Below are 57,671 nucleotides of genomic sequence, written 5' to 3' on the forward strand. Positions count from 1 at the left end.
CCACGCGTGCGTGCCAGCGTGTCGAGCAGCGCCTGCCCGTCGTCCAGCGTCTGCACCCCGTGCACACCGGGCGCGTCGACGCCCGGCAGCTCCGGCCGGATCGGCCGCGCCCCCGTCCCGATCACCAGCTTGTCGTACGAAGTCCAGGACTCGGCGCCGGAGTCGACGTCACGCGCGCGTACCCGCCCGCCGGCCACGTCGATCTCCGTGACCTCGGTGCGCGTCCTGAGGTCGATGTCCCGGGCGCGGTGCTCCTCGGGCGTGCGGGCGATCAGCGCGTCCCGGTCGGCCACGTCGCCGCCGACCCAGTACGGGATGCCGCACGCCGAGAACGAGCTGAAGTGCCCGCGCTCGAACGCCACGATCTCCAGTTCGTCCGGTCCCTTCATCCGACGCGCCTGCGACGCCGCGGACATCCCCGCGGCGTCGCCGCCGATGACGACCAGTCGTTCCCTCGTACCGCCCGCGCTGCCCGTGCTCGTGCCCGTGCTCATGCTCATGCTCATGCGAACACGCTACGGGGGCGGGGGATTTCAGTCCTGCTCGCCGGGCTCCTCGCCGTGCGGCGCCTCCGCCCGCGGCGCCACGGGTGCCGGGGCCACCGCCGGACGGTGCGGCAGCCGGGGGCGTACGACCCGCAGCCACAGCAGCGCGAGCAGCGCCGCCACCGCCGCGAACGGCAGTACCGCGCCGAGCACCACCGCCAGCCAGCGCAGCATCGTCATGAAGGCGTCCCAGCCGCCTGCCAGCGCGTCCACGAACCCGGGGTCCTCGTCCTCCTTCTTCTTCTCCACATGCCTCACCGGCGTCTCCGACAGGGAGAGGGTGATGGTGGCCAGGCTCGTGCGGTCCTTCAGCGCCGCCTGCCGGGCGAGCAGCGCCTCCAGCTCCGCCTGACGCGTGCTCAGTTCGCCCTCCAGGGTCACCACGTCGTCCAGCTCCGTCGCCCGGTCCATCAGCCCGCGGACGCGGGCCACGCTGGCGCGCTGCGACTTCACGCGGCTGTCCACGTCCACCACCTGGTCGGTGACGTCCTCGGCCTTCGCCTTGCGGCTGAGCAGCTTCCCGGCGCCCTCCAGTTCGTCCAGGACGTCCTCGTAGCGCTCCACGGGCACGCGCAGCGTCACCTCGGTCCGCTCGTGGCCCTCCGCGTCCCGGGTGGTGCTCTCGTCACCGAGGTAACCGCCCGCGTTCTCGGTCGCGGTGCGGGCCGCGTCGAGCGCCTTGGGCGTGTCCTCGACCTGCACGCTCAGCGAGACGGTGCGGATGATGTGGGTCGGGGCGAGCTTCGGCGGCGCGCTCGCCCGGGCGTTGTCGCCCCCGGCCTCACCGGCGGCGCCCGCCCGGCCGTCGGCCTTGGACCCGGCTCCCTGCGAGCCCTGCTGCGGCGCGGCCGCCTCGGCCTTGCCGCCCGCGTCGGAGCCGGCGTCCGAGGCGCTGCAGCCGGTGAGGGCGAGCGCCGTGACCAGCAGCAGGCCGGCCCACGCACGCGGAGGTGGGGCAGCTCTCCGGGCCGCCGCTCGTCGTGTCGTCGCTCGTCGTGCCTGCATCGTGGGTCCCCCCAGGGCTGAGTCGGGCTTGATGCCTCTACGACGCGGGCGGGGGCGCACACGACGGCTCGGAACGGTTCCGAAGCGATCACGGTCCGGACTCGCGGGGTTGAGACGGAGGGCGTACGTATTTCCGGACGTGGGGACGTGGGGACGCGGGGACGCGGGGCGGGCGGGTGCGGGCACGGGGTCGGGTGAAGGCACGCGCCGCGGGCCGGCGTGGGGCTGGACGGCGGGACCGTCGCCGGGGCGGATGGCGCGACGCGCGCCGGGGTGGGACGTCGGCGGCGGGCGGGTGCGTGGGAGGGGCGGGGCGTGCGGGTCTGGTGCCGGGGGTGTCTGGTCCGGGTGGGGCGTGGGGTTGGAGGTGCGGGCGGATGGTGGGGCGCGTTCCGGGGCCGTTCGGGGCGGGTGTGGGGCGGCTGGATGTCAGGGCGGATGTCGGCGGGCGGCGGGCGGCGGGCGGCGGGTGGTGGGTGCGTGGGACGGGCGGGGCCTGTGGGCCCGGTGTCGGGGTCGTCCGGCCCCGGGGCGGTGTCGGTGGTGTCTGAGACGCTGGGGGCATGAGCGCAAGTGAGACCCCGGCGGGTGAGTTCCCCCCGGAACAGGGGCCCGGACACGTAGTCGTCGTAGGAGCCGGCATCGCCGGACTGGCCGCCGCCCACCGCCTCCTGGAGGGCGGCGCCAGGGTGACCGTCCTGGAGGCGTCCGACCGCGTCGGAGGCAAGCTGCTGCCCGGCGAGGTCGCCGGCGTACGCGTCGACCTCGGCGCCGAGTCGATGCTGGCCCGCCGCCCCGAGGCCGTCGGTCTGGCCCGCGCCGCCGGACTCGCCGGCCGTCTGCAGCCGCCGTCCACCGCGACGGCCTCCCTGTGGACCCGCGGCGCCCTGCGCCCCATGCCCAAGGGCCACGTCATGGGCGTCCCCGGCACCGCCGCCGCCCTGTCCGGCGTGCTCTCCGAGGAGGGCCTCGCCCGTATCGAGCGCGACGCCGAGCTGCCCCGCACCGAGGTCGGCGACGACGTGGCCGTGGGGGAATACGTTGCCGCGCGCCTGGGCCGCGAGGTCGTCGACCGCCTCGTCGAGCCGCTGCTGGGCGGCGTCTACGCGGGCGACGCCTACCGCATCTCGCTCCGCTCGGCCGTGCCCCAGCTCTTCGAGGCCGCCCGCACCCACACCTCCCTCACCGAGGCGGTGCGCGCCCTCCAGGGCCGCACGGCCACCTCACCGCCGAGCGGCCCGGTGTTCATGGGCATCGAGGGCGGCATCGGCACCCTCCCGCCCGCCGTCGCCGACTCGGTCCGCGCGCACGGCGGCGAGATCCTCACGCAGGCGCCCGTCACCGAGCTGCGCCGCACCGCCTTTGACGGCTGGCGGATCGTCGCCGGCGGCCGGGAGCTGCACGCCGACGCGGTCGTCGTCGCCGTCCCGGCCGGGCCCGCCGCCGAGCTGTTGCGCGCCGAGGCGCCCGCCGCCGCGGCCGAGCTGTCGGCCGTGGAGTACGCCTCGATGGCCCTGATCACCCTCGCCTACCGCCGCGCCGACGCCGCCGCGCTCCCCGAGGGCAGCGGCTTCCTCGTGCCGCCGGTCGACGGGCACACCATCAAGGCGTCCACCTTCGCCTCCCGCAAGTGGGGCTGGATCGCCGAGGAGGACCCGGACCTGGTGGTCCTGCGCACCTCGGTGGGCCGGTACGGCGACTCGGAGATCCTCGGCCGCGACGACGCGGGCCTCGTCGCCGTCTCCCGGCACGACCTCGCGGAGGCCACCGGCCTGACCGCCGAGCCCGTCGCCACCAGCGTCACCCGTTGGCAGGACGGCCTGCCGCAGTACCCGGTCGGCCACCACGCGCGCGTGGCTCGCATCCGCGAGCACGTCGCGAAACTCCCGGGCCTCGCGGTGTGCGGCGCGGCCTACGACGGCGTCGGCATCCCGGCGAGCATCGCGAGCGCGTACGCCGCCGTCGACCAGATCCGGGGCGACCTGCGCGGTGTGGAGGAGCTCACGGCCCACCCGGTGCAGAGCCTGCACGGCGGAGCGGGAGAATAGGGCCATGAGTGACGACGCCTCCACCCCCGCCGCCGAGCGGATCCCGAACAAGGGCAAGCTGGCCAAGGACCTCAACGAGGTCATCCGCTACACCCTCTGGTCCGTCTTCAAGCTCAAGGACACCCTCCCCGAGGACCGCGCCGGGTACGCCGACGAGGTCCAGGAGCTGTTCGACCAGCTCGCCGCGAAGGACGTGACGATCCGCGGCACCTACGACCTGTCCGGGCTGCGCGCGGACGCCGACCTGATGATCTGGTGGCACGCCGAGACCGCCGACCAGCTCCAGGAGGCGTACAACCTCTTCCGCCGCACGAAGCTCGGCCGTGCGCTGGAGCCGGTCTGGTCGAACATGGCGCTGCACCGCCCCGCCGAGTTCAACCGCTCGCACATCCCGGCCTTCCTGGCCGACGAGACGCCGCGCAACTACATCAGCGTCTACCCGTTCGTGCGCTCCTACGACTGGTACCTGCTGCCCGACGAGGACCGCCGCCGCATGCTCGCCGACCACGGCAAGATGGCCCGCGGCTACCCGGACGTGCGCGCCAACACGGTCGCCTCCTTCTCGCTGGGCGACTACGAGTGGATCCTCGCCTTCGAGGCCGACGAGCTGCACCGCATCGTCGACCTCATGCGCCACCTCCGCGGCTCCGAGGCGCGTCGCCACGTCCGCGAGGAGATCCCGTTCTACACGGGTCGTCGGAAGGACATCGGCGAGTTGGTCGCGGGGCTCGCCTGATCAGTGGGCGTGGTTGCGGTCGGCCGGGGGTCCGGGGGTTGTCCCCGGGGGTGCGGCACGGGTCGTCGGAAGGACATCGGCGAGTTGGTCGCCGGGCTCGCGCAGTCAGGCCTTCGGTGCCGCGGCCTGCCTCGGCTCCGGTTCCGGGCGCGGGGCGCAGGACGTGTCCCGCGCCGGGAGGCGGCCCTCCAGGAGGTACGCCTCCAGGTGGCCGTTGACGCAGGCGTTCGGGCCGGCGGCGATGCCGTGCGTCCCGGCGTCCCGCTCGGTCACCAGCACCGAGCCCGACAGCCGCCGCCGCAGCTCCAGCGCACCCCCGTACGGCGTCGCCGCGTCCCGTTCGGCGGCCAGGATCAGCGTCGGCGGCAGCTCACCCGGCGCGGTGCGCACGTCGAGCGGCTGCTGCCGGGGAGCCTGCCAGTAGGCACACGGCAGGTTCGTCCACACGTTGTCCCAGGTCTCGAACGGCGCCCGGCGGGCCAGCCGCGTGTTGTCCCGGTCCCAGACCTCGAAGTCGGCCGGCCAGGGCGCGTCGTTGCACTCGACGGCCGTGTACACGGCGTTGGAGTTCTCCGCCGCGACCGCGCCCTCCTCGGTCCGCGTCCCCGCCTGGTCGATCAGCGGCTGCGGATCGCCCTTCAGATACGCCGACAGCGCCTCGGCGCGGTGCGGCCAGTAGTCGTCGTAGTACCCGGCCTTCAGCATCGCGCCCTGCAACTGCGCGGGCCCCACCGTCCCGCCCGCGGGTTCCGCCGCCAGCCGCGCGCTCGCCTCCTCGTAACTGTCCTGCACCTTCCTTGCCGTGTCCCCGAGCCCGTACACGGCGTCGTGCTCGGCGACCCACTCCTTGAAGTCGTCCCAGCGGTCCTCGAACGCCTCCGACTGGTCGAGGTTGTTGCGGTACCAGATCTGCTCCGGGTCCGGGTCGACCACCGCGTCGAACACCATCCGGCGTACGTGCGAGGGGAACAGCTCGGCGTACAGCGCCCCGAGGTAGGTGCCGTACGACGCGCCCATGAAGGTGAGCCGCCGCTCGCCCAGCGCGGCGCGGACGACCTCCAGGTCCCGGGCGTTGTTGAGCGAGTGGTAGTGCCGCAGCGCCTCCCCGCCCCGTTCCGCGCAGTCGCGCGCGTACGCCTCGGCCTCGGCGGCGCGTTGCTCCTTGTACGCGTCCGAGGGCTGCGTCGGGGCGGGCCGCGGTCCCTTGAAGAAGTCCCCGGGGTCCTGGCAGGACAGCGGCGCCGAGGGCGCGACGCCGCGCGGGGCGTAGCCGACGAGGTCGTAGGCGGCGGCGATGCGCTTCCACTCGGGCACCATGCCCACGAGGGGGAAGTAGAGCCCGGAGGCGCCGGGGCCGCCCGGGTTGTAGAGGAGGGCACCCCGGCCGGGCACTTTCCGTCCGCCGTCGTCCGGGTCCTGGTGGGTGGCCCGCACCCTGCTCACGGTCAGCTCGATCCGCTTCCCGTCGGGGTGCGCGTAGTCCAGGGGCACGGTGACCGTGCCGCAGCGCATGCTGTCCGGCAGTTCCTCCGCCCCCGGGCACGCCCCGAACTCGATCCCGGCCGCCGCCGCGCGCCGGGCGGCCACGGCGGTGCCGTGCGCCTCGGTGGCCCCGGGCCCGGCCGCGGGCTCCGCCTGGGCCGGTGCGACGGCGAGAGTGGTGAGCAGCAAGGACCCGGCGGCCGAGTAGAGGGCGGCAGCTCGCATCGCGTATCCCTTCGGTGCACGGTGTGACACAAGGGATGTTTGGTGCGGCGGCCGGGCGGGGCAAGCACCGCCCGCGGGTGTCGGCGCCGAGTGCCCCCGTACGCCCCCGGCGGGTCAGGCCCGGCGCTCCCAGTGGTCCACGGCGTACTTCTCGCGGTGGGCGAAGGCCGCGCGCAGGTCCGGTTCGCCGACCGCGTGGACACCCCGTACGGCGACCGAGGTGAGGAAGGTCCGGTCGTCCCCCCTGCCGTCGGCCTGCCGGACGAGGGCGCCGACCAGCCGTTGCCCGGCGGGGGAGGCCCACCGGGCGTACGGGTGGATCTCCACGCGCGTGATGGCCAGGCACCCGAGCGTCAGGGTGAGCGGCAGCGCGAACCAGAGGGCGATGAGCAGGCGCGGCTCGGTGGCGGGCAGCGGCAGCGCCAGGGCGACCAGGCCGAGCCCGCACACGGTCACCGCGGCGACCCGCACCCGCCGCACCCCGGCCGCGACGCCACCGGCACCGCCGTCGGGCGCGGCGAGGCCCGCCCCGACCAGCCGGTCGGCCAGAGTCCGTACCGCGTCCGCGGCGGCCGCGGCGGCCCGCACCGGCGCTATCCGGGACTGCCCCCCGGGCCCTATCGCCCCTATGACCGAACGCTCCATGTCGTCCCGGCCGCACGGGTCCACCACCGTCGCCCAGCCGGTGTGCGCGAGCAGCAGCCGCCGCTGACGCGCCATGGAGACCAGCGTCAGGTCGGCCACCCGTCGCGGGCCGCCGGACAGGAACGCCGCCTCGTACAGCGTCAGCGTGTGCTCACGGACGACGGCGTGCGGGTCGACGGCCGCCGCGCGCACGGCGGCCAGGCACAGCCGCAGACACGCGAGGCAGGCGACGGCCCAGGCCGACAGGAGGAAAAGGACCCAGAACATGCCGTACTTCTATGCCAAAGGCTTTCGCCGACGCCATGCCCTGTTCACATTCCGGGACACGGTGTTGTGGGTATGTGACGTTCCGTTTGATGATGTCCGACCCGGGGGCCGCCCCGGGTTCAGCGGCGCAGCAGAACGCGCCTGGTCGCCCGGCCCAGCCGCGCCCCGGGACGCGCCGACCGCGGCACCGGACCCGACCGCTCCAGCCACCACTCCCGCAACTCACGCCGCACCCCCGGTTCCTCGCCTCCTTCCGGCGCCGTCCGCAGCAGGTGCGCGACGAAGTCGAGGGCGTCCCGCCGGTAGCCGCCGGTCATCGGGGACCCCTGCGCGTAGCGCAGGAAGGCCGGCCGGTACCGCGCGCCCATGATCACCGGCAGCTCGGGCGCGACCCTGCCGACCACGTCGGCCCGCTTCCCGGCGAGCGCCCGCGCCTGCACGCCCATCCGCACCCGGTCGAACCCCTCGGGCACCGGTGTGCCCGCGACCAGCGCAGACAGCAGCGCGGCCTGCGCGAGCCCGAGCCGCTGCCGTACGGCGTCGTCGGCGGCGGAGCCGGAACCCGAGGGGTGGGGCGCCCGGCCCCCGGTGGCCGCCGTACGCGACGCCCGTCCCTTCTCCACGGCGACGCGGATCGCCTCCACCTCACCGCTCAACGCGTCGCCGTCGGGGAAGTTCTCGTCCCGTTCCAGCAGGACGCCCGGCGGTGCGACGCGCGAGGCCAGGTCGGTCAGGATGTCCAGCACCGGCCGGGGAACCGGGTGGGCGTGGCTGTCGTGCCAGACGCCGTCCCGCTCGAAGCCGCCCGCGACATGGACGTAGGCGATGGCCTCCAGCGGCAGCTCGGCGAGCGCGTCGGCCGGGTCCGCGCCGAGGTTGACGTGGTTGGTGTGCAGGTTCGCCACGTCGATCAGCAGCCGCACCCCGGTCCGGTCCGCCAGCTCGTACAGGAACTGCCCCTCCGTGAGCTCCTCGTCCGGCCAGGAGACGAGCGCGGCGATGTTCTCCACGGCGAGCGGCACGGGCAGCGCGTCCTGCGCGATGCGCACGTTCTCGCACAGCACGTCGAGGGCGTCCCGGGTGCGCGGCACGGGCAGCAGGTGCCCCGCCTCGAGCGGCGGCGAGGCGGTCAGCGCGCCGCCCGCCCGCACGAACGCGATGTGCTCGGTGACCAGCGGCGACCCGAGCACCTGAGCCCGCTCGGCCAGCGCCGCCAAGCGCCCCGCGTCCGGCCGTTCCGCGCCGCCGAGCCCGAGCGAGACCCCGTGCGGCACGACGGTCACCCCGCGCTCGCGCAGCCGCAGCAGCGAGTCGGGCAGATGCCCGGGACACAGGTTCTCCGACACGGCCTCGACCCACTCGATGCCGGGCATCCCCTCGACGACGTCCGCGATCTCCGGCCGCCATCCGATGCCGGTGCCCAGTCGCGCCATGCGCTCCATGGTTGCCTCCCCTCCTGCGAACATGTCGGGGGTATCGCCCACCCGGCCCGGGCCGAACCCCGGGCGGGGCCTGTTCAGAGCAACATCTGAGGTTCCTACCGCCGCAGCGCCGGATGGTCCGCGACCACCGTGCACGACCCCGGCGCGATCTCCGTGAAGCCGGCGTCGCGCACCACGGGCAGGCCGCCGGTGGTGAGGCCGGCCCAGCGGGCCGGGTCCGCGGTGCGTACCGACAGCGGGTAGCCCGCGTCGTGCCACGCCGTCCGCTCGCCGTCCGACAGCTCCCACCAGGCGAGCTGCGCACCGTGGCCGGCCTGGGCCATCGCCTTGCCCGCCGACATGTCCAGGTCGGGGTTCAGCCAGAGCACCGGCGCGGTGGGGTCGGCGTCCGCGGGCGGCTCCGGGTCGTCGAGGTCGGTGCCGGAGACCTGGAGGCGGGCCAGGTCCTTCGGCCAGCCGTCCAGCGGGACCGGCGGGAAGACCCGCACCTCGGCACCCTTGCCGGTGACCGTGATGCCGGGCAGCGCCTCGGCCCGCCGCCACTCCGCGCCCCGGGCCCGCCTGACGACCTTGCGGATGCGGGCGTCCTGCCAGTCCCGCATCGCCCGGGCCCACTCGCCGTCACCGGTCGACCGCGCGTCGCCGAGCATCACCAGCACCGCCCGGGCCGCGGTCTCCAGTGCGTCGGTACGGGCCGGCGGCGCCGCCCGCTCGATGCGCACCACGAGCGGCAGCACGAACTGCGGCGCGAGGTCCCGGTCGCCGGGCTCGGGACGGAAGGGACTGTCGGGAACGGAAACGGACGCGGGGACGGGTGCCGTCGGGTCATTGCTCACGCCCTACAGTCTGCCAAGCCGCCCGCCCGGGCCCGTCGGGCCGCCCGGTGCGGCCCGTCGGGCCGCTTGCCCGGGCCTGGGGGCCGTTCGCCGGGGCCTGCCGGGCGATCCCCTCGCGTCCGCCGAGCCGCTCACCCAGGCCTGCTGGGCCGCCCGCCGTGCCCGGTAGGTTTCCGTCCCGCGTTCGCCGAGCCGCTTGTCCGGGTCTGCCGGGCCGCTCTCCTGGCCTGCCGAGCCGCCCGTCTGGGCCCGCCGCGCTGCCCCGCGGCGTCCGTCAAGCCGCCCGGCCGGGTCCCCGCCCCCTCCGCGTTCGCCGAGCCGCTTGTCCGGGTCTGCCGGGCCGCTCTCCTGGGCCGCCGAGCCCCCCGCGGCCGCCAACCGCCCAGCCCGGGCCCGCCGGGCCGCTCGTCCGCGAGAGGATGGCCCCATGCAACGCGAGCTACGGCTGGACGGTGTGGGGCGCCGCTACGGTGTTCGTGGGCCCTGGGTGCTGCGCGGGGTCGATCTGGGCCTGGTGCCCGGCACCCTGGTTCGCGTCGAGGGCGCCAACGGTACCGGCAAGTCCACCCTGCTGCGCCTGCTCGCCGGGATCGACGCCCCGACCGAGGGCCGGGTCAGCGGCCGCCCCCGCACCGCCTACGTCCCCGAGCGATTTCCGCCCGCCCTGCCCTTCACCGCCGCCCGGTACCTCACCCACCTCGGCACCGTCCACGGGCTGTCCCGCCGGGCGGCGGCCCGGGCCGCCGGGCAGTGGCTGGAGCGGCTGGGGGCCGCCGGGTACGCCGACACACGGCTCTCCCGGCTGTCCAAGGGCACCAGCCAGAAGGTGGCGGTGGCGCAGGCGCTGCTCGCCGAGCCGGAGTTGCTGGTCCTCGACGAAGCCTGGACCGGGCTCGACGCCGACGCGCGGGGGGAGTTGGAACGCGCGGCGGCCGAACGTGCCGCGGCCGGCGGTGTCGTCGTCTTCGTCGACCACGATCCGCGCCGCCTGGCCGGGACGGCCGACGCCGTGTACACCGTGCGCGACGGCGCCCTGCACCGCCGTACCGCACCGGAGCCGGTGGCGGCCGGACCGCGGGTCGTGGTCCGGGTGCAGGGTCCGCCCGGTGCCGTCCTGCCCGGCGACGTGCGCCGGACGGCCGCCTCGGTGGAGGAGACCGCCCCCGGCTCCCACACGCTCGCCCTCCCCGCCTCGCACTCCGACGTCCTGCTGCGGGCGCTGCTGACCGCCCGGCCGCCCTGGCACGTGGTGAGCGTGCACGCCCCGGAGGACCATCGATGACCGCTCTCCTGCGCTACCAGGCCGCGCTCCTGCTGAGCTCCCAGCGCTGGCTGCCGCCCGTCGTCCTGTACGCCGCCGCCCTCGGCATCGGCGTGCAGGGCGGGCAGCCGGTGCTGGACTCGCTGGGCTGGGCGGCGGCCGTGCTGCTGCCGGTCGCGGCCTGGCTGGTGCGGATCTGCGTCACCGGCGAGCCGCCCGCTGCCCGGGGCTGCGTGTCGGCGGCGCGCGGCCCCGCGCGGGCCCACCTGTCCGCCGTGCTGGTGGCGCTGGCCGCCGCGACGGTGCTGGGCGCGGTGGCGACCGTCGTCGTGGCGCTGATCAGCGACCCGGTCGGCACCGGGCACGGCACGCGCGTGTCACTGCTCCCGGCGGGCGGCGCCGGACTGCTCGCCGCGCTGGTGTGCGCCCTGCTCGGCACCGCCGTCGGCGCGCTCACCGCCTGGCCGGTGCTGCGCTCGCCCGGCCGCGCGGTGCCCGCCCTGCTGCTGGCGGCCCTGCTGGCGCTGGTGGCCTCGGGTTCCCCGGCCCGGGCGGCGGTCAGCGGGCTGGTCACGGGGTCGAAGTCGGGCACGGTCACGTTGCCGTTGCTGCCGCTGGCCGTGGCAGCGCTCGTCGCCGCGGCCGCCGTCGCCGCGGCCTGTGCGCTCAGCTCGCGCAGGTCGTCAGCCTGAGCAGGCCGTGCGCTGCGCTTCCTGCCACTCGCAGACCGGGCAGAGCGTGATGCCCTTGTACGACTGCGGGTACTCGGTCGGCTCCCGGCACACGACGCAGTCCGCGTACGGCGGGCCGTCCGCCCTGGGCGGCCGGGGTGCCGTGTCGATCAGGCAGTAGCCGCCGGGCTCGCAGCCGGGGCCGGAGTCGTCCGGGCCCTGGTCGTGTTCGCTGCTCATGTCTCCAGCGTAGGACGTCGGCGCAGGACGTCAGGCGTGCCCGTTCGCGGCGCCGACGAGCTGCGAGACCTTCACGAAGCGGTAGCCCTGGCGGCGCAGCTCGGGCACGACCGCCCGCACCACCTCCTCGGTCACCGGGGCGGCGCTGCGCGTGCAGTGCATGACGACGACCGAACCCGGCCGCACCCCGTCGAGGACCTGCCGGGTCACCGCGCCGGCGTCCGTGGCGAAGGCGTCCCCGCTCACCACGTCCCACTGCACGGCGGTGACCCCGGTGGCCGACAGTTCCTTGAGGGCCGCGTCGTCGTAACAGCCGCCGGGGAAGCGGAAGTACGGCATCGGGTTCGGCACTCCGGCCTTCTCGAACGCGGCGTACGCGCGCTCCAGGTCCGAGCGCATGTCGGCCTTGGCGACCGTCGGCAGGCCGTAGCAGTCGTCGGTGTAGGCGTAGTGGCTGTAGGAGTGGTTGGCGATCTCGAAACGGGGGTCCCGGCCGATGGAACGGGCCTCGTCTGGGTACTCCTCGGCCCAGCGGCCGGTCATGAAGACCGTGGCCGGCACCTTCAGCCTCCGCAGCGTCGCGATCAGCCGCGGGTTGTCGAACCGTTCGCCCGCGGCCGCCCGCGGCCCCTGGTCGGCGGTCATGTCGGCGTCGAAGGTGAGGGCGACCGTCTTGCCGTCCTTCGTGCCGCCCTGCGTACCGTCCGTGCGGGGGCCGTGTTCGAACACGGGGGTCAGTCCGGCGGGGCCGGGGGCGAGGGTGGGCGTCCGGGAGGGGGACGGGGCGGGGGCCGAGGGCGCGGGGCGGGGGGTCTGCCCGGCACCGCTCGTTCCGCAGGCGGTGAGGGCGGCGCCCAGGGCACAGAGCACGGTCGCGCGTCGTACGAGAGAGATCACCGTACGAACGTACGGGTGGGATGTTCTGTTTGTATGACTATGTGAGCTGACGTGCCGATCCGGTCACTCTCCCGGCTCAGGCCCTTGCGTCAGATGTCCCGCCGCTCCAGCGGCTTCGTCGCCGGACCCTCGATCACCTTGCCGTCCGTGTCGAAGCGGGAGCCGTGGCACGGGCACTCCCAGGCGCGCTCGGCCGCGTTGAAAGCGACCAGGCAGCCCAGGTGGGTGCAGCGCGCCGAGACGGCGTGCAGCGCGCCCGCCTCGTCCCGGTAGACTGCGAGCCGGTCGCCGCCCGCCCGGACCACCGCGCCCTCGCCCGGCGGCAGCGAGTCCACCGGGGGCACGGGCCGCAGCCGGTCGCCCACGAAGTGCCGGGCCACCTCCGCCTGCGTCTTGAGCAGCGCCGGCGCCTCGCGCACCGCGGTACGCAGCCTGCGCGGGTCGTACAGCCCGCTCCACGCGCACTCCTCGCCGCGGATCTGCGCCGTCAGCAGCCGGCCCGCCATCATGCCGCCGCTCAGCCCCCAGCCGCCGAAGCCCGTGGCGACGTACGTGTGGTGCGCGCCCGGATGCAGCGGGCCCACCATCGGCACGGTGTCGGTGGGGTCGATGTCCTGGGTGGCCCAGGCGTACGTGCGCTCGAAGCCGGGGAAGTGCTCGTCCGCCCAGGCGGCCAGGGTCTCGAAGCGCTCCCGGGTGTCGCCCGTACCCGGCGTGAAGTGCTCCCCGGTGACGACGAGCAGGCGGCGGCCCGCGTCGTCCAGGGGCGCCGTACGCACCGAGCGGGTGTTCTCCTCCGGCGTGATGTACATGCCGTCCACATCGCGGTCCGCCTCGACGGTCCCGGCGACGACCAACTCGCGGCGCGGGGAGAGGCGGGCGAAGAGCAGGGCGCGGTCGAAGATCGGGTAGTGCGTGGCGACCACGACGTCCCAGGCGGTGACCGTCGCTCCCGCCTCCGTGCGCACCCGGCACGGCTCGCCCTCGTCCAGGCCCTGGACGGTGGTGTCCTCGAAGATCCGCCCGCCCTGCGCCTCCAGGTCCGCGGCGAGCGCCCGCAGGTACTTCAGGGGGTGGAACTGGGCCTGCCCGGTCACCTTCACGGCGCCCGCCACCGGGAACGGCAGCCCGGTCTCCGTCACGAACGACGCCGGGAGCCCCGCCTCCTGCGCGGCGGCCGCCTCCGCCCGCACCTCGTCGACGCGGCCCGGATCGCGGACGTAGGTGTACGCGTCGCGCGTCTCCCACTCGCAGTCGACGCCCAGCTCGGCGACGATCCCGGCGGCGCGCTCGATCGCCTCGGACTGCGAGCGGGCGTACAGCCGGGCGCCCTCGGGGCCGCGGGTGCGGCGCAGCCTGTCGTAGACCAGGGTGTGCTGGACGGTCAGCTTGGCGCTGGTGTACCCCGTGACACCGGCGGCGACCCGGCCGGCCTCCAGGACCGCCACGCTCCGCCCGGCCCGCGCCAGCTCCCAGGCCGTGCTGAGACCCGCGACGCCTGCGCCGACCACGGCGACGTCGACGTCGAGATCCTCCGCGAGCGCGGGGCGGGGCGCGCCGCCCGGTGCCGTCCGAAGCCAGTACGAGCCGTTGACCTGCACGTTCCGAGTCATGCGGCCCGAGTACCCAGGGGTGGAGGCTTCAGTGACCGGACGATGCGCCCCGCCGGTGTTCCGCCGCTACCTGCGCCAGGGCCCCGTCACCGCGAAGGTGGTGCCGGGCGTGTAGCAGTTGACGTACATCGTGTCGCCGTCGGGGGAGAAGGTGACACCGGCGAACTCACCCCACTCGGGTTCCTCCTCCGTCCCGATGTTCTGGGCGCCGCGGGCCATCGCGTACACCTCCCCCCGCCGGGTGACGCCGAAGACGTGCTGTGCGCCGTTGCCGTCCTCGCAGACCATCAGGCCGCCGCTGGGGGCGAGGCAGATGTTGTCCGGGGACTCGCCGGGCAACTGCACGTCGGTGTCCGGGCCGAAGACGATCACCAGGGTGAGCCGGCGCCGCTCGGGGTCGTAGCGCCAGATCTGGCCGAAGTGGTCGGCGGCCGAGCCGTCGTCGCTGTGGGCGAAGGACGACACGAAGTACACGCTCCGTCCGCCCCAGTAGCAGCCCTCCAGCTTCTGCGCGTGGGTGATGCCGCCCCGGCCGAAGTCCTGGAAGCGGATCGGCGTCCCGTCGGCCAGCGGGTCGGGTACGTCCACCCACTCGATGCGGTCGAAGGTCGCGCCCGTCTCCTGGATCGAGGAGAGGTCGGGCACGCCGGGCACCCGCATCGCCTGGAGCCGCCCGCCCGCCCGCAGCGAGCCCAGGCCGCCCAGCGGCTTCTCGGGCAGGAAGCGGTAGAAGAGGCCGAACGGCCGCTCGAAGGCGTCCTCCGTCTCGTAGACGACGCCGCGCCGCGGGTCCACGGCGATCGCCTCGTGCTGGAAGCGGCCCATCGCCGTCAGCGGTACGGCGCCGGTGCGGTGCGGGTCGACCGGGTCGACCTCGAAGATGAAGCCGTGGTCCTTGGTGTAGCCGTTGGTACCGGCCCGGTCCTCGGTCTCCTCGCAGGTCAGCCACGTGTTCCAGGGCGTGTGCCCGCCCGCGCAGTTGACGGCCGTACCGGCGATCGCGACCCGCTCGGACAGGACGTGGTTGCGGGAGTCCAGCGCCAGCGCCGTACAGCCGCCCTTGCCCTGCGGGTCGTACGTCAGGCCCTCGACGGTGGGGACCGGGACGCGCCCGCCGGCGCGGTTCTCGTGGTTGCGGACCAGGTAGGTGTGGGCGTTCCCGTGACCGTGGCCGTGTCTGTCGGAGGAACGCCCGGGGAAGGCCGACATGCCGTCGTGGTTGGACGGCACCGGTCCCTCTCCGGAGCGCAGTTCGTCGCCCTCGCGGGACAGCACGCGGTAGCGGAAGCCCCTGGGCAGGTCGAGCAGACCGTCGGGGTCGGGGACGAGGGGACCGTAGCCGCTGTGGCCCCCGGGCTGGGCGGCGGCGGTGCCGGCGAAGAGTTCGGAGAGGGCGCCGGTGAAGGCGATGCCTGCGCCCAGTGCTCCGGTACGGGCGAGCACCTGGCGTCGAGTTGCGGACATGGGGTGACCTTCCTGCTGGCGGACAGGACTGTGACCCCGCTGTGTCTATCACCTGCCAGGAGCCCCGGGAACCACGCGTGTCGCTCGTGTCACCGCTCGACCGGGTGCTTGTCGTGCTCGACGGGCTCCACGTGCTCCGGGCGCTCCGGATGCTCCGAGTGGTCCTGTGCGTGCTCCGGGCGCTCCTGCGCCTTCTCCAGGAACCGCAGCAGCTCCACCGGGAACGGCAGCACCAGCGTGGAGTTCTTCTCGGCGGCCACGGCCACCACGGTCTGCAGCAGCCGGAGCTGCAGGGCCGCGGGCGTCTCGGACATCTGCCGGGCCGCCTGCGCCAGCACCTTCGACGCCTGCAGCTCGGCGTCGGCGTTGATGACCCGGGCGCGCCGCTCCCGGTCGGCCTCGGCCTGGCGGGCCATCGAGCGCTTCATGGTGTCCGGCAGGGACACGTCCTTGATCTCGACCCGGTCGATCTGCACACCCCAGCCGACCGCCGGAGAGTCGATCATCAGCTCCAGTCCCTGGTTGAGCTTCTCCCGGTTGGACAACAGGTCGTCCAGGTCGCTCTTGCCGATGATCGACCGGAGTGAGGTCTGGGCCATCTGCGAGACGGCGAACCGGTAGTCCTCGACCCTGACCACCGCGTTGGCCGCGTCGACGACCTTGAAGTACACGACGGCGTCCACCCGCACGGTGACGTTGTCCCGGGTGATGCCCTCCTGGGCGGGCACGGGCAGCGTGACGATCTGCAGGTTCACCTTGTGGAGCCGGTCCACGAACGGCACGATCATCGTGAAGCCCGGACCTCGTGGCTCCCCCGCGAGCCGTCCGAGCCGGAAGACGACCCCGCGTTCGTACTGCCTGACGACCCGGGCCGCCGCGAGGACGTAGAGGACGCCCACGCAGACGACGGCGACGATCGCGGTCAGGAACTCCTGGACCATGACGACCTCCTGGATGGGAGGGTCGATTTCACCCTTACCGTCACGATAGGCCCGGTACGGGCCCCGTGTCAGGCCTGGGCGGGCGTGAACCGGGCCCCCGCGGCCCGGCCCCTCAGGGAGTCTCGACGAGACGGGCCGCGTCCCGGGCCAGCGCGGTGAGCCGGGAGATCGCCCGGAAGTACTTCTTGCGGTACCCGCCCTTCAGCATCTCCTCGCTGAACAGCCGGTCGAAGGGCAGTCCGGACGCCAGGACGGGCACCTCGCGGTCGTAGAGCCGGTCCGCGAGCACCACGAGCCGCAGCGCCGTCGACTGGTCCGGCACCGGGCGCACCCCGGTGAGGCACACGGCCGTGAGGCCGTCGGTCAGGGCGCCGTAGCGGCTGGGGTGGACGCGGGCGAGATGGTCGAGGAGGGCGGGGAAGTCGTCCAGGGACGCACCCCCGGTGGCCTGTGCGGCACGGGTCACCCGCTCGTCGGAGTACGGCGCCGGGGCCTCGGGCAGACCGCGGTGGCGGTAGTCCTCGCCGTCGATGCGCAGGGCGCGGAAGTGGGCGGACAGGCCCTGGATCTCGCGCAGGAAGTCGGCCGCCGCGAAGCGGCCCTCGCCGAGCTTGCCGGGCAGCGTGTTGGAGGTGGCGGCGAGCGCCACGCCCGCCTCCACGAGCCGGGCGAGCAGGCTGGAGACGAGGACGGTGTCGCCCGGGTCGTCGAGCTCGAACTCGTCGATGCACAGGAGGCGGTGCCCGGAGAGGGTCCGCACGGTCTGCTGGAAGCCGAGGGCGCCGACGAGGTTGGTCAGCTCCACGAAGGTGCCGAAGGCCTTGCGGGAGGGCTCGGCGGGGGTGGCGTGCCACAGGGAGGCCAGCAGGTGCGTCTTGCCGACGCCGTAGCCGCCGTCGAGGTACACGCCACGGGGGCCGGCCGGGGCCTTCGGCGCCTTGCCGCGGCCGAACCCGAGGAACCCGCGCCTGCCGCCGGTCGCGCCGGGAGCCTCGCCCAGCCCGCTCGCAAAGCCCTCGAGGACCCGTACGGCCTCGCTCTGGCTGGGCTGGTTCGGGTCCGGGATGTACGTGCTGAAGCGGACCGAGTCGAAACGCGGCGGGGGCACCATCTCGGCGACCAGACGGTCCGCGGGGACGTGGGGCTCGCGGGCGCACAGGGAGACCGTGGCCGGAGCCGTCCCGGTTATCGGGGCGGGACTGGAGGCGGCGGAGGAGGACGACACGGTGCCCAATGGTAAAGCCTGCCCGACAGGCCTTTGTCGTCCGCGAGGCGCACGGAAGCGGAGCCGGCGGGCAGGGCCCCGCGGGCGGAGGCGTGCGACGGGTGCCGGCGGCGGCCCACCGGGCGGGCCGGCGCGGTGGTCAGGGCGTCGGCCCGCGCGGTTGGGGCGGCGGGGGCGTGGAACACTGCACCCCATGCGACGCCTGTTCCCCCTGCCCCCTGTGACCGATCAGACAGCCGGCCCGGGCTTCGACGGGACCGATCGGGAGTGGAGCCTGGCCGAGCTGGCGACCGCCTACGCCTATCCCGAGCCGGACGGACGGCGCGAGACGTGGCTGCGGGCCAACATGGTCTCCACCCTCGACGGCGCCGCCCAGCACGACGGCCGCTCCCAGCCCATCTCCAGCGCGGCCGACATGCGGATCTTCGGCACCCTGCGCGCGCTGGCGGACGTGGTGATCGCCGGGGCCGAGACGGTACGGCAGGAGGGCTACCGCCCGGCCCGCGCGCGGGCGGACTTCGCCGAGGCCCGGCGGGCCGCCGGCCAGGCACCCGTGCCTGCGATCGCCGTGGTCAGCGCGAGCCTGGAGCTGGACTTCTCGCTGCCGCTGTTCACCTCCTCGGCCGTACCCACCCTGGTCCTGACCGGAGCCGCCGCGGCCCCGGACCGGATCGCGGCCGCCGAGAAGGCCGGGGTGCGGGTGGTGACCGCGGGGGACGGCGTCGGCGTGGACCCGGCCCGTGCCCGCACGGCACTCGCGGAGCTGGGGCACACCCGGCTGCTGACCGAGGGCGGTCCGCGGCTGCTGGGGCAGTTCGTCACGGCCGGGGTGCTCGACGAGCTGTGCCTGACCGTCTCCCCGATGCTGACCGCGGGGAGCGCGCAGCGGATCGCGGGCGGACCGGCGGTCGAGGTTCCGCGGCGGTTCGCACTGGTGTCCCTCCTGGAGGAGGAAGGTTTCCTCTTCAGCCGTTACCGGCGTGACTAGGGCGATCCCGGGCACGAGTGGGCGACGACGACCGGACAGCGGTTCGGTCGTTACCGCACATCCGGGAATCGGCGGAATCTCTCGTTCCGTTTAGTCTCCGCCGGGCACACTGATTCCGGCAGTACCCGTGCGATCACGGGGCAGGATGGTTTCCGCAGGGTCCGTTTCCGGCCTACGGAGGGTGGGCCCACGGGCCCTCGAAGGAGAAGGGGCGCCTGGTGTTCACAAGCGTTTTGATGATCGAGAAGGCCCTGACGTCCGCCGACGTGGAGTTCGTCACCACCTTGCACGGGGACGAGCAGGTCGCCTTCCACGTGCTGCTCCAGCCGCGCGGCGATCAGGCGGACCGCCTGCTGCGGGCCATCGACGACGTCGCGCTCGGCGAGCTCGACGACGCCGTGCGGGAGGGGGAGACACCGGAGGGCCGGGAGGCGCAGAGCGTGGGCGAGCGGGCCCTGGAGGTGTCCCTCACCGCCCTGCGCGCGTCCGGCGCCCGGGCCGAGGGCCGGTTGATCGAGAACCATCCGCTGGACGAGCTCAAGGCCCTGGTCACGGAGATCGCGGCCGACGAGGTGATCGTCCTGACCGATCCGCACTACGTGGAGGAGTTCTTCCACCGGGACTGGGCCTCCAGGGCCCGGCACAAGGTCGGCGTACCGGTCCTGAAACTCTTCTCGCACAGCAAGGCATAGGCTGGTGCCGCGCCCCCGCAGAGGGGGCGCGCCCGTCAACGGATCACCCTGGGAGAACAGCGCATGGCACCCGGCCTTCCTACCGCCATGGACCGACCGCACTTCATCGGCATCGGCGGCGCCGGAATGTCGGGCATCGCCAAGATCCTCGCCCAGCGCGGCGCCGCCGTGGCGGGCAGCGACGCCAAGGAGTCCGCGACCGCCGAGGCGCTGCGCGCGCTGGGCGCCACCGTGCACATCGGGCACGCGGCGGACCACCTCGCCGACGACGCGAGCTGCGTGGTCGTCTCCTCGGCCATCCGCGAGGACAACCCCGAGCTGGCCCGCGCCGCCGAGCTGGGCATCCCGGTCGTGCACCGCTCCGACGCCCTGGCCGCCCTGATGAACGGCCTGCGCCCGATCGCGGTCGCCGGTACGCACGGCAAGACCACCACCACCTCGATGCTGGCGGTCACCCTGTCCGAGCTGGGCCTGAACCCGTCGTACGCGATCGGCGGCGACCTGGACGCCCCCGGCTCCAACGCCCTGCACGGCGACGGCGAGATCTTCGTCGCCGAGGCGGACGAAAGCGACCGCAGCTTCCACAAGTACGCCCCCGAGGTCGCCATCGTCCTCAACGTCGAGCTGGACCACCACGCCAACTACGCCTCGATGGACGAGATCTACGCGTCCTTCGAGACCTTCGCCGGCCGGATCGTCCCCGGCGGCACCCTGGTGATCGCCGCCGACCACGAGGGCGCCCGGGAGCTGACCCGGCGACTGGCCGGCACGGTGCGGACGGTGACGTACGGGGAGTCCGAGGACGCCGACGTGCGCATCCTGTCGGTCGTCCCGCAGGGCCTGAAGAGCGAGGTCACCGTCGTCCTCGACGGGGCCGAGCTGACCTTCGCCGTCTCCGTCCCCGGCCGCCACTACGCCCACAACGCCGTCGCCGCCCTCGCCGCGGGCGCCGCCCTCGGCGTCCCCGCCGCCGAGCTGGCCCCGGCGCTGGCCGCCTACACCGGCGTCAAGCGGCGCCTCCAGCTCAAGGGCGAGGCGGCCGGCGTCCAGGTCGTCGACTCCTACGCGCACCACCCCACCGAGATGACCGCCGACCTGGAGGCCATGCGCGCCGCGGTCGGTGACGCCCGCATCCTGGTCCTCTTCCAGCCGCACCTCTTCTCCCGCACCCAGGAGCTGGGCAAGGAGATGGGCCAGGCGCTGGCCCTCGCCGACGCCTCGGTCGTCCTCGACATCTACCCGGCCCGCGAGGACCCGATCCCGGGCGTCACCAGCGAGCTGATCATCGAGGCGGCCCGCGCGGCGGGCGCGGACGTCACCCCGGTCCACGACAAGGACGCGGCGCCCGCGCTGGTCGCGGGAATGGCGAAGGCCGGTGATCTCGTTCTCACCATGGGCGCGGGCGACGTCACCGACCTCGGACCGCGCATCCTGGACGAACTGCCGAAGTAAGGGGCTGAGGACTCATGTCGTACGACGTCGAGAAGCCGGACGAGCAGTGGCGGGCGGAGCTGGCCCCGGCCGAGTACGCCGTGCTGCGCGAGGCCGCCACGGAGCCGGCCTTCACCGGTGAGTACACCGACACCAAGACCGAGGGCGTCTACTCCTGCCGCGCCTGCGGCGCCGAGCTGTTCACCTCCACGACCAAGTTCGAGTCGCACTGCGGCTGGCCGTCCTTCTACGACCCGAAGGACACCGACGCGGTCGAGCTGATCGAGGACCGCTCCCACGGCATGGTCCGCACGGAGGTGCGCTGTGCCCGGTGCGGGTCGCACCTCGGGCACGTCTTCAAGGGCGAGGGCTACCCGACCCCGACCGACCAGCGGTACTGCATCAACTCGATCTCCCTGAGGCTGGCCCCGGCCGAGAGCTGAGGCGGTCCGGGCCCGTCGCAGGGCCCGGACGCGTCGCGTCGTCCGGCCGGGCCCGTCGGTCCCGGCGCCCTCTCAGGGGCCCGGGGCAGGCGGCGCGCAGCGGAGGGCCAGCCGGGCGGCCGTCGGCGCCTCCATGAGGTCCACCAGGGTGAGTTCCGCACCGAGTTCCTCCGCGGCCTTCCGGACGAGCAGGGCGGCGCTCAGCGAGCTGCCGCCCAGCTCGAAGAAGTGGTCGTCGGCACCGACGTCGCCCTGGCCCAGGACCTGTGCGAACAGCTCCACCAGCCTGCGCTCCGTCTCGGACGCGGGGGCCCGGTGCCGGTGGCCCGCCCGGGGGCGTTCGCGCAGGGCGGCCCGGTCGATCTTGCCGTTGCGGTTCACCGGGAGCGGGCCGAACGTCAGGACGGACGGGACCATGTACGCGGGGAGAAGCCGCTCCAGCTCCTTGCGGACGCGGGAGGAGTCCAGGGCGGAGCCCACCGGGCCGGGAGCCCGCTCCACGTAGCCGACGAGCCGGGACTCCCCGGATTCGGGCTGCTCCGCGATCACCGCGCAGGCGGCGACACCCGGGAGGGTGGACAGCTCCCGTTCCACGGCGCCCGGGTGGACGCGGTAGCCCCGGATCTTCACCTCGTCGTCCATCCGGCCCACCACGTCGACCAGGCCGTCGCCGTCCATCCGTGCCAGGTCCCCGCTGCGGTAGAGGACCGGGAACTCCTCCCCGGGCAGCGGATTGGGCAGGAACCGCTGGGCGTTCGCCGCTTCGTGGTTGAGGTAGCCGCGCGACAGGCTGCGGCCCGAGATGCACAGTTCGCCCACCGCGTGGCGGGGCAGGGGACGCAGCTCCTCGTCGAGGATGTGCAGGGCGACGTTGCGTACCGGACGGCCGATCGGCGGGGCGAGGCCGGCCCGCCCGGCGCCCTCGCGCACCAACTCCGTCAGGTCGCAGACGGCCACGACGTTCGCCTCGGTGGAGCCGTAGACGTTGAGCACCTGGAAGGGACAGTCCGCGGGGGGCCACAGCCGCTGGCGTTCGCCGGCGACCCGCATGGAGACCAGGTCCGGCTTCGCGGGCCAGGCCATCTTGAGCAGGTGCTCGGCGACGACGGTGGTCTGCAGGGTGTGGGAGATCCGGTGGTCCAGCAGCCACCCTTGGACGGCCACCGGGTCGGTGCCGACCGACACCGGGGCCACGACCACCGTGCCGCCGGCCGCCAGGACCGGGAACATGTCGACCTCGACCATGCCCACGCCCGGTGGGCAGAACCAGGAGCCGCGGGTGGCGGCCGACAGTCCGCAGGCCTGCGCCAGGGCCGTCGCGGTGTTGCGCATGGGGCCGTGCCGCAGCTGCACCGCCTTGGGCTCGCCGGTCGAACCGGAGGTGTAGGCGATGTGGCTGACCGCGTGCTCCGGAAGCTCGGGCAGCGCCGCCGCACTCCCGCGCGGCGCCGGCTCCGGTGGGCGGGCCTGCGCCGGGTCCGTGTCGGGCACGAGCGTGGCGAGGCCCAGGGAGGCGGCGAGCCGGGCCACCTCGTGGTCCGGGGAGGCCACCGCCACCAGGGCGGCCCGCGAGTCCCGCAGCATGTACCGGATGCGGGCCGCCGGGAGGGCCGGGTCGACCAGGACGACGCGGCATTCGGCGGCGAACGCGGCGAGCTGCGCCACCGCGCTGCCGGCCCCGCGGTCCATCGCGACGGCCACCGCGTCGTGGGCGGCCACTCCGGCCGCGCGCATCCGGTTCCGGGTGGCCAGCATGGCGCCGGCCAGATGCCGGTAGGTGAGGACGACGTCCCCGTCCTCGACGGCGGGGCGGTCCGGGGCCTCGACAGCGAGCCGGGCGACCGCGCGGTGGACCTGCTCACCGGCCGGCGGCAGCACGGGTCCCCGCCCGACGGCGGCGTCGTGCCCGGCGTCCAGGATGCCGACGGACGCCACCGTCATCTGCGCCAGGGACGGCCCGTCGGCCTCCGCGAACACCTCGAGGAAGGTCCGCACGGCATCCGCGAACTGCCGTACCGCGACGGGACCGTGCTGGCGTGCCGGTGAGGCCACCACGAACTCCTCGGCACCGTCACCGGCCCACTGCACGCAGAGCGTGGCGTCCACCACCGGAGCCCTGCCGACGGGCAGCAGCGCGACGGACGCCTCCGCGGCCCGAGGCCGGGGGACACCGTCGGTGGCGGCCAGTTCCAGCAGCTCACCGAGGGGGGAGTCGAGGTCGACGTCGTACGACCGCACCTCCCGGTGGTCGGCCACGTCCACCCGGCCGCCGCGGCAGTACCGGACCATGGTGGCCAGCACGGCCGCCCTGAGGGCGGTGCCGGACCCGTCGGGGTCGGGCCTTCGCCGCACCACGTGGCTGACGGCGGCGTGCGGAGCGCGGTGGTCTCCCGCCACGTGCAGGCCGGGACGCGTGGACGGCGTTTCCTGTTCCGTAGTGCTCTCCGGGTTCACCGCGCCCCCTTGCGGTTGTCCACGATGCGTGCGGCCTTCCAGCTGATCAGGGCGCCCTGATGAGCCCGTGCGTCGAGGTCGTCGACGACCTCCACGCGCACCTCGGCACCGGTCAGTGCGGTCAGCCGCCCGACGGCCGCCGCGGTCCGCTCCGGTGCGGGCGCCGCATCGGCGAACTGCACGCGCAGCACCAGCAGGTCCCCCGGCGCCCCCGAAGCCCCCGCGGCGTCCTCCAGGACGATCTGGTAGCCGAGGCAGCGCTCCAGCCCGGTCAGGGCCGCCTCCTCCAGGTCGTACGCCGTGACCGGGCCGCCGGCGGCGAACACCACGTTGTCCCTCGCCCGGCCCAGCACGGTCAGCGCGCGCCCCGGCAGGTCTCCCGGTGCCCAGGGGTCGATCCGGACCAGATCGCCGGTGCGGTAGCGGATCAGCGGTTTCACGCCCGGGGTGAGCATGGTGACGACCAGCTCGCCGGTGTCGCCCGCCGACGGCGTGCCCGTGTCCGGGTCGACCAGCTCCACGGCGTAGTTGGGTTCGGACAGCCGCAGCCGGCCGTCGGGCCAGCCGCCGGCGATGCACATCGCCTCCTGCGAGCCGTACATGCCGGGCCCGACCCGCGATCCCGGCCACAGCGTGCCGGCATTGCGGAGGAACTCGGGAGTGCTCACCTCCCCCAGCACGAGGAACTGCCGGATGCTTAGGTCGGCGGGGTCCTGGCCGGTGCGCAACAGCTCCCGCGCCAGCTCCAGCACCATGGAGGGCGCGCACGCCACCACCGAGACGGACAGCTCCCGCAGCAGGCGCAGCGCCTTGGCGAACCCGACGCGCGGGGAGTCGGGCCACAGCTTCACGTGGCCGAGGCCGCAGGACCGCGCGACGTCGCCGAAGACGTCCCCGAAGGCGTAGAGCTCCGAGGGGCCCAGCACCGCGACGAAGGGACGCTCGCCCGGGAAGTGCCGGGACAGCATCTCCCGCCAGGCGCGGAGGATCCCCCGGTTGCTGACGGCGACCTCCAGCGGCGAACGGGGACACGGCGTCGGCGGGCCGGTGGTGCCGGTCGTCTCGTAGTAGACCTGCGCGTCCTCGACCGACCCGCTGAGGACGGACAGGCCGGCCGCCGCGAGGTCCGCCTTGGTGGTGAAGAAGTCCTGCTTCTCCCCCTGCCATTCGTCGCCCAGCCGCTCCGCGTAGAAGGGCGACTCGGCCCTCACCCAGTCGACCACCTCGGCCGTGCGCCGCTCGCGCCAGGCGGCGAGTGCCGCCGAGGACGGATCGCCGTCCCAGCGCCGCTCGAGGTCCAGCAGCGACTCGTAGTACGCGGCCTGCCGTTCACCGTGCGGGGACGGGGCCGCCGGTACACCGTCTTCCATACTGAGCGTCATGCAAGGAACGTAAGGCCCCCCGGTTCGTGCCGGGTTATGCGCGGACTCGCCGGTGATGTTGGGTGACGTTTGAAAGTGTTCCTTGCTGAACACCGCTTTCCGGCTTCTGGCTGTTCTGAAATGGATCATTTAGGCTGACGACTGCCGTCCGGGAACCAGCGGTCGCGGTGCGATCGTCACGAGATGCGTCGCTCCTTGTATCCGCAGGACGGCACAGCTTCGCCGACAACGGGGTGAGATCACACATGTGTTGGGGGATACGTGATCTGTGGCGAATTACAAGTGAGGCTGCTGGGGGACTTCGAGGTCCTGGCCGATGGAGTCCCGGTGGCGCGCTGGCGCGCCGGCAAGGCCAGGAACCTCCTGCAGTATCTGATCACTCGGCGGGACACGGTCGTGTCCCGAGACGTCCTGAGCGAGGTGCTGTGGCCGGGCGAGGACAAGTCGCCCGGCAACAGCTCGCTCAAGGTCGCCGCCCACGCGCTGCGCAAGGCCCTCGCGGACGGGCCTTTGACGAGCGGTGTCCGGGTGGAGTACCAGGACTTCGGGTACGTGCTGCGGGCCTCCGGCATCTGGGTGGACTGCGAGGCCTTCCGCGGGCACGCGACGCGCGGGTTCACCCTGGAACAGCGGGGCGACCGGGCGGCCGCGGTGCGCGAGTACAAGGCCGCCGCCGCGCTGTACCGCGGCCCTTTCCTGCCGAGCGAGGAGGCGCGTTGGGCGGAAACGGAAAGGGCCTGGCACCAGTCGACGGGCCTGAAGGTCGTGCAGCGGCTCGCCGCCCTGGCGATCAAGGGCGGAGACGACTTCGGGGCGATTGAGTGGTGCCGGCGCGCCAGTGAAATCGACCCCTACAACGAACGCACCTACCGCCTGATGATGGAACTCCACGGAAAAAGGGGTGATCTCGGAATGGCACTGAAATGGTACAGCGTTTGTGAAAGCCGGCTCCACGACGAACTCGGCGTCCCGGTGAGCGGTGAGACGCGGTCGGTACTGTCGTCGGTCATGAAGCGTTGCGACGTGGCGACGCCGTAGGACGGCGCGGAAGCCACCGCGATTTCCGGCACACCGGGACACCGGGGTCCCCGGAATCCGTGGTTCTCGCGAGAAGGGGCCGGGCGGCGCGCACTCCGGTGCGTGCCGCCCGCCCCGGCTCACGGTCTCAGCAGTGACCCTCGAAGAACGCCACCGCACCGCGCGTGCGCACCGAGTACCGGGTGAACCGCGCCGCGAGCTGGGCCTCGAGCTCCTCCAGGCCGTCCTCGGTGTTGCGGAAGGAACCGGCCTGGTTGTACTTCTCCATCATCCACCGGCCGTGGGCCGGCAACGGGGGCTCCTTGCCGAGCACGGTGCAGCCGAAGACGACACCGCCGTCGGCGACGTACGGGCGGACGTTGTCGAACACCACGCCCTTCTGCTTCATCGTCCCGGGCAGACAGTGCAGCACGTTCTGCAGGGCGACCGACTCGAACTTCCGCTCGCCCAGGTCGAGATCGCCGAGCACGTCCCGGACGACGGTCGTCGGCCGGTACCGCGCGATGCGCCCGGCCGCGGTGCGCAGCACCAACTCGTTGAGGTCGAGCAGGGTGATGCGCGGAGTCCTGGTGGGGAAACGGCACTTGTCGAGGAAGAAGCCGGAGCCCGGACCGATGTCCAGGTGGTCGCCCCTGACGCTGTCGTTGTAGAAGGACAGCATCGTCCGGCGGGAACAGCGCCACGCGACGGGGCAGACCATCCCCAGCGCGATCGGGTCGTAGATCATCAGCACCGGTCTGGTGTACATGTCGGCGTCGCCGCGCAGCTCGGCCGGATCGCCGGTCGTCGAGGTCATCCGCTCCTCCTGTGGTCGGGTGTGGTCACGGCGCCAGTGCCGCGTCGTGCAGCCGGTACTCCTCGGGAGTCACGACGCCCGCGACCGCCGTGCCGTACCGGGCGCACAGCTCCGGCGAAGCGGCGATGCGCCGCAGTTCCGCCAGTCGTTCGGCCTCCACGTCCAGCCGCGCCACCGCGAGCGTGGAGCGGTAGAACGGCATCATGCGGCGGTCGCGTTCGCGGGCGTACGCGGCGAGGTGGGGGTCGATGCGCGCGGGCCGCAGCGACCCCGCCGCCGCCACGGCCCGGGCCAGCAGGTCCGCCTGGACGAAGGCGTCCGTGATGCCGCGCGCCGTCAGCGAGTCCTTGTGGTGTCCCGCGTCCCCGACCAGCGCCCATCCGGGGCCGCTCGCGGTGCGGAAGTAGTTCTGCTGGTCGCCCATGCCGATCAGCCGCCCGATCCGTTCCGCGCCGGCCAGCCGCTCGGCCACCGAAGGGGCCGCGGCGCGCAGGCACCGCTCGTGGGCACCCGCCACGTCGATGCGCACCCGCGCGAACTCGGACTGGCGGAAGTAGCAGGCGACGACGTGCGCGCCCGCAGTGGGGATGACGCCGACCCAGAGGCCGTCGCCCTGGTGCTGTTCGAACCCCGCGTCCAGACCGGTCCAGTAGCCGTACACGCAGCAGCTCAGCTTCGGATGTACGGCATAGGACTCCGCCGGGACCAGCCCCGCCACCGTCGAGCGCAGCCCGTCGGCGCCGACGACCAGGTCCGCCCGGACCTCGTGCCAGCGACCCGCCTTGCGGTAACGCACACCGGCCGGGCGTCCCCGCTCGTGGACCAGCTCGGTGACCGAGGCCTCGTGGACGACCTCCACTCCCGCCGCCTCGGCGGCCCGGCACAGGATGGCGTCGAGGTCACCGCGGCGCGGAGCGTACGCCTCGTTGCCGCCGCCCACCTCGGGCCCCGGAGCGCGCAGCACCACGTCCCGCACCCGGTAGGTGAGGCCGGTGATGGGCGGCGCGCCCGTCGCACGGACCTCGTCCAGTACTCCCCACGCGCGCAGGAACGCCACGCCCGGCTGATGGACGTACAGGGTCGACAGCTTGTCGGAACCCCGTGCTCCGCGGTCGAGGAGCAGCACCCGCAGGCCCTGTCCGGCGAGCAGCCGCGCCGCCGGAGCCCCGCCGCACCGCGCGCCGACCACCACAACGTCGTACGTCTCCATGGCTCCACCTCGCACGGCATCGTCGTCCGCGGCGGTTAGGGAGGAGTTACGCACCGGGGGGCGACGCACGGAAGCTCATAACCCCCCGCTTCTAGCTTGGCGCGCAAAGCCACGGTGGGAGGCCCATGTGACACACGTCGACGATCAGTTGCCGCAGCTGTCCGCGGCACAGCGCCGCCTGTTGGAGTCGATGACCGGGGGCCGGCGGCCCGGCCCCGGCACCGCGCCGGACGCGCCGCCGACGGACCGGGCACCGGCCGGCCACGCCCAGCGGCGGATGTGGCTCGTGCACAAGCTGGCGCCGGGCCCGGCGTTCACGGTGCCGATCCTGTACCGCATCGCCGGACCGCTGGACGTGCCGGCGCTGACCGACGCCCTGGCGACCCTGCTGGAGCGCCACGAGATCCTGCGGACCACGTACCACGAGGCCGACGGCGACCTGCGCCAGCGCGTCGAGCCCGTGCCGTCCGACGTGCTGTCCCGGCACTCGGTCGCCGGCCTGGCCGACCACCTCCGCGACGACGCGGCCCAGCGGCTGGTCCACGCGGAGGCGGCCAGGCCCTTCGACCTCGCACGCGGCCCGGTGTTCCGCGCCGCGCTCGTCCAGACCGACAGCGAGCGGTGGCTCCTGCTGCTGACCATCCACCACATAGCCTGCGACCAGTGGTCCATGGGCGTCTTCGTCCGCGAACTCGCCGCCGTCTACGAGGCCAACACGTCCGGGACGCCCGTCCGGTTGCCCGCCCCCGGCCGCACCTACGCCGAGTACGCCCGCGAGCAGGCCGCCCGCGAGCGCGACGGCGGCTTCCAGGCCGGGCTGGCCTACTGGCGCGAGACGCTGAAGGACCTGCGCCCCCTGACACTCCCCACCGACCGGCCGCGTCCCGCCGAACCGGCGCAGCTGGGCGGCGAGGTGGCCCGCTGGGTGGAGCCCGAGGTGGCGCGCCGGGTGCGGGCCTGCGCGGCGCGGTGCGCGGCCTCGCCCTTCATGGTCGTACTCGCCGCCTTCCTCGTGGTGATGCGCGCCTACCAGCGCCACGACGACCTCGCGGTCGGCACGACGGCGGCCGGGCGCGAGTCGGAGGACCTGGCCGGGGTGATCGGCTTCTTCGTCAACACCAACGTGCTGCGGACCGAGGTGCGCGCCGGCGACACCTTCGCCGACGTCGTCGCCTCCGTGAAGGCCGCCGTGCTCGGCGCCCGGCCGCACGCGGACATCCCCTTCGAGCTGGTGGTCGACGCCCTCGAAGGCACCCGCGACGGGACCGGGCGGTCGGTCACCCCCGTGCTGTTCCAGCAGGACAACACCCCCGACAGCGCACTGCGCCTGACCGGCCTGGACGTCGCCCTCGACGACGACTTCCTCTCCGGCACCGCCAAGTACGACCTCCTCGTCAGCGTCCGCAACCGGCCCGACGGCACCCGGCTCCACTTCCAGTACGACGCGGAGCTGTTCGACCGCTCCACCGCCGCCCGCATGCTCGACGCATACGAGACCTGCCTGGCCGCCGCCGTGCGGGAACCCGAGCGCCCGGTGCGGGAGCTGCCGGTCATGTCGGACGCCGAGGCCGCCGAACTGGCCCGGCACAACGACACCGGCAGACAGTTCGACCTGCCCGGCAGCCTGCCCGGGCTGTTCGCACGCCAGGCCCGGGCCACGCCCGACGCGCTCGCCCTCGTCGACGCCACGGGCGCGCGCCGGTCCTTCCGCGAGGTGTCCGAGCAGGCGGACCGCGTCGCCCGGGCACTGATGCGGCGCGGCGTCGGACGCGGCGACACGGTGGGCGTACGCCTGCAGCCCGGCGCGCACTACCTGGCCGCCGTCCTCGGCACCATGGCGGCCGGAGCCGCGTTCGTGCCGATCGACCCGCACTACCCCGCCGAGCGGGTCGCCCTCATCTCCTCGGAGGCGGACCTCGCGCTGCTCGTCGACGACACCGGACTCGACGTGCCCACGCTGACGGCCGAAGGGCGGGACGCCGACGTCACCCTGCCGGACGTGGGCCCGGACGACCCGGCGTACGTCATCTTCACCTCCGGGTCGACCGGCCGTCCCAAGGGCGTCGTCATCCGCCACGGCGGCATCCTCAACAACCTCGCCGACCTGGCCGAGCGGCTGCGCCTGGGGCCGGACGACCGAGTCCTGACGGTGTCGTCGCCGAGCTTCGACATGTCGGTCTTCGAACTGCTCGGCGTACCCGGCTTCGGCGGCGCCGCCGTCGTCGTCGACCACGAACTGGCCCGCGACCCCGCGCACTGGGAGGAGATGGCCACGCGCCACGCGGTGACCGTGTGGAACTCGGCGCCGGCGCTGCTGGAGCTGTTCCTGGGCCACCTGGAGAGCGGCTCGACGCAGGAGGCACCGCCGCTGCGCGTCGCCGTGCTCGGCGGCGACTGGGTACCGCTCGGCGCGCCCGCCCGCTGGTACTCCCTGTTCCCCGACAGCGAGTTCACCGTACTGGGCGGCGCCACGGAGGCGTCCATCCACTCCACCTTCTACTCCTGCACGAGCGTGGACCCGGGCTGGAAGTCCATCCCGTACGGCAGGCCGATGGCGAACCAGACGGCGGTCGTGGTCGACGACGACGGCCGGCCGAGCCCCATCGGCGTGCCCGGCCACCTGCTGCTCGGCGGTGCCGGTCTCGCGGCCGGATACCACCGCAAGCCCGAACTGACCGCCGAGCGGTTCGTGCACGTCCTGGGCGAACGGCGCTACCGCACCGGCGACATCGCCAAGTGGCGGCCCGACGGCCAACTCGAACTCCTGGGCCGCGACGACGACATGATCAAGATCCACGGGCTGCGCATCGAGCCCGGCGACGTCGAGTCCGCGCTGCACGGGACCGGCGATCTCACCGGCGTGGCCGTGGTGGCCGCCGCGGCCCCCGGCGGCGGCAAGGAACTCGTCGCCTGGGTGACGAGCGACCGCGAAGTGGACACCGCGGCGCTGCGCGAGGGCCTGAAGAAGGTACTGCCGGCGTTCATGGTGCCCGCCAGGATCCAGGTGCTGGACGCGTTCCCGCTGTCACCGAACGGCAAGGTCGACCGCAGGGCCCTGGCCGGACGGGAAGCGGCCCCCGCCCCCGCCGATCCCCGCTCCGAGCCGCCCGCCACGCCCACCGAGCGCCGGGTCGCCGAGGCCTGGGCCCAGGTGCTCGGGGCCACCGCCCTCGGCCGGCACGACGACTTCTTCGAACTGGGCGGCGACTCCTTCAAGGCGGTGCGCGCGGCACGGCTCGTGGCGGGCGACCTGCCCGCGTCGGCGGTCTTCAGGCACCCGACGGTGGCCGCCCTCGCGGACCACATCGACCGCGGCGGGGAGTCCGGCAGCGGGACCGGACTGCTGCTCCACCTGTCGGCACCCCCAAAGCACCCGCCGAGCCGGGACGGGCAGCCGGTCCCCGTCGTGTGCCTGCCGCACGGAGGGGGGAACGCCGTGGTCTACCAGGCGCTCGCCGACACGCTGGGCGACGGCTTCGACGTCTGGGCCGTCAACCTGCCCGGCCACGACCTCGCCGATCGCGAGGACCCCCAGAGCATCCGGGAGGTGGCCCGGCGCTGCGCGGACGAGATCGCCGAGCGGTTCACCGGCCCCGTGGTCGTCTACGGGCAGTGCGCGGGCTGCGCGGCGGCCGTCCGGCTGGCGCGCGCCTGCGAGGCCCGGGGCGTCGAGGTCCGGGCCCTCTTCGTGGGCGCCGCCCTGCCCGACCAGGACCCCGCGGAATCGATGCGGCTGGTGCGCGAGGCGGACGACGACCTGCTCCTCGGCCACATCCGGGGACTCGGCGGTCTGAGCGGCGTACTCGACGACAGCGACCTGCTGAGAATGCTCCGGGTGGTGCGGCACGACCTGGCCGAGATGATCACGATGTACGGCGAGGAGCACGGCACCGGGATCGAGCCGGTCCGGGCGCCCGTGCACTGCGTCGTCGGCAGCGAGGACCCCGCCACCCCCGGCTACGAACAGCGCTACACCGACTGGGGCAGGTACGGCACCGGGGTGACCCTCTCGGTCATCGAGGGCGGGGAGCACTACTTCTGCAAGCACCGCCCGGACGACTTGGCCGGGGTGATACGGGAGCGGCTCGCCGCCGACGCCTCCCGGGAAGGACGGGCCCGATGAGCCTGGACCGGTGGGCGGCACTGAGCCCCGAGGAGCGCGGACGACGCGTCGGCACCGTCGCCGGACCGCCCGCCGAGGACCTCCGCGACCCGGAGGGGCCCGTACCGGCCTCGGTGGGTCAGAGCGCGCAGTTCTACGTCGACCAGACGGTCGGTGACGCGCCCAGCCCCTACGCCGTGCCCTTCGCACTGGAACTGCTGGGCGACTACGACGAGTCGGCGCTGGCCGCCGCGGTGGAGGCGGTGGCCGGGCGGCTGCCGGTGCTGCGCAGCCGCTTCGAGGCCGACGGCGGGGGCGCCCTGCGGTCCGTGGTGGCCGGGACGCCGCCGGTGCGGGTGCGGGTGGAGCACACCGCCCGGGTGTGGGAACGCGCGCGGGAACTGGCCCGTGAGCCGCTGCGGCTGGAGCGCGGTGGCCTGTTCACCGCGGCCCTGCTGCGGTCCGCGGGGTCGGAGGCCGACCTCCTGGTGCTGATCGGGCACCACGCGGTCGTGGACGGCATGTCGATGGCCGCGATCGTCGCCATGGTCGCGGCCGCCTACCGCGAGCGCTCGGTGCCCGAAGGCCCGCACACGCCCGCGTTCCGCGCGCTGGCGGCCCGGGCCGCCGACGGCGAGGTCGGCGAAGAGGCCCGCGCCTGGTGGCGCGGCCACCTCGACGGCCGGCCACCGGCCCGGCTGCCCGCCGACCGGCGGCCGCGCACGGCGTCCGACCGCCACCGCGGCGACCACGTCACCGTCGATCTGCCGACAGCCGGGTGGGAGCGGCTGCGGGCCGTCGCGCAGGCCGAGGGGGCGGGGGAGGCCGCCGCGGTCCTGGCCTGCCTCGCCGCGGTCGTGGCACGGCACTCCGGTTCGGCCGACGCCGTGTACGGCCTCTCGGTGACCGGGCGGTCCACCGTCTCGCAGCTGGAGTGCGTGGGCCCGTTCGCCGACTCGGTACCCGTCCGCGTCCGCGCCGAGCCGAACCGCACGGTGCGCGAGGTGGTGCGCTCACTGGTGGACGGACCCGCCTGCGGACGCGCCCCGTACGAGGTGCCCTTCGCCTCGCTCGTCCGCGCCCTCGAGGTGCCGCGCTCACCCGGCCGCAATCCCCTGTACGACGTGCTGGTCACCATGGACCCCTTCGTCAGCGACGAGGTCACCCCGGTCGACGGCCGGCTCGGCTGGCGGGTCCACGGGCTGCACAACGGCACGGCCAGGGTCGGCCTCCAGGTGACGGTGTCACCCCGGGGTCCCTCCGCCCGGGCCCGGTTCGACTTCGCCACGGCCGAACGGTCCCGCCCCGGCGTCGAGCGGCTGGCCCGCGAGTTCGCCGCGCTGGTGGGCGCCGTGACGGACGGCGAGGAGCCGATCGGTTCCCCCGCCGTGCCGTACGGCGGCGCGTCCGTGTCGGTCGCACCGGGCAGGCGGCGGCCGCCGGCGGTGCTCGCGGGCTTCGACGCGGCCGTGGCCGCCGGGCCGGACCGGGTGGCGCTGCGGGCCCCGGACGGAGCACTCGACTACCGGACCGTCGACGCCCGTTCGGACGTGCTGGCGGCCCGCCTGGCCGCCCGCACCCGACCCGGGGACGTCGTGGCCTGTCTGCTGGAGCACTCCGCGCTCGTGCCGGTCGCGATGCTCGCCGCCTTCAAGGCGGGCTGCGTCTATCTCCCGGTCGACCCCGGGCTGCCGGCCGAGCGCCTGGCCATGATCCTCGGCGACGCCGACGCCCGCCTCACGGTGCGCGACGCTTCCGGGCGGGACGCGGTGTTCCTGGGAGGTCCCGCGGACCCCGGCGGGCCTCCCGGACCGGACGGCGAGGGCATGGTGTCGCTCCAGGGCGGGACGGCGGACCCGGCCGCACCGTTCGTACGGCGTCCCTGTGCGAGCGCGTACCTGATGTTCACCTCCGGCTCCACGGGCCGGCCCAAGGGCGTGCGGGTGAGCCACCGTGCCCTGGCCGCGTTCGCCGCGGCCATGACCGACGAGCATCTCGTCCGCCCGGCGGACCGGGTCCTCGCCATGACGGCCACCACCTTCGACATCTCGCTGTACGAACTGCTGCTGCCGCTGACCGCCGGGGCCACCGTCGTCCTCGCCGGCGGCTCCGGTGTCCGCGGTGTCGGCCGCGCGGTGCGGCTGATCCGGGAGGGAGCCGTGGACGTGGTGCACGGCACGCCGTCCACCATGAAGGTCCTCATGGCGGCCGGCTGGCGCCGGCAGGACCGGGTGCCGCGCGTGCTGTGCGGCGGTGAACGGCTGCCCGCCGACCTGGCCGGCGAACTGGCGGACCGCGGCGGCGAGCTGGTCAACCTCTACGGACCCACCGAGGCGACGGTCTGGGCGCTGCGCGAGCGGGTGCGCGCCGAGGACACCGCGGCCGGTGCAGAGCCACTGATCGGAGCACCGCTGCCCGGCTACGCCGCCTGGGTCGCCGACCCGGTGACCCTGCGCCCGCTGGAGCCGGGCGTCGTCGGGGAGCTGTGCCTGGGCGGCGCGGCGCTCGCGGACGGGTACGTGGGGCGGCCCGAGGCCACGGCGCAGAGCTTCTTCTCGTCCCAGGCCGGTCCCGCCTACCGCACCGGCGACCTCGCGCGCCGGCGCCCCGACGGCAGGTTCGAGTTCCTCGGGCGGACCGACGACCAGGTCAAGGTGCGCGGGCACCGGGTCGAACTCGGCGATGTCGAGGCGGCCGCACGCCGGGCGCCGGGCGTCACGGACGCCGTGGCGGCCGTCGCGGACGGTGCCCTCCGGCTCCTGGTGGTGGGCGGCGAGGAAGCGGTCGCGGCGGTGCGCGAACTGCTTCCCGGGCTGCTGCCCGAGCACATGGTTCCCTCGCTCGTCGGACGGGCCGACACCGTGCCGCTGACCACGAGCGGCAAGACCGACCGGCGACGCGTCGCCGAACTGGTGGGCGCAGCGGCCGGCGGAGAGCGGGAGGCGGGTGCCACGGCGCCCGGCGCCTCCGGGGCGTCCCGCCACGAGGAATGGGTCCGCTCGGTGTGGTCCCGCATGACGGGCCGGCAACCGCTCGGGGTGACGGACAACCTGTTCGAGATCGGCGGGCACTCCCTGACGGCCGCCCGGACCGTGGCACTGGCCAGGGACGAGCTCGGGCTGGAGATCGACATGGACGAGCTGTTCGCGGACGCCACCGCGCGCGGGGTGGGCCGGCTGCTGGAGACCGCGGCCGCCGAACGCGACGCGCTCGTGCGGCTCGTCGCCTCGCTCAGCGACGCGGAGGCGGAACGGATGCTGGGCGAGCGACGGGTGTCCGGTGAGGGCTGAACGGGTGGTGTCCCGGGGGGCGTTCGGGTTACCGGGGGGTTCGTGTGTTCGCCGCTCTGCGACGTCGGTCGAACGGGGCGTGCCTGTGCGGCTTGGCGTGTCGGTGAGCGGAGCGGGGGCGGAGCGGATGCCCGGCGAGCGCTGAACGGATGGTGCCCCGGCGGCCTTTCCGGCCACCGGGGCACCGGTGTCTTCGCCGCTCGTGCGGCGTCGTCGCGGTCAGAGCCGCCGTCCCACTCCCGCCACGGCCCGCTTGAAGGCGACGAGTTCCGGGGCCACCGGCTCGTCGGGCCGCCAGGCGGGCGTCGACACGACGCCGGGCTCCAGCAGGTCGTAGCCCTCGAAGAAGCGCAGGACCTCCCGCTCGGGACGCGGGTACATCGGCTGGATCTCCTCCCGGTACAGCCGCAGCACCTCTTCGGCGCCCTGCGGCCAGTCCTCGGAGGTCAGCGCATGGGACAGCACCAGACAGCTGCCCGGGCAGGTGGCGTCCCGGAACCGGCCGAGCAGCGCCCACGGATCGTCCGAGTCGGAGACGAAGGGGAACACCCCGGTCAGGACCAGGGCGACGGGCCGCGTGAAGTCCAGGACGCCACGCACCCGGGGGTCCGCGAGGACCCCCTCCGGGTCCTGCACGGCACCCTGTACGGCCGCCACGTTCTCCTCGCCGTCCAGACGGTCCCGCCAGGCGGCCACGGCCTCGTCCTCCACGTCGACGTAGACGACCCGGGCGTCGGGCCGCTCGGCCCTCACCACCTCGTGCAGGTTGGGCGAGTCCTCGGTGGGGAACGCGCACCCCAGGTCGAGGAACTGCCCCACCCCGTACCGCGCGGCGAGCGTCCGCGCCGCGCGCAGCATGAACTGGCGGTTCTCGCGGGCCACCGTCGGCGTACCCGGATTGATCGTGAGCAGCCGGGCCAACGCGCCCTGATCCACGTCCAGGACGGTGTCGCCGCCGATCAGACTGCCGTAGATGCGGCACGCGCTGGGCCGGTGGCCGGCCGCCTCGTCGAGGAGCTGTTCCTTCTCTTCCGTGGCCATCTGGTGAACCCCTGCCCTCAGTCACCCGTCGCCGGGCTCGTCGTCGTGGATGGCCGAGGCTGGCACCGGCGGGTTCAGCCGTGGTTATGCGCGCGGCCGCGCCCGGGGAGGCGGGATAACCGCCCGCCCGCACAGTGGGCGTCCCGGCGAGCGAAGGAGCTGAGAGCGCATGACCGTCAGCGAGGCCGTACCCCTCACCATCGAGGACTTCAGCGACGTCGAGGCCCTGGAAAGCAAGGTCGGCCGGCGCCACGGCTGCGTGCCGATCCTGCTGCCCGACGGGATGCCGGCCTGGCTGGTGCTGGGAAACGCCGAGATGCGCCAGGCGCTCTCGCACCCGGGACTGGTGCGCAGCGCGTCGGCCGCCAACGAGGCGCTGACGCCCTACCTCACCCTCGCCAACAGCGACTTCCCGCTGAGCCGGCATCTGCTCTTCGCCGACCAGCCCGACCACGGCAGGATGAAGGAGAGCGTCAAGGACGCCTTCAACCGCGGCCGGGTGGAGAAACTGCGGCCGTGGATGACGGACCTCGCCCACGGTCTCGTCGACGCCTTCGCCCAGGCCGGCGAGGCGGACTTCGTCGCGGCCTTCGCGCTGCCCTTCCCGATCGCCGTCATCAGCGAGGTACTGGGCGTGGAGGAGGACAGGCGCGCCGACTTCGAGGCCCGGGCCGCCGTCATCACCGGGGTGAACACCTCGGCCAACGGCAGCGACATCGCCGCGGCCGGGGCCTGGTTCGACACGTTCGCCGGCGAACTGCTCGCGAGCCGGCGGGCCGAGCCGCGCGACGACGTCATGACGACGATGGCCCAGGCCGTGGACGCGGGCCGGATGACCGAGCGGGAGGCCCGCTCCAACGCCTTCCTCTTCCTGTCCGCGGGCTTCGAGACCACCGTCAACCTCCTCGCCAACGGGCTCCTGGCGCTGCTGCGCCACCCCGAGCAGCTGCGGATCTTCCGCGAGGACGGGTCGCGGGACGGGACGCTGCGCGCGCTGGAGGAGATGCTGCGCTACGACAGCGCGGTCTCGGGCATCACCTACCGCTTCGCCGCCGAGGACCTCACCCTGGCCGGCGTGCGCATCCCCAAGGGCGACCACGTCGCGATCTGCCTGCCCTCGGCCAACCACGACGAGCGCGTGGTCGAGTGCCCGGCCCACTTCGACGTCCGCCGGACCGTCAACCCGCACCTCAGCTTCGGGCACTCCACCCACTTCTGTCTGGGAGCGCCCCTGGCCCGGCTGGAGGGCGAGATCGCCCTGCGGGTCACCGTCGACCGGCTGGCCGACCTCGAACTGGCCGTTCCGGACAAGGAACTGACCTGGGAGCCCAGCTTCACCGTGCACCGGCTGAGCAGGCTTCCCATCCGGTTCCGGCCCGCTTCGCGCCGCGACGGGCGGGCGGCCCGATGACGTACACCACGCAGCCCGGCACCGGCACCGGCACCGGCACCGGCACCGGCACCGGCACCGGCTCCGTCACCGGCCCGGGCCGGCTCAAGTTCCTCGCCCTGAACGGCTCCGAACGCCCCGACGGCAACATCGTGCACGCCCTGCGCCGGGTCGAGGAGATCCTGGCCGGACAGCAGGCGGACCTGGAGGTCGTACGCCTGTGGGACCTGCGGCTGTCGCCGTGCGGACCGTGCGGCGACTGCAACTTCCGCACCCGGCCCTGCGCCCTCGACGACGGCCTGCGGCCGCTGATCGACCGCATGGCCGCCGCGGACGCCCTCATCTACGCCACCTCGGTGCACGGGTTCGGGTCCGCGCCCACGATGCCCACCTTCATCGAGCGCTCCGGCACCGGCCATCTGCGCTTCGACCGCGTGCTGACCAACAAGGTGGGCGGGGTCCTCGTGACCGGGCGCCGCTACTCCCACGTCGAGACGCACAACCACCTGCTGAACAACGTCCTGCTCAACCGCATGATCGTGCCCGGCCACGGCTTCCCGAGCGTGCTGTTCGGCAACGAGAAGGGCGAGGTCCTCGGCGACGAGGAGGGCATGGAGATGCTGCGCCGCATGGTGATCCGGATGGCACGCCTGGCCCGGGTGCTCCGAGAGCACCGGGAGCTCACCGGTGCGGACCTGCTGGCCGACGAGTACGCCGGCGAACGCGACCGCTGCCCGGTCGCGCTCCCGGCACCCCGGTCCGCGTGAACGAGTCGGAACCCTCCGCACCACCCGTCACGACAGAAAGGGAAGCGAACGTGGCGCACCTGAAGGAACAGTGGCCGGGGCTCGACGCGATTCCCCACCCGGCGGGACGCAAGCCCGACACCCTGGACATGGAGAACTCCGACTTCGTACGGCCGATGCAGCGGATGTTCCAGTGGTCGAGGGAACTGGGCCCGATCTTCGAGACCCAGGCCCCCGGCTTCGGCATGGTGGTCGTCACCGGCGCCGACCTCGCCAGGGACCTCTTCGACGACACCCGCTTCGAGAAGTACACCGGCTTCGGCATCGAGGCGTTCCGGCCGGTCACCGGGGACGGACTGTTCACCGCCTACAACGACGAGGAGAACTGGGCGCTGGCCCACCGCATCCTCCTGCCGGCGTTCAGCCGTGAGGCGCTCATGCGCTACCACCCCAAGATGGCCGGCTCCGTCGGCAGGCTCGTCGACCACTGGACCAAGACCGCGGGCGACGAGCCGGTCGACCTCGGCGAGAGTTCCGTCTCCCTGGCGCTGGACATGATCGGGCAGGCGGGATTCGGCTTCGACTTCGGCTCCTTCGAGGGCGGCGGGAAGAACCACCCCTACGTCAGCTCCATGGTGAACGCGCTCGCCTACTCGGTGCTGCCCCCACAGCTCCAGCAGGAACGCGAGGCGGAGTTCCGCTCCTGGGTGACGACCATGAACGGCACCGTCGACGACGTCATCGACACCCGGCGCCGGTCCGGCACGACCACGGACACCGACCTGCTCGGCATGATGATGCACGCCCGCGACGAGGTCACCGGAAAGCGGCTGCCCGACGAGAACATGCGCTACCAGGTGACGACGTTCATGGTCGCCGGATACGGCACCACGGCCTCGCTGATCACCTTCTGCCTGTACTTCCTGTCCCGCAATCCGGGTGTCCTGAGCGCGGTGCGGGCGGAGATCGAGCAGACCGTCGGGGACGCCGAGATCGACTTCGAGAGCGTCTACCGGCTGCGCGCCCTGCGCCGGGCCGTGGACGAGACGCTGCGGCTCTGGTCGCCCACCCCCGCGTTCCTGCGGGTCGCCAAGGAGGACACCGTCATCGGCGGGCGGTACGAGGTCAGGCGCGGCGGCTGGGCCGCGCTGCTCACCAGCGGCCTGCACCGGGACCCGGCCTGGGGCGAGGACGTGGAGGCCTTCGACCCGGACCGGTTCCTGCCCGAGCGCGTCCGGGCCCGTGAACCCCACCTGTACAAGCCCTTCGGCACGGGCCCCCGGGCCTGCATCGGCCGCCAGTTCGCCCTGCACGCCGCCACCCTGGCGCTGGCCGAGACCGTGCGCTCGTTCGACGTGGAGGTGCCGCCGGACTACGTCCTGTCGGTCGCCGAGGGGGGCTTCTTCATGCCCGAGAACCTCGAGGTGTCCGTCCGGCGGCGGACCTGAGCCCACACCGTCGCGCGGTGCGGAAGGGGGAGCCGTGGGCCGGCTGGACGAGAGGAAGCCGGGCGGGCCGCTGGGCCGCCTGTACGACGGTGGGCCGTTCGCGCTGGTCCACCGGCCGGGCATGACGGCGCCCGGTGCACTGGAGCTGTTCCGCGGGCCGGTGGCCGAGCTGTCGCGCCTGGCGGAGCTGCCGGTGGACCACGCCGGGGCCCCGGCCGCCGGCCCCGCGGTGCTGGCCCTCGTGCCGTTCCGGCAGGTCGCCGAGCGGGGCTACGCCTGTGTCGACGACGGAGCACCGCTGCTGGCCATGCGGATCGAGCAGCGCTCGGTCCTGGGGCTCGACGCCTTCCTGCGGGCGACCCGGGACACCGACGTGCCGTTCGACGCGGCGGGGTTCGACCTCGGCGACGACCGCTACGCCGAGATCGTGCGCGACGTACTGGCGCGGGAGATCGGCACCGGGGCGGGGTCGAACTTCGTCATCGCACGCAGCTGGTCCGCGCGGCTGCGGGACCCCTCGGTGACGGCCGAGCTGACCCTGTTCCGCCGGCTGCTGACGGGCGAGACCGGAGCCCACTGGACGTTCCTCGTGCACACCGGGCGCCGGACCTTCGTCGGGGCGACCCCGGAGCGGCACGTCAGCCTGGGCAACGGCGAGGCCGTGATGAACCCGATCAGCGGCACCCACCGCTACCCGGCGGGCGGCCCCACCGTGGACGGCCTCCTCGGGTTCCTCGCGGACCGCAAGGAGGTCGAGGAGCTGTACATGGTGGTCGACGAGGAACTGAAGATGATGGCGGGCATCTGCCACGAGCGGCCGCACGTGGACGGGCCGTACCTGCGGCGGATGCGCCACCTCGCGCACACCGAGTACTTCGTCCGGGGCCCTACCGCGCTGCCCGCGCACGAGATCCTCCGCCGGACGCTGCTGGCGCCGACCGTCACCGGCAGCCCGGTCCAGAACGCCTGCACCGTGCTGACCCGGCACGAGCCGGTGGGCCGGGGTTACTACAGCGGAGTGGCCGCGCTCATCGGCCGCGACTGCGCCGGCGCGGTCACGATGGACTCGACGATCCTGATCCGTACGGCGGAACTGACGGACGCCCGGCTGCGGCTCGGCGTCGGCGCGACGCTCGTCCGGCACTCCGACCCCGCGAAGGAGGTGGCGGAGACCCACGCGAAGGCCGCCGGGTTCCTCTCCGCCCTGCACGGTGGGCAGCGCACGGCCGCCGTCCGCACCGGTGCCGAGCCCGACCCGGCCCGGGACCCCCGGGTACGGCGCCTGCTGCGCGCACGCAACGAGGGCCTGGCGCGGTTCTGGCTCTCGCCGTCGCCCCGCACCCACTGGGCGGTGCCCGAGCTCACCGGCCTGCGGGCGCTGGTGGTCGACGGTGAGGACACCTTCACCGCGATGCTCGCCCACCAGCTGCGGGCGCTCGGCCTGACGGTCACGGTGGCCTCCTGGCGGGACGTTCCCGACCACGGCGGTCACGACCTCGTCGTCGCCGGCCCGGGCCCGGGCGACCCGGGGCGACTGGAGGAACCGAGGATCGCCCGGCTGCACACGCTGGTCGGTGAGCTCCTCGCCCTGCGCAAGCCCCTGCTGGCGGTCTGCCTGTCCCACCAGGTGCTCTGCCGGCTCATCGGTCTCGACGTGCGGTGCCGGCCGGAGCCCAACCAAGGGGTCAGGCGCCGTATCGACCTGTTCGGCGAGCCGGCCGACGTCGGCTTCTACAACACCTTCTCCGCCTGGTCCCCGGTCTCCCGCACGACCGGGCCGGACACCGGACCGGTCGAGATCGGCCGTGACGAGACGACCGGTGAGGTGCACGCCCTGCGCGGACCCGCCTTCGCCTCGGTGCAGTTCCACCCGGAATCGGTGCTCACCGAGCACGGGCCCCGCCTGATCCGCGGCCTCCTCGCCGCGGCCCTGCGGACCGGCGCCCCTGCGGTGGACCGAGTCCCCGACGCCTAGGACCCATTCATGAGCCTTGTCCGCAGTGACTTCGCCGCCCCGGGGCCCGCGGCCACGGACGCCGTGATCCGCGCCGTGCGCGCCCGGCCGGCCCGGCAGCAGCCCGACTGGCCGGATCCGGGTGCGGTGGCGGCCGTGACCGGCGAACTGGCCGGCGCGCCGGGCCTGGTGAGCGGCTCCGACGTGACGGCCCTGCGCGCCCTGCTCGCCGGGGCGGCCGCGGGCCGGCTGCGGGTGCTGCAGGGCGGCGACTGCGCGGAGATCCCCGACCGGGCGACGGCCGAACGCGCGGCCCGCACCGGCGAGCTGCTGCACTCGCTCGGCGACGCGTTCGCCGCCCGGGCCGGGCGCCCGGTCGTCACGGTCGGCCGCATCGGTGGTCAGTACGCCAAACCCCGTTCGGAGCCCGTCGAGGTCCGCGACGGACGCGAACTCCCCGTCTTCCGCGGCCACCTGGTCAACGATCCGGCCTTCGAGGCCGGAGCCCGGCGGCCGGACCCGTACCGCATGCTCGTCGGCTACCGGGCGGCGGCCACCGTGGCCGACGTGCTCGCGGGGGTGCGCCCACGGGTGTGGACCAGCCACGAGGCACTCGTCCTCGACTACGAGATGCCACTGCTGCGGCGGGAGCCCGAAGGGCTCGTCCTCACCTCCACGCACTGGCCGTGGATCGGTGACCGCACCCGGCAACTCGACGGTGCGCACGTGGAACTGCTGTCCCGGGTGGTCAATCCCGTCGCCGTCAAGGTCGGTCCGGCCATGACCGCGGCCGAACTCGCCGGTCTGTGCGAGCGGCTGGACCCCGACCGCGAACCCGGCCGGCTCACCCTGATCGCGCGGCTGGGAGCCGGGCGCGTCGACAGCCTGCTGCCGGGTCTGGTCGCGGCGGTGCGCCGGGCCGGCCACCCCGTCGTCTGGCTGTGCGACCCGATGCACGGCAACACCCTGCGCGGCCCGGGCGGCCGGAAGATCCGGGTGGTCGGCTCACTGGTGAGCGAGGTGCGCGGCTTCCACGCGGCGGTCACCGCCGAGCGGGGCACACCCGGCGGACTGCACCTGGAGGTCACCGCGGACCCGGTGGTCGAGTGCGTGTCGGACGCGGCCGAGTCGCCCTGGCCCGCCGGCGCCCCGGAGCCGCTGTGCGACCCGCGGCTGCACCCGGGCCAGGCCCGGCAGGTGGTGGACGCCTGGCCGGACGCGGCCTGAAGGCGCCGTCGCAGGCACCCGGTCCGAACGTCAGCCCCGGCCCGCGGCCTTCACCAGCCGCTCGATGGTGCCCAGCGTGCGGGTGGTGGCCGGTACGCCGAACATGCGCTCGATCTCCGCGGTCGGGCTGCCCGCGTTCGACCTCTCCTTGCGGATGAGGCTCAGCGCCAGGCCGTCGCGCAGTTCGACGATGTCGACGTCGTCCTTGGTGTTCGTCCACGGCAGCTTCAGCTCGACGGGCCGCCCGCCGTCGAAGAACGTGAAGGTCTTGCGGTACGTGCGGCCGTCCTCGTGGCCGTCGAACGGGTCGCTGTCGAGCACGTCGACCAGCAGGCCGAGACTCCGGACCAGCGCGGGCTCGGTGTAACCGGCCGCCGATTCCAGGGCCTTGGCGGCCTCGGCGACCACGCCCAGCGGATCGTCCGCGTCGAACAGCACTGTGCCGTTCGTCTGGAACGACTTGACCCCGCGGGCCCCCGCGGCGGACAGCGCGCCCTCGAGCGCCGCCCGGTCCGGGCTGCCGGCGTGGCCGAGGTTCATGCTCCGGTAGAACACCACATGGGGAGAATTCATGATGTGAGACCTTACCGATGAGATTCCCCGCGCGGGCGGGGAAACGCGGGCAACCCGGGGCCCCGCCCCGCGTGTTGGCGGGCGGGGCGGTACGTCTAGGCCAGCTTGGCGACGTCGCGGTTCGCCTTGCCGAACGTGGCCGCGGCCAGCAGCGCGCCCGCCAGGAGGATGACCGCCGCGACCCCCAGGCCCACCCCGAACCCGTCCACGACGGCCTCGTTGCCGGACGCGCCCGAGTCCGCCGTGACCGCCAGGGAGACGGTGACCAGGGCGGTGAGGCCCACGACCTGGCCCAGCTGGCCGAGGGTGGCGATGATCCCTGACCCGAGCCCGGCGTCCTGCATGGACAGCCCCGAGAGCGCGGCTGTCTGCGTGGCGGGGAAGGTGTACCCCCCGCCGAATCCGAGGACGAGCATGCCGGGCAGCAGCGACGACCAGAAACTGCCGTCGGCCGGGATGAGGGCGAGCCACCCCATGCCCAGCGCGGCGGTCGTCAGCCCGATGGTGATGACCGCCCGCGCACCCACCTTCGGCATGGTCGCCAGAGCCACCTGAAGACCGAGCAGGAACGTCAGGCAGTACGGGACCCAGGCCAGGCCGTTGGCGAGCGGGCTGTAGTCCAGCACGTTCTGCATGTAGAGCACCAGCAGGAAGAACATCGCCGCCGTCGCCGCGTTCAGGAAGGTCAGGCCCACGTACCCCGCGGCCCGCACCCGGTTGCGCAGGAAGGTCAGCGGCAGCAGCGGATGCGCGGACTTCGCCTGTACGGCCACGAAGACCGCCAGGGCGATCAGCCCGCCGCACAGCGGGAGAAGCACCTCGGCGCTGCCCACCGGATGCGTGACGATCTGCAGCATCCCGTGGACCGCCGCCACCATGCCGCCGGTCACCAGGATCGCGCTCACGGGGCCGAGCGCCCGCCTGCCCTCCATCCGGCTCTCCTTGCCGAAGACGAAGACCAGGACCAGCGGAACAAGGGCCAGCGGCACGTTGATCCAGAAGATCCACCGCCAGCTGATCAGGTCGGTGAGGACACCGGACAGCACCACCCCGAGGGTCGCCCCGAGCCCGGAGAGCCCGCCCCAGATCGCGAACGCCTTCTGGGACTCCCGCGGATCGGTGAAGGTCAGCGCGATCATGCCGAGCGCGGCCGGCGCGGCACAGGCCTCGGCCGTGCCCTGCACGAAGCGGGCCACCAGCAGGGTCTCCGCGTTGGCCGACACCGCGGCCAGGATCGACGCCGCCGCGAACAGGGCCGCACCGGCGGCGAACATCCTGCGCCGCCCGAGCATGTCGCCCAGCCTGCCGCCGACGAGGAGCAGGCCGCCGGCCGTGAGCAGATAGCCGTTCACCACCCAGGTCAGTTGCTGTTCACTGAAGTGAAGGCTGTCGCGGATGGAGGGCAGTGCGACGTTCACGATGGTCGCGTCGAGGAAGATGATGAACTGCACGGTCGCGAGGACCGCCAGTAACTTCCAGCGCCCGGGGTCCGGTGGGGGCCCGCCGGGCTCCGCGGTACTTGCTTCCGCCCCGACGTCCTGCTCAGGCCCAGTCACGGCTCACTCGCCTCTCCGGATGCGTGATGAATGAGGAGCCCGCCCAAGCTTAGGAGCGCCGGTTACGAATCGGTTCAGTGCGTTCCGGTCCCCTTCTCCCGGCGCTGACCGGCGGTTTTTACGGTCGTGGCCACCTGTGGGGGAGGCGATGACGTGGACTGGGAAACCGGTGCCGGCCGGATGCGGCCGGCCTTCGAGGACGACGCGGTGTTCACGCTGCTGGCGGAGGAGGAACGGCGCCAGCGGGACACGCTGCAGATGGTCGCCGCGGCGTCGACGGCGCCGTGGCAGGTCCTGTGGTGCAACGGCTCGGTGCTCACCAACGTGACGGGGGAGGGATACCCGGGCCGGCGCTACCACTCGGGCTGCGGGGTCTTCGACCGGCTGGAGGAACTCGCCTGCCGACGGGCCCGCGACGTCTTCGGGGCCTCGTTCGCCAATGTGCAACCGCACTCCGGCACCAACGCCAACCTGGCCGCGCTCCGCGCCCTGCTGCCGCGCGGAGGGAAGGTGCTCTCGATGTCGCTCAAGGCGGGCGGGCACCTCTCCCACGGCGCGCGTGCCTCGGTCACCTCCACTCTCTACGGCGTGCACCACTACGGCGTGACCCGCGAGGGCCTCATCGACCTGGAGGAGGTACGGACGCTGGCCCTCGGCCTCCGCCCGGACGTCGTCATCTGCGGAGGCAGCGCGTACCCGCGCGAGCTCGACTTCGCGGCCTTCCGCAAGATCGCCGACGAGTCGGGTGCCGCCCTGCTCGCCGACGTCTCCCACATCGCGGGCCTGGTGGCCGCCGGCCTGCACCCCTCACCCGTGCCGTACGCCCACCTGGTGACCACGAGCACCTACAAGCAACTGGCCGGCCCGCGCGGCGGACTGGTGCTCGGCGGCACGAACGTGCCCGACCCCGGGGAGCTGGAGCGGCGCGTGGGCGCCGCCGTCTTCCCCGGCGTCCAGGGCACCCCGGCGCCGCACTCGATCGCGGCGAAGGCATGGGCGTTCGGCCACGTGGCGACTCCGGACTTCCACGCCATGTGCCGCCGGATCGTCACCGCGGCCCGGGCCGTCGCCGAGGTGTTCGCGGACCACGGGTACGCCCTCGTCGGTTCCGGCACCGACACCCACATGGTCCTCGCCGATCTGCGTGGCACCGGGACGACCGGCTGGGTCGCCGAGAAGGCACTGGAGAGCTGCGGCGTCCTGGTCAACCGGAACGTCGTGCCCGAGGACACGCTGCCGGCCGCCGTGGCAGGCGGTCTGCGGATCGGGACCAACACACTCGCCGCCCGCGGCGGGGACGCCGAGCACGCGCGCCGGGCGGCCGAACTGATCGCCGGGGTGCTGGAGAGCGTCGAGTCCCACGGCCCCACCTCCTACACGCTGCCGCCGGCGGCCCGCGCCCTGGCCCGCCGCCGGGTCGCCGAGATCTGCGGCGAACTGGAGGACGTTCCGGCCGGACCTCTTTCCCCGACGACGACGAACCTTCAGGAGGTGATGCAGCCGTGATCCAGCAGTCCGCGTCCGAGGAGAGGCACGACACGGGCGGCGTCCACGCCCCGTTCCCGCTGACGGCGACGCAGGAGGCCTATCTGGTCGGCCGCGACACGGCCATGCGGTACGGCTCGGTCGGCTGCCACGGCTACTGGGAGTGGGATTCGACGACGGTGGACCCGCGGGCGCTCGCCGCCGCCTGGCGCGCGCTGGTGGCCCGGCACCCGGCGCTGCGCACGGTGATGTGCGCCGAGGGCGGCCAGCGGGTCCTCGCCGACCCGCCGGCGTGGGAGGTCACGGTCAACGACTGGGCGGAGCTGGACCCGCAGGAGGCCGAACGACGCCTCACCCGGCTGCGCGACGACCGGTCCCGGCACGTCTTCGACCCCCTGACCTTCCCGCTCTGGGACGTGCAGGTGTCGCTCCTGCCCGGCGGGCGCCGGCGCGTCCACTTCAGTCTCGACCTGCTGGTGGCCGACGCGTGGAGCTACTTCCACGTGCTGGTACCGGAGCTGACGGCCCTCTACCGGGGCGAGTCGCCGGGGCCGGCGCCCCGTCGGACGTTCCGCGACTTCGTCGTGGAACGCCACCGCCGGGAAGCGACCGGCCCCGAGTGGCGCCGCGCCGAGGAGTACTGGACGAAACGGCTCGACACGCTGCCCCCGGCCCCGACGCTGCCCCAGCCCCCTTCCGCGGCGGGCGACGACACCAGGTTCGTACGCCTGGAGGACGCCCTGGACACGGGGACGTGGGAGCGTCTCCACAAGAGCGCCGCGCGCCGGTCCGTCACCCCGACAGCCCTGCTGGCAGCCGTCTTCGCCGAGGTGCTCCGCGCCTGGGGAGGCGGTGACGACTTCGTCGTCAACGTCCCCGTCTTCCCCGCCGTCCGGGCCGGGGACGCGTACGCGGGAGTGGTGGGCGACTTCACCAGCACCGTGCTCCTGGAGATGCGCGGCGAGGGGGCCACGTTCACCGACCGGGCCCGGCAGGCCCAGCGGCAGATGTGGGAGGACCTCCCGCACAGCGACTTCAGCGGTATCCACGTGGCCCGGGCGCTGGCCCGCCGCCGGGGCCGGACGGAGGTCGGATTCCCCGTCGTGCTGACGAGCCTGCTGGGGCAGCCCGGGCGCGAGACCCGTACGGCCCTCGGGGAGTCCGTGTACACCAGCACCCAGACCCCGCAGGTCAGCCTCGACTTCCAGGTCGCGGAGACCGGCGGCGAACTGCGCTGGAGCTGGGACCACCGCGCCGCCGCCTTCCCGCCCGGCATGGTCTCCGCCATGTTCGGCGCCTTCGGCCGGCTGCTGCGCCGACTGGCCGGCGACGCCCCGGCGTGGGAACAGGAGCGGTTCGACCTGATCCCGCCCGACCAGGCCGAACGGCGCCGCGTCGGCAACGCCACCGACGCTCCGGTACCCCGGGAACCGCTCACCCGGGCACTGCTCGACGGCGCGCGCCGGCATCCGCGCCGGCCCGCCGTCGTGTCCGCCGACGGCGAGGTGCTGAGCCGGGGCGAACTGGCCGAACGCGCCCTCGGGCTGGCCGCGGTGCTGACCGAACGGGGCCGCCCCGGCGTACCGGTGGCCGTCCTCCTGCCCAAGGGCCGCGACCAGATCGTCGCCGCCCACGGGGTGACCAACGCGGGACTCGCCTATCTGCCGCTCGACGTCGACCAGCCCGACGGGCGGCTGCGCGCCGTGCTGCGCGAGGCCGGAGTCACACACGTCGTCACCGACCGGGACCACGAACGACGCGCACGCGGGCTCGGCGCCGGCACGGTCGTGCGCGTCGACGAACCGTACGGCCGCGAGCCGCTGCCGGACGGCCTGGCGACGGCCACCGGCGACGCGTACGTCATCCTGACCTCCGGCTCGACCGGCACACCCAAGGGAGTGGTGGTCCCGCACCGGGGTGCGGCCAACGCGTTCGGCCACATGAACGAGCTGCTGCGGGTCTCGGCCGACGACCGGGTGCTCGCGGTGTCGGGCTTCCACTTCGACCTCTCGGTGTACGACGTGTTCGGCATCCTCATGGCGGGCGGCGCCGCCGTGGTGCCCGACGGCGACCGGGGGGTGGACCCCGGCCACTGGCTCGAACTGATCCGGTCGCGGGGGGTGACGGTGTGGAACTCCGCACCGGCCCTCTTCGAACTGGTCGTGCACCACGCGGAGCAGCACCGGATGCGCCTCGACGGCCTGCGCGCCGTCGTGCTCGCCGGCGACTGGATACCCGTCGACCTGCCGGCGCGGGCCGAGCAGGTGTTCCCGAACGTGTCGGTCGTGGCGTCCGGCGGGCCCGCCGAGACCTGCGTGTGGTCGATCGTCAATCCGCTGCCGCGCGGGTACGTCTGCGACGGCGCGTCCATCCCGTACGGCGTGCCGATGCGCAACCAGCGGTACTTCGTCCTGGACGGCGAGGGCCGCGAGGTCCCGGACTGGGTGACCGGGGAGATGTGCGTGGAGTCCCCGGTCGGCCTGGCCCGCGGCTACCTCGGCGCGGAGTCGAGCCCCGCCTTCCGGCCGCGCCCCGGGTCGCGGACACCCGCGTACTGGACCGGTGACCTCGGACGGTGGCGGCCTGACGGCAGCATCGAGTTCATGGGGCGGCGCGACCTCCAGATCAAGATCGACGGCGTCCGGGTGGAGCTGGCGGAGGCCGAGGCCGTACTGCGCCGGCATCCGGCGACGCGGGACGCCGTGGTGACCGCCCGCGAGGTGGCGGGAGGCAAACGCCTGGTCGCCTACGTCGTCCCGGAGCCGGGCCGGCCCGTCTCCAGGCGGGAACTGCTGGACCACGCCGCCGCGCACCTCCCGCGCGCGGCGGTCCCCGCGGCGGTCGAGCTTCTCGACGTGCTGCCGCTCAACGCCAACGGCAAGGTGGACCGGCTCGCCCTGTCCCGCCGGGACCTGCCCGCCGAGCCGGCCCGAGCGGGGGCCGACCGGGTGTCCGGCCCCGTGGAGTCCGTGCTGGCGCTGGTCTGGGCGGAGGCGCTCGACCTCGCCGGAGAGGCCGACCCGGAGGCGAGCTTCTTCCACCTGGGCGGTACGTCGTTGCAGGCGGCGCGGATGACCACGCGGATCGGGGCGGTGCTCGACCTGGACGTGGACGCCAGGCTCGTGTTCACCCACCCGACCCTTCGGGAGCAGGCCGCGGCCCTGGCCGAGGGCGAGCACGGGCCGCGGGTGCTGGCGACCTGCCGGGCCGTCCTCGACACGCTCGCGGACGATTCGGTGTCGTGAGGGGCCGGTGTGGGAGGGGTGGGGTTCGGCGGGGCGCGGTCGCTGTCGGGGCGTGGGTGCCGGCGGTGTGTCGGGGCGTTCTCGATGTGCTTGGGGACGGCTCGGTGTCGTGAGGGGCCGGTGCGGGGGGCGTGGGGTTCGGCGGGGCGCGGTCGCTGTCGGGGCGTGGCGTCCGACGGCGGGCGACGCGCGGGCCGGGCTCGCGGCCGGACCGGTCGGCGGTATGCCCGACGGGTCCGGCCGTGCCGACGGGAGCGGGACCCGGAACCTCACCGGTCCGCGGCTCCCGCCGGGCCCGTCGGCAGCGTGACCGTGAACACCGTCGTGCCCGGCTCGCCGCCCAGCTCGATCGTCCCGCCGTGCGCCCGCACCAGCGAGCGGGCGACGGCGAGCCCGAGCCCGCTGCCGCCCCGGTCGCGGCTGCGGGCCTTGTCGACGCGGTAGAAACGGTCGAAGATCCGGTCCCGGTCGGCCACCGGGACGCCGGGGCCCGTGTCGGCGACCGACACCCGGGCCGTCCCGGACGCGGCGGAGACCGTGACCGAGACCTCGGTGCCGGGCGGGGTGTGCACGGCCGCGTTGGTGAGCAGGTTGTCCAGCACCTGCCGGATCCGCTGCGGGTCCATGCGCAGCCGCACGGGCTCCGTCCCGGATGCCACCGTCACCGTCAGCGGACGGTCGGGGTGGGCGGCGCGGAAGGCCTCGGCCGCCTGCCGCACCAGCTCCGCCAGGTCCGCCTCCTCCCAACGCAGCGGCGCCTCCACCTCGTCCGCGTCCAGCCGGGCGAGCAGCAGCAGGTCGTCCAGGAGCACCCCCATCCGGGCCGCCTCGGCCCGCAGCCGGGCCAGGTGCCGCTCGCGCTCCCCGGGGGCGTTGGCCGCCGCGTACTGGAAGAGGTCGGCGTAACCGCGTACGGACATCAGCGGGGTGCGCAGTTCGTGGGAGGCGTCCGCGACGAACCGGCGCAGCCGCTGCTCGGCCTCCGCACGGACCGCCAGCGACGCGTCGATGTGCTCCAGCATCGTGTTGAACGCGGTCCGCAGCTCCGCCACCTCCTTGCCGCCGTCCCGCCCGTCGGCCCGCAGCGGCAGCCGCGCCGCCGACTCGGTCAGATCGTGCGAGGCGATGCCGTGCGCCGTGCTCGCCATGTCGCTCAGCGGCTTCAGACCGCGTCGCAGCATCCGCCGGCCGAACACCACCAGGGCCGCCAGCGCCAGCCCGAAGACGACGACCTGCACCGTGACCAGTTGCTCCACGGTGTCCTCGACGTCGCCCAGCGGCGCCGCACTCACCAGCACCACGCCGGGCTCGACCTCGCAGGCCCGCAGCAGATAGGGGCCGTGCCCGCCGATGCGCACCGTTCGGGTGAGGTCCTCGTCCGAGCGGGCCATGGTCCGCGCCAGGGCGGTCAGCGCCTGGCTGTCCGCCGGAACCTCGGCGGGCGTGCGCAGGTCCGCCGAGCCGTCGGACACGTCGTACACGGCGGTGTACCAGCCGTAGTACGGCTTGCGCTCGACCGTGCCGTGCGCCGCCGCGTCCTTGGACTGCACCACCTGCACCAGCTTCATCTGGTCGGCGAGCTGACGTTCCAGATACTCCCGCATGTACGCCGTCAGCACCGTGCCGACCACGGCGAACACCACCAGCGACAGCACCCCGAGCCCCAGCGCCAGCCGGGTGCCGAGCCGCAGACCGCGGTAGGCACGCCACCACCTGCCCATCACCCGGCCGCCTGCCGGATCACGTAGCCGAAGCCCCGCACCGTCTCGATCAGCGGCCCGCCCGCGCCGTCCACCGCCTCCAGCTTGCGGCGCAGCCGGCTGACGACCAGCTCCACGACGTTGGACCGGCCGCCGAAGCCGTACTCCCACACGTGGTCGAGGATCTGGGCCTTGGTCAGCACGGCCGGCGACTTGCGCATCAGGTAGCGCAGCACCTCGTACTCGGTCGGCGTCAGTGACAGCCGCCGTTCGCCGCGGCGCACCTCGCGGGCGTCCTCGTCCATCACCAGGTCCGCCACCTTCAGCACCGACCGTTGGAAACCCGGCCCGGTGCTGCGCCGCAGCACGGTGCGCAGCCGGGCCATCAACTCCTCCACCGCGAACGGCTTGACCAAGTAGTCGTCCCCGCCCCGGGTCAGCCCCGCCACCCGGTCGGCCACCCGGTCGCGGGCGGTGAGGAACACCACCGGTACCATCGTGCCCGCCCCGCGCAGCCGGTCCAGGACCCCGAAGCCGTCGACGTCGGGCAGCATCAGGTCGAGCACCACGATGTCCGGGCGGAACGCGGCGGCCAGGCGCAGCGCCTGCTCACCGGAGTTGGCCGTGACCGCCTCCCAGCCCTCGTAGCGGGCGACGGTGGCCACGAGGTCGGCGATGGGCGGGTCGTCGTCCACCACGAGCAGGCGTACTTTCTCCACCCGCCCATACTGCGCCACCGGCCGCCCGCACCCCAGGGCGCGGTGGCCGTCGTTGCCCGATCGACAGCGGACCGACAGGTGACCGCCAGGCCGGGAGAAGTTTCCGGTGTGAAGCCCCGAGCAGCGGGAAGAAGTCGCCCCGGAGCAACGGGGGCCCCGCGCAGCAGCCGTCTACACTCGACCGGCGACGGCCCCACCGACCGCGGCCGGAGCGGGCAGCTTCTGCCAGTCCCGAAGGGTTTTCGGCGTTTTGATACGGATGGACTCAGTCACCAAGCGGTACCCGGACGGCACCGTGGCGGTGGACCGGCTGTCGCTGGAGATACCCGACCGCTCGATCACGGTCCTCGTCGGCCCCTCGGGCTGCGGCAAGACCACGACCCTGCGGATGATCAACAGAATGGTCGAGCCGAGCGAGGGAACGATCCTGCTCGACGGCGAGGACCTGCAGCGGCAGCCCGTCACCACGCTGCGCCGGTCCATGGGGTACGTCATCCAGAACGCCGGGCTCTTCCAGCACCGGACGATCCTCGACAACATCGCCACCGTGCCCCGCATGACCGGCTGGGGCAAGCAGAAGTCCCGCGAGCGGGCCGCGGAGCTGATGGAACGGGTGGGGCTCGACGCCTCCCTCGGCAAGCGGTACCCGTACCAGCTCTCCGGTGGCCAGCAGCAGCGCGTCGGCGTGGCCAGGGCACTCGCCGCCGATCCGCCCGTGCTGCTCATGGACGAGCCGTTCTCCGCCGTCGACCCCGTGGTCCGCAAGGGACTGCAGGACGAACTCCTGCGCATCCAGGACGAACTGGGCAAGACCATCGTCTTCGTCACCCACGACATCGACGAGGCGATCAAACTGGGCACCGTGGTCGCGGTGATGCGCACCGGCGGCCGGCTCGCCCAGTTCGCACCGCCCGCCGAGCTGCTGTCGGACCCCGCGGACGACTTCGTCGAGGACTTCCTCGGCGCCGACCGCGGCATCCGGCGGCTCTCCTTCTTCCCCTCCGCTGCCCTGGAGCTGACCCGCGGCCCGGTCGTACGCGTCGACGCCGGCGCCGAGCAGCTCGCCGCCGCCGACGGCGCCCCGCACCTGCTGGTGACCGACGCGGACGACCGGCCGCTGGGCTGGGCCGAGCCGGGCGACCTGGGCGCCGGGGACCTGGCGGCCGGGCCACTGCTGTCCTACGGGCGGCCCTTCGTGCCCGGCACCGATTCGCTGCGGGCCGCCCTGGACTGCGCGGTGCTCTCGCCCACCGGCTGGGCCGTCGCCGTGGACGCCGACGGGCGGGTCGCCGGTGTCGTCTCCCAGCAGACCATCGGCGAGGCGATCCGCAGCGCCCACGGCACGGCGAGCCCCGGCGGCGAGCGCGCGACCGAGGAGCCCGCCGACGTCACGAAGGTCGCCCCGTGAACGGCTTCTTCGACATCCCGAGCGACCTCGACAACACGTACTTCGGCCTGATCGGCCTGCACCTGCGCGAGGCACTGCTGCCGGTGCTGGCCGGCCTGCTCGCCGCGCTGCCCCTGGCCCAGCTCTGTGTGCGCTTCCGCTGGCTGTACCCGCCCGTGCTGGGCGTGACGACCGTCTTCTACGCCATTCCGTCGCTGGCCGTCTTCGTGGTCCTCATCGACTACACCGGCCAGACCGAACTGACGGTGATGATCCCGTTGGCCGTGTACAGCCTGGTGGTGCTCGTCCCGGCCATCGTCGACGGCGTCCGGTCGGTGCCCGAGGAGACGCTGGCCGCGTCCACGGCCATGGGCTTCGGACCGGTGCGGCGCTATCTCCAGGTGCAGTTGCCGATCGCGGTGCCCGCCATCCTGGCCGGACTGCGGGTCGCCGTCGCCTCCAGCATCTCGCTGGTCAGCGTCGGCGCCCTCATCGGCAACCAGGGCGCCCTCGGCAACCTGCTCGCGGACGCCCAGAAGTACGGCCGGCCCGAACTGGCGGTCAACTCCGTCCTCACCACCGCCGTACTGGCCATCCTGTGCGACGTGGTCCTCGTCCTGGTCCGCAACCTGCTGACCCCGTGGATGCCGCGGGGCAGGCGGCAACGCCCCAAGGAGGCCGCCGCGCGGCCCGAGCCCCGGGAGGCGGCCGCCAAGTGAACGTCCTGAACTTCGTCGACGCCTTCTTCAGCGACAGCGCCCACTGGCACGGCTACGACGGCATCCCCACCCGTCTCGTGGAGCACGTCCAGTACACGCTGATGGCCCTCGGCCTCGCCGCCGCGATCGGGCTGCCCGTCGGGCTGCTGACCGGGCACACCGGACGCGGCGGCAACGCCGTCGCCTTCGTCGCCACCGCCGCCCGCGCCCTGCCCAGCTTCGGACTGCTGGTGCTGATCGCCGTCGTCGTCGGCATCGGCCTGCTGCCGGTGATGATCCCGTTGGTGGTGCTCGCGATCCCGCCGATCCTGGTGACCACCTACGAGGCCGTCCGCTCCGTCGACCCCGCTCCGGTGGACGCCGCGCGGGGCATGGGCATGACCGAGACCGGCATCCTCTTCCGGGTCGAACTGCCCGTCGCCCTCCCGCTGGTCCTCAGCGGACTTCGCTCGGCCGCCATCCAGGTCGTGTCCACGGCCACCATCGCCGCCTACGTCAGTCTCGGCGGACTCGGCCGGTACATCATCGACGGGCTCTACCAGCGCGACTACGAGAAAGTGGTCGGCGGCGCCACCCTGGTCGCCCTGCTGGCGCTCGTCACCCTCGCGGTGTTCTGGGCGGCCGGACGGCTCGCCGTGTCGCCGGGAGTACGCAGGCGTTGAGCCCGCGCGCCCGGGAGGAAACCGTAATCAGGCCGGTCTTGACTGACCGGCGAACGGCTGGTTTGGATCGACGGATGACTTTCACCGCCAAGAGCAGCAGGTCCAGGACGAGGCACACCGGCGCGGCCGCCGTCGCGCTCACCGCCGCGGCGGCGCTGCTCGCCGGCTGTTCCTCCGGCTCCGACGACACGTCCGACAATCCGCTGGCGGGCGAGAAGGCGGAGACCGGCACCGTCGTCGTCGGCTCGAACAACTTCGCCGAGAGCACCCTGCTCGCCGACATCTACGGGGAGGCCCTCAGGGCCAACGGCCTCAAGGTCACCTACAAGCACAACATAGGAAGCCGCGAGACCACGTACGGCCTGATGAAGAACGGGTCCGTCACGGTGCTGCCGGAGTACAACGGCTCACTGCTGGCCTACCTCGACCCGAAGGCCGAGCAGAAGTCCACCGAGGCGGTCAACGAAGCGGCCAAGGCAGAGCTCGACCAGAAGCTGACGCTGCTTCAGTCGTCGCCGGCCGAGAACAAGGACTCGGTGAGCGTCAACGCCGAGACGGCGAAGAAGCACGGCCTCACCGCCGAGTCGACCCTCGCCGACCTCAAGGACGTCGCGCCGGAGCTGGTGATCGGCGGCTCGCCCGAGTTCCAGACCCGGCAGCAGGGGCTCAAGGGCCTGGAGTCGGTGTACGGCCTGAAGTTCAAGTCGTTCAAGGCGCTCGACGCGGGCGGACCGCTGACCCAGTCGGCGCTGACCAAGAACACCGTGCAGGCGGCGGACGTCTTCACCACCGACCCGACCATCGTCAAGGAGAAGTTCGTCGTCCTGAAGGACCCGGAGAACCTCTTCGGCTACGCGAACGTCACCCCGCTGATCAACAAGGAAGGGCTGTCGAAGGAAGGCGTGGCCACGCTCAACGCGGTCTCCGCCAAGCTCGACACCAAGACGCTCCTCGACCTCGACGCCCAGGTCCAGCTGGACAAGAAGGACCCGCTGGACGTCGCCAAGGAGTGGCTCAAGTCCGCGGGCCTCGGCTGACCGGAGCCGTCGCCGGGGCCGTCACGACGCCGCGGCCCCGGCCGCGGCGTCGATCAGCTGGTCGATCAGGGCGATGAGGACGTCCCGGCTGGAGGTCCGCTCCCGCGCGTCGCACAGCAGCACCTGCACGTGCTCCGGCAGCGCCAGGGCCTCGCGGATCTCCGCCGCCGGGTACGGGTGCCGGCCGTGGAAGCCGTTGACCGCGACGACGAACGGAATGCCCCGCCGCTCGAAGAAGTCGATCGCGGCGAAGCTCGACTCGGGCCTGCGCACGTCCACCAGGACCACCGCGCCGAGCGCCCCGATCGCCAGGTCGTTCCACATGAACCAGAACCGCTGCTGACCGGGCGTACCGAAGAGGTACAGCACCAGGTCCCGGCCGATGGAGATCCGGCCGAAGTCCAGCGCCACGGTGGTGGCCCGCTTCTCCTCGATCCCGGCGAGGTCGTCGACGCCCAGGCCCGCCGCGGTCAGCGGCTCCTCGGTGCGCAGCGGGGCGATCTCGCTGACCGACCCGACCATGGTGGTCTTGCCGACGCCGAAACCGCCCGCGATCAGGATCTTCACCGCGTCGGGCGCGGTGGAGCGTGCGGATGCCGTGGGCGCCGTGTCGGCGACGCGCTCAGAGCCGGCCAAGGCCGTCCCTCACTTTCTGCAGCAGGTCCAGGTCGGGAGTGGCGCGGGAGACGAGGTGCGGCGGCCGTGCGGTGATCCGGTCGGCCTCCAGCAGGTCCGAGAGCAGGATGACGACCACGCTCACCGGCAGGTCGAGACGGGCCGCGATCTCCGCCACGGCGACCGGCTCGGCGCACAGGCGCAGGATCCGCAGGTGCTCGGGCTGGGGCCGGGCCGCCCGTGTGGGCTGCGGCTCGACCGCGGTCACCGTCGTGATGAGGGTGAAGTCGGCGCGGCTGGGCCGGGTCCGGCCGCCGGTCAGGGTGAACGGCCGCACGAGCCGGCCGGCCGCGTCGCCTCCGGTCACGTCACTCGCCGGGGCCGGCGGTGGCCCGCGGGGCGGCGCTCAGGTGCTCGCCGATCTTCTTCACCAGCATGTTCATCTGGTACGCCACCACACCGACATCGGCGTTCGGCCCGGTGAGCACGACCAGGTGCGCGCCGGGGCCGGCCGAGGTGAGTATCAGGTAGCCGTTGGCCATCTCGATGAGCGCCTGGCGCACCGGTCCGCCCCGGAAGTCCATGCTGACGCCCTTGCTGAGGCTCATCAGACCGGACGCGGTCGCCGCCAGCCGCTCGGCGTCGTCGCGCAGGAACCCGGTGGACTTGCTGACGACCAGTCCGTCCTCGGAGAGCACCACGGCCTGGTTCACGTCGGCGACCCGCTCCACGAGTCCGGTGAGCAACTGGTCCAGCTCGGTGTGCGTGGCGGGGGAGGGTCGGGTCATCGGGTGTCCT

47 protein-coding genes (2 of these 47 cut by a window edge) are annotated in these 57,671 nt (G+C 73.7%); 22 read left to right on the forward strand and 25 right to left on the reverse strand.

Annotated features, from left to right (window positions below):
* Both AB0P07_RS17545 and AB0P07_RS17550 read right to left on the reverse strand, forming a co-directional pair.
* Positions 1–500 carry the beginning of an FAD-dependent oxidoreductase gene (locus tag AB0P07_RS17545; RefSeq protein WP_365552017.1) on the reverse strand. It extends 916 nt beyond the left edge of the window, so the window shows 500 of its 1,416 coding nt (coding positions 1–500); the start codon lies at positions 498–500; the stop codon falls past the left edge of the window.
* Between the two features lie 33 nt (positions 501–533).
* Complete coding sequence (locus AB0P07_RS17550; protein ID WP_365551393.1) at positions 534–1,550, reverse strand: DUF4349 domain-containing protein; 1,017 nt, start codon at positions 1,548–1,550, stop codon at positions 534–536.
* Positions 1,551–2,113: 563 nt separating this feature from the next.
* On the opposite strand from AB0P07_RS17550, the gene hemG reads away from it, so the two are divergent.
* Entirely contained in the window at positions 2,114–3,598 is a 1,485-nt protein-coding gene (hemG, locus tag AB0P07_RS17555) for a protoporphyrinogen oxidase (RefSeq protein WP_365551396.1), read from the forward strand.
* 4 nt (positions 3,599–3,602) lie between these two features.
* Complete coding sequence (hemQ, locus tag AB0P07_RS17560) at positions 3,603–4,334, forward strand: hydrogen peroxide-dependent heme synthase (RefSeq protein WP_003972879.1); 732 nt, start codon at positions 3,603–3,605, stop codon at positions 4,332–4,334.
* A 105-nt stretch (positions 4,335–4,439) separates the two neighbouring features.
* Here the strand turns inward: hemQ and AB0P07_RS17565 are convergent, their stop codons facing one another.
* From AB0P07_RS17565 to AB0P07_RS17580, 4 genes are all read right to left on the reverse strand, one after another.
* Entirely contained in the window at positions 4,440–6,041 is a 1,602-nt protein-coding gene (locus tag AB0P07_RS17565; RefSeq protein ID WP_365551400.1) for an alpha/beta hydrolase, read from the reverse strand.
* A gap of 114 nt (positions 6,042–6,155) precedes the next feature.
* Positions 6,156–6,953 carry a TIGR04222 domain-containing membrane protein gene (locus tag AB0P07_RS17570; RefSeq protein WP_365551403.1) on the reverse strand — a complete coding sequence of 266 codons (798 nt, stop codon included), beginning with the start codon at positions 6,951–6,953 and terminating at the stop codon, positions 6,156–6,158.
* Between the two features lie 119 nt (positions 6,954–7,072).
* Positions 7,073–8,386: a DUF692 domain-containing protein gene (locus tag AB0P07_RS17575; protein WP_365552019.1), complete on the reverse strand. Its 1,314-nt coding sequence runs from the start codon at positions 8,384–8,386 to the stop codon at positions 7,073–7,075.
* Positions 8,387–8,490: 104 nt separating this feature from the next.
* Complete coding sequence (locus tag AB0P07_RS17580) at positions 8,491–9,231, reverse strand: peptidyl-tRNA hydrolase (RefSeq protein ID WP_365551406.1); 741 nt, start codon at positions 9,229–9,231, stop codon at positions 8,491–8,493.
* Between the two features lie 427 nt (positions 9,232–9,658).
* Here AB0P07_RS17580 and AB0P07_RS17585 point away from each other — a divergent pair, with 427 nt between their 5' ends.
* Together AB0P07_RS17585 and AB0P07_RS17590 are read left to right on the forward strand one after the other, a co-directional pair.
* Complete coding sequence (locus tag AB0P07_RS17585; RefSeq protein WP_365551409.1) at positions 9,659–10,513, forward strand: ATP-binding cassette domain-containing protein; 855 nt, start codon at positions 9,659–9,661, stop codon at positions 10,511–10,513.
* Entirely contained in the window at positions 10,510–11,184 is a 675-nt protein-coding gene (locus AB0P07_RS17590) for an ABC transporter (protein ID WP_365551412.1), read from the forward strand. The genes AB0P07_RS17585 and AB0P07_RS17590 overlap by 4 nt, the downstream gene beginning before the upstream one ends.
* On the opposite strand, the gene AB0P07_RS17595 is transcribed toward AB0P07_RS17590, so the two are convergent.
* From AB0P07_RS17595 to zapE, 6 genes are all read right to left on the reverse strand, one after another.
* Positions 11,176–11,403, reverse strand: a complete 228-nt coding sequence (locus AB0P07_RS17595; protein ID WP_365551415.1) for a hypothetical protein — start codon at positions 11,401–11,403, stop codon at positions 11,176–11,178. The two genes, AB0P07_RS17590 and AB0P07_RS17595, sit on opposite strands and share 9 nt — an antisense overlap.
* Before the next feature lie 30 nt (positions 11,404–11,433).
* Positions 11,434–12,300, reverse strand: coding sequence for a polysaccharide deacetylase family protein (locus AB0P07_RS17600; RefSeq protein ID WP_365551418.1), 867 nt, complete (start codon positions 12,298–12,300; stop codon positions 11,434–11,436).
* 89 nt (positions 12,301–12,389) lie between these two features.
* The gene (locus tag AB0P07_RS17605) at positions 12,390–13,913 is read right to left on the reverse strand and encodes an FAD-dependent oxidoreductase (RefSeq protein WP_365551421.1); all 1,524 of its coding nucleotides are present in this window, start codon (positions 13,911–13,913) and stop codon (positions 12,390–12,392) included.
* Between the two features lie 66 nt (positions 13,914–13,979).
* The gene (locus AB0P07_RS17610) at positions 13,980–15,377 is read right to left on the reverse strand and encodes a PhoX family protein (protein ID WP_365551424.1); all 1,398 of its coding nucleotides are present in this window, start codon (positions 15,375–15,377) and stop codon (positions 13,980–13,982) included.
* Between the two features lie 89 nt (positions 15,378–15,466).
* Positions 15,467–16,318, reverse strand: a complete 852-nt coding sequence (locus AB0P07_RS17615; protein WP_365551427.1) for a slipin family protein — start codon at positions 16,316–16,318, stop codon at positions 15,467–15,469.
* 112 nt (positions 16,319–16,430) lie between these two features.
* The gene (gene zapE, locus AB0P07_RS17620; RefSeq protein WP_365551430.1) at positions 16,431–17,543 is read right to left on the reverse strand and encodes a cell division protein ZapE; all 1,113 of its coding nucleotides are present in this window, start codon (positions 17,541–17,543) and stop codon (positions 16,431–16,433) included.
* Between the two features lie 193 nt (positions 17,544–17,736).
* Here zapE and AB0P07_RS17625 point away from each other — a divergent pair, with 193 nt between their 5' ends.
* The 4 genes from AB0P07_RS17625 (at position 17,737) to msrB (ending at position 21,097) form a co-directional block, all read left to right on the forward strand.
* Complete coding sequence (locus AB0P07_RS17625) at positions 17,737–18,531, forward strand: pyrimidine reductase family protein (RefSeq protein WP_365551433.1); 795 nt, start codon at positions 17,737–17,739, stop codon at positions 18,529–18,531.
* A 218-nt stretch (positions 18,532–18,749) separates the two neighbouring features.
* Complete coding sequence (locus AB0P07_RS17630) at positions 18,750–19,223, forward strand: indole-3-glycerol phosphate synthase (protein ID WP_365551436.1); 474 nt, start codon at positions 18,750–18,752, stop codon at positions 19,221–19,223.
* A gap of 63 nt (positions 19,224–19,286) precedes the next feature.
* Entirely contained in the window at positions 19,287–20,675 is a 1,389-nt protein-coding gene (gene murC, locus AB0P07_RS17635; protein ID WP_365551439.1) for a UDP-N-acetylmuramate--L-alanine ligase, read from the forward strand.
* 14 nt (positions 20,676–20,689) lie between these two features.
* Positions 20,690–21,097, forward strand: a complete 408-nt coding sequence (gene msrB, locus AB0P07_RS17640; protein ID WP_365551442.1) for a peptide-methionine (R)-S-oxide reductase MsrB — start codon at positions 20,690–20,692, stop codon at positions 21,095–21,097.
* A 72-nt stretch (positions 21,098–21,169) separates the two neighbouring features.
* On the opposite strand, the gene AB0P07_RS17645 is transcribed toward msrB, so the two are convergent.
* Both AB0P07_RS17645 and AB0P07_RS17650 read right to left on the reverse strand, forming a co-directional pair.
* A complete protein-coding gene (locus AB0P07_RS17645) occupies positions 21,170–23,551 on the reverse strand; it encodes a non-ribosomal peptide synthetase (protein WP_365551445.1) in 2,382 nt (793 codons plus the stop codon).
* Positions 23,548–24,933 (reverse strand): AMP-binding protein, encoded by a 1,386-nt coding sequence (locus tag AB0P07_RS17650; RefSeq protein ID WP_365551448.1) that lies wholly within the window; start codon positions 24,931–24,933, stop codon positions 23,548–23,550. Before AB0P07_RS17650 ends, AB0P07_RS17645 begins: the two co-directional genes overlap by 4 nt.
* A 327-nt stretch (positions 24,934–25,260) precedes the next feature.
* On the opposite strand from AB0P07_RS17650, the gene AB0P07_RS17655 reads away from it, so the two are divergent.
* A complete protein-coding gene (locus AB0P07_RS17655) occupies positions 25,261–25,971 on the forward strand; it encodes a BTAD domain-containing putative transcriptional regulator (protein ID WP_165285779.1) in 711 nt (236 codons plus the stop codon).
* A gap of 127 nt (positions 25,972–26,098) precedes the next feature.
* On the opposite strand, the gene AB0P07_RS17660 is transcribed toward AB0P07_RS17655, so the two are convergent.
* Complete coding sequence (locus tag AB0P07_RS17660; protein WP_365551452.1) at positions 26,099–26,767, reverse strand: class I SAM-dependent methyltransferase; 669 nt, start codon at positions 26,765–26,767, stop codon at positions 26,099–26,101.
* Positions 26,768–26,792: 25 nt separating this feature from the next.
* Positions 26,793–27,977 (reverse strand): NAD(P)/FAD-dependent oxidoreductase, encoded by a 1,185-nt coding sequence (locus tag AB0P07_RS17665; RefSeq protein WP_365551455.1) that lies wholly within the window; start codon positions 27,975–27,977, stop codon positions 26,793–26,795.
* Positions 27,978–28,104: 127 nt separating this feature from the next.
* Here AB0P07_RS17665 and AB0P07_RS17670 point away from each other — a divergent pair, with 127 nt between their 5' ends.
* Together AB0P07_RS17670 and AB0P07_RS17675 are read left to right on the forward strand one after the other, a co-directional pair.
* Positions 28,105–32,100, forward strand: coding sequence for an amino acid adenylation domain-containing protein (locus AB0P07_RS17670; protein ID WP_365551458.1), 3,996 nt, complete (start codon positions 28,105–28,107; stop codon positions 32,098–32,100).
* Positions 32,097–35,369: an amino acid adenylation domain-containing protein gene (locus AB0P07_RS17675; protein WP_365551461.1), complete on the forward strand. Its 3,273-nt coding sequence runs from the start codon at positions 32,097–32,099 to the stop codon at positions 35,367–35,369. The genes AB0P07_RS17670 and AB0P07_RS17675 overlap by 4 nt, the downstream gene beginning before the upstream one ends.
* 219 nt (positions 35,370–35,588) lie before the next feature.
* Here AB0P07_RS17675 and AB0P07_RS17680 read toward each other — a convergent pair whose 3' ends face one another.
* On the reverse strand, positions 35,589–36,410 hold the full coding sequence (locus tag AB0P07_RS17680; RefSeq protein WP_365551464.1) for an SAM-dependent methyltransferase: 822 nt from the start codon (positions 36,408–36,410) through the stop codon (positions 35,589–35,591).
* A gap of 169 nt (positions 36,411–36,579) precedes the next feature.
* Here AB0P07_RS17680 and AB0P07_RS17685 point away from each other — a divergent pair, with 169 nt between their 5' ends.
* From AB0P07_RS17685 to AB0P07_RS17705, 5 genes are read left to right on the forward strand one after another with little or no spacing between them, the layout of a single operon-like run.
* Positions 36,580–37,821: a cytochrome P450 gene (locus tag AB0P07_RS17685; protein ID WP_365551466.1), complete on the forward strand. Its 1,242-nt coding sequence runs from the start codon at positions 36,580–36,582 to the stop codon at positions 37,819–37,821.
* Positions 37,818–38,567 carry a flavodoxin family protein gene (locus AB0P07_RS17690; RefSeq protein ID WP_365551468.1) on the forward strand — a complete coding sequence of 250 codons (750 nt, stop codon included), beginning with the start codon at positions 37,818–37,820 and terminating at the stop codon, positions 38,565–38,567. Before AB0P07_RS17685 ends, AB0P07_RS17690 begins: the two co-directional genes overlap by 4 nt.
* Before the next feature lie 50 nt (positions 38,568–38,617).
* Complete coding sequence (locus AB0P07_RS17695; protein ID WP_365551471.1) at positions 38,618–39,994, forward strand: cytochrome P450; 1,377 nt, start codon at positions 38,618–38,620, stop codon at positions 39,992–39,994.
* Between the two features lie 34 nt (positions 39,995–40,028).
* Positions 40,029–41,969 carry an anthranilate synthase family protein gene (locus AB0P07_RS17700; protein WP_365551473.1) on the forward strand — a complete coding sequence of 647 codons (1,941 nt, stop codon included), beginning with the start codon at positions 40,029–40,031 and terminating at the stop codon, positions 41,967–41,969.
* Between the two features lie 9 nt (positions 41,970–41,978).
* On the forward strand, positions 41,979–43,175 hold the full coding sequence (locus tag AB0P07_RS17705) for a 3-deoxy-7-phosphoheptulonate synthase (RefSeq protein WP_365551476.1): 1,197 nt from the start codon (positions 41,979–41,981) through the stop codon (positions 43,173–43,175).
* A 30-nt stretch (positions 43,176–43,205) separates the two neighbouring features.
* On the opposite strand, the gene AB0P07_RS17710 is transcribed toward AB0P07_RS17705, so the two are convergent.
* Together AB0P07_RS17710 and AB0P07_RS17715 are read right to left on the reverse strand one after the other, a co-directional pair.
* Positions 43,206–43,748: a DUF1697 domain-containing protein gene (locus tag AB0P07_RS17710; protein ID WP_365551479.1), complete on the reverse strand. Its 543-nt coding sequence runs from the start codon at positions 43,746–43,748 to the stop codon at positions 43,206–43,208.
* A 95-nt stretch (positions 43,749–43,843) separates the two neighbouring features.
* Complete coding sequence (locus AB0P07_RS17715; protein ID WP_365551482.1) at positions 43,844–45,304, reverse strand: MFS transporter; 1,461 nt, start codon at positions 45,302–45,304, stop codon at positions 43,844–43,846.
* Between the two features lie 153 nt (positions 45,305–45,457).
* Between AB0P07_RS17715 and AB0P07_RS17720 the strand changes: the two genes are divergently transcribed.
* Together AB0P07_RS17720 and AB0P07_RS17725 are read left to right on the forward strand one after the other, a co-directional pair.
* On the forward strand, positions 45,458–46,810 hold the full coding sequence (locus AB0P07_RS17720; protein WP_365551485.1) for a serine hydroxymethyltransferase: 1,353 nt from the start codon (positions 45,458–45,460) through the stop codon (positions 46,808–46,810).
* The gene (locus tag AB0P07_RS17725) at positions 46,807–50,034 is read left to right on the forward strand and encodes an amino acid adenylation domain-containing protein (RefSeq protein ID WP_365551487.1); all 3,228 of its coding nucleotides are present in this window, start codon (positions 46,807–46,809) and stop codon (positions 50,032–50,034) included. The genes AB0P07_RS17720 and AB0P07_RS17725 overlap by 4 nt, the downstream gene beginning before the upstream one ends.
* A gap of 269 nt (positions 50,035–50,303) precedes the next feature.
* On the opposite strand, the gene AB0P07_RS17730 is transcribed toward AB0P07_RS17725, so the two are convergent.
* Entirely contained in the window at positions 50,304–51,758 is a 1,455-nt protein-coding gene (locus AB0P07_RS17730) for a HAMP domain-containing sensor histidine kinase (RefSeq protein ID WP_365551490.1), read from the reverse strand.
* A complete protein-coding gene (locus AB0P07_RS17735; RefSeq protein WP_365551493.1) occupies positions 51,755–52,453 on the reverse strand; it encodes a response regulator transcription factor in 699 nt (232 codons plus the stop codon). The genes AB0P07_RS17730 and AB0P07_RS17735 overlap by 4 nt, the downstream gene beginning before the upstream one ends.
* 250 nt (positions 52,454–52,703) lie before the next feature.
* Between AB0P07_RS17735 and AB0P07_RS17740 the strand changes: the two genes are divergently transcribed.
* From AB0P07_RS17740 to AB0P07_RS17755, 4 genes are all read left to right on the forward strand, one after another.
* Complete coding sequence (locus tag AB0P07_RS17740; RefSeq protein WP_365551496.1) at positions 52,704–53,861, forward strand: ABC transporter ATP-binding protein; 1,158 nt, start codon at positions 52,704–52,706, stop codon at positions 53,859–53,861.
* Positions 53,858–54,559: an ABC transporter permease subunit gene (locus AB0P07_RS17745; protein WP_365551499.1), complete on the forward strand. Its 702-nt coding sequence runs from the start codon at positions 53,858–53,860 to the stop codon at positions 54,557–54,559. Before AB0P07_RS17740 ends, AB0P07_RS17745 begins: the two co-directional genes overlap by 4 nt.
* Entirely contained in the window at positions 54,556–55,221 is a 666-nt protein-coding gene (locus tag AB0P07_RS17750; protein ID WP_263549605.1) for an ABC transporter permease, read from the forward strand. Before AB0P07_RS17745 ends, AB0P07_RS17750 begins: the two co-directional genes overlap by 4 nt.
* 74 nt (positions 55,222–55,295) lie before the next feature.
* Complete coding sequence (locus AB0P07_RS17755; RefSeq protein ID WP_365551502.1) at positions 55,296–56,258, forward strand: ABC transporter substrate-binding protein; 963 nt, start codon at positions 55,296–55,298, stop codon at positions 56,256–56,258.
* A 21-nt stretch (positions 56,259–56,279) separates the two neighbouring features.
* Here AB0P07_RS17755 and AB0P07_RS17760 read toward each other — a convergent pair whose 3' ends face one another.
* The 4 genes in view from AB0P07_RS17760 to AB0P07_RS17775 are tightly spaced (at most 1 nt apart) and all read right to left on the reverse strand, a layout consistent with a single transcriptional unit that may run on beyond the window.
* Positions 56,280–56,894 (reverse strand): ATP/GTP-binding protein, encoded by a 615-nt coding sequence (locus AB0P07_RS17760; RefSeq protein ID WP_365551505.1) that lies wholly within the window; start codon positions 56,892–56,894, stop codon positions 56,280–56,282.
* On the reverse strand, positions 56,881–57,240 hold the full coding sequence (locus AB0P07_RS17765; RefSeq protein WP_365551508.1) for a DUF742 domain-containing protein: 360 nt from the start codon (positions 57,238–57,240) through the stop codon (positions 56,881–56,883). The genes AB0P07_RS17760 and AB0P07_RS17765 overlap by 14 nt, the downstream gene beginning before the upstream one ends.
* A gap of 1 nt (position 57,241) precedes the next feature.
* On the reverse strand, positions 57,242–57,661 hold the full coding sequence (locus tag AB0P07_RS17770) for a roadblock/LC7 domain-containing protein (protein ID WP_007445343.1): 420 nt from the start codon (positions 57,659–57,661) through the stop codon (positions 57,242–57,244).
* A protein-coding gene (locus AB0P07_RS17775; protein WP_365551511.1) for a nitrate- and nitrite sensing domain-containing protein crosses the window boundary here: on the reverse strand, positions 57,658–57,671 show its 3' portion. Its footprint extends 2,572 nt past the window's final position; only the last 14 of its 2,586 coding nucleotides appear in the window; the start codon falls outside the window, past its right edge; the stop codon is at positions 57,658–57,660. The genes AB0P07_RS17770 and AB0P07_RS17775 overlap by 4 nt, the downstream gene beginning before the upstream one ends.

Source organism: Streptomyces sp. NPDC085944 (genome assembly GCF_040686295.1).
Lineage (GTDB): Bacteria > Actinomycetota > Actinomycetes > Streptomycetales > Streptomycetaceae > Streptomyces > Streptomyces salinarius.

Excerpts from the sequence above, each read along its gene's own strand:
- AB0P07_RS17550 (WP_365551393.1), bottom strand. The coding sequence starts at position 1,550 with ATGCAGGCACGACGAGCGACGACACGACGAGCGGCGGCCCGGAGAGCT.
- hemG (WP_365551396.1), top strand. The coding sequence starts at position 2,114 with ATGAGCGCAAGTGAGACCCCGGCGGGTGAGTTCCCCCCGGAACAGGGG.
- hemQ (WP_003972879.1), top strand. The coding sequence starts at position 3,603 with ATGAGTGACGACGCCTCCACCCCCGCCGCCGAGCGGATCCCGAACAAG.
- AB0P07_RS17565 (WP_365551400.1), bottom strand. The coding sequence starts at position 6,041 with ATGCGAGCTGCCGCCCTCTACTCGGCCGCCGGGTCCTTGCTGCTCACC.
- AB0P07_RS17570 (WP_365551403.1), bottom strand. The coding sequence starts at position 6,953 with ATGTTCTGGGTCCTTTTCCTCCTGTCGGCCTGGGCCGTCGCCTGCCTC.
- AB0P07_RS17575 (WP_365552019.1), bottom strand. The coding sequence starts at position 8,386 with ATGGCGCGACTGGGCACCGGCATCGGATGGCGGCCGGAGATCGCGGAC.
- AB0P07_RS17585 (WP_365551409.1), top strand. The coding sequence starts at position 9,659 with ATGCAACGCGAGCTACGGCTGGACGGTGTGGGGCGCCGCTACGGTGTT.
- AB0P07_RS17590 (WP_365551412.1), top strand. The coding sequence starts at position 10,510 with ATGACCGCTCTCCTGCGCTACCAGGCCGCGCTCCTGCTGAGCTCCCAG.
- AB0P07_RS17595 (WP_365551415.1), bottom strand. The coding sequence starts at position 11,403 with ATGAGCAGCGAACACGACCAGGGCCCGGACGACTCCGGCCCCGGCTGC.
- AB0P07_RS17605 (WP_365551421.1), bottom strand. The coding sequence starts at position 13,913 with ATGACTCGGAACGTGCAGGTCAACGGCTCGTACTGGCTTCGGACGGCA.
- AB0P07_RS17610 (WP_365551424.1), bottom strand. The coding sequence starts at position 15,377 with ATGTCCGCAACTCGACGCCAGGTGCTCGCCCGTACCGGAGCACTGGGC.
- AB0P07_RS17615 (WP_365551427.1), bottom strand. The coding sequence starts at position 16,318 with ATGGTCCAGGAGTTCCTGACCGCGATCGTCGCCGTCGTCTGCGTGGGC.
- AB0P07_RS17625 (WP_365551433.1), top strand. The coding sequence starts at position 17,737 with ATGCGACGCCTGTTCCCCCTGCCCCCTGTGACCGATCAGACAGCCGGC.
- murC (WP_365551439.1), top strand. The coding sequence starts at position 19,287 with ATGGCACCCGGCCTTCCTACCGCCATGGACCGACCGCACTTCATCGGC.
- msrB (WP_365551442.1), top strand. The coding sequence starts at position 20,690 with ATGTCGTACGACGTCGAGAAGCCGGACGAGCAGTGGCGGGCGGAGCTG.
- AB0P07_RS17650 (WP_365551448.1), bottom strand. The coding sequence starts at position 24,933 with ATGACGCTCAGTATGGAAGACGGTGTACCGGCGGCCCCGTCCCCGCAC.
- AB0P07_RS17660 (WP_365551452.1), bottom strand. The coding sequence starts at position 26,767 with ATGACCTCGACGACCGGCGATCCGGCCGAGCTGCGCGGCGACGCCGAC.
- AB0P07_RS17665 (WP_365551455.1), bottom strand. The coding sequence starts at position 27,977 with ATGGAGACGTACGACGTTGTGGTGGTCGGCGCGCGGTGCGGCGGGGCT.
- AB0P07_RS17675 (WP_365551461.1), top strand. The coding sequence starts at position 32,097 with ATGAGCCTGGACCGGTGGGCGGCACTGAGCCCCGAGGAGCGCGGACGA.
- AB0P07_RS17680 (WP_365551464.1), bottom strand. The coding sequence starts at position 36,410 with ATGGCCACGGAAGAGAAGGAACAGCTCCTCGACGAGGCGGCCGGCCAC.
- AB0P07_RS17685 (WP_365551466.1), top strand. The coding sequence starts at position 36,580 with ATGACCGTCAGCGAGGCCGTACCCCTCACCATCGAGGACTTCAGCGAC.
- AB0P07_RS17690 (WP_365551468.1), top strand. The coding sequence starts at position 37,818 with ATGACGTACACCACGCAGCCCGGCACCGGCACCGGCACCGGCACCGGC.
- AB0P07_RS17705 (WP_365551476.1), top strand. The coding sequence starts at position 41,979 with ATGAGCCTTGTCCGCAGTGACTTCGCCGCCCCGGGGCCCGCGGCCACG.
- AB0P07_RS17710 (WP_365551479.1), bottom strand. The coding sequence starts at position 43,748 with ATGAATTCTCCCCATGTGGTGTTCTACCGGAGCATGAACCTCGGCCAC.
- AB0P07_RS17755 (WP_365551502.1), top strand. The coding sequence starts at position 55,296 with ATGACTTTCACCGCCAAGAGCAGCAGGTCCAGGACGAGGCACACCGGC.
- AB0P07_RS17770 (WP_007445343.1), bottom strand. The coding sequence starts at position 57,661 with ATGACCCGACCCTCCCCCGCCACGCACACCGAGCTGGACCAGTTGCTC.